General features: G+C 52.7%; 68 protein-coding genes (1 of these 68 cut by a window edge). 40 read left to right on the forward strand and 28 right to left on the reverse strand.

Going from position 1 to position 52,219, the window contains the following annotated elements; translation table 11 throughout:
• Positions 1–339 precede the first annotated feature (339 nt).
• Positions 340–1,401, forward strand: a complete 1,062-nt coding sequence (nadA, locus tag AC2FC2_RS23690; protein WP_490659951.1) for a quinolinate synthase NadA — start codon at positions 340–342, stop codon at positions 1,399–1,401.
• A gap of 32 nt (positions 1,402–1,433) precedes the next feature.
• A complete protein-coding gene (gene pnuC / locus AC2FC2_RS23695) occupies positions 1,434–2,159 on the forward strand; it encodes a nicotinamide riboside transporter PnuC (RefSeq protein ID WP_265554317.1) in 726 nt (241 codons plus the stop codon).
• A 49-nt stretch (positions 2,160–2,208) separates the two neighbouring features.
• On the opposite strand, the gene zitB is transcribed toward pnuC, so the two are convergent.
• The 3 genes from zitB to AC2FC2_RS23710 are packed head-to-tail and all read right to left on the reverse strand — an operon-like array spanning position 2,209 to position 6,985.
• Positions 2,209–3,171, reverse strand: a complete 963-nt coding sequence (gene zitB / locus AC2FC2_RS23700) for a CDF family zinc transporter ZitB (RefSeq protein ID WP_209636232.1) — start codon at positions 3,169–3,171, stop codon at positions 2,209–2,211.
• The gene (locus tag AC2FC2_RS23705; protein ID WP_490659952.1) at positions 3,171–6,383 is read right to left on the reverse strand and encodes an ATP-binding protein; all 3,213 of its coding nucleotides are present in this window, start codon (positions 6,381–6,383) and stop codon (positions 3,171–3,173) included. The genes zitB and AC2FC2_RS23705 overlap by 1 nt, the downstream gene beginning before the upstream one ends.
• Entirely contained in the window at positions 6,380–6,985 is a 606-nt protein-coding gene (locus tag AC2FC2_RS23710) for a response regulator (protein WP_265554313.1), read from the reverse strand. Before AC2FC2_RS23710 ends, AC2FC2_RS23705 begins: the two co-directional genes overlap by 4 nt.
• A 331-nt stretch (positions 6,986–7,316) precedes the next feature.
• Between AC2FC2_RS23710 and aroG the strand changes: the two genes are divergently transcribed.
• The gene (gene aroG, locus AC2FC2_RS23715; RefSeq protein ID WP_209636226.1) at positions 7,317–8,372 is read left to right on the forward strand and encodes a 3-deoxy-7-phosphoheptulonate synthase AroG; all 1,056 of its coding nucleotides are present in this window, start codon (positions 7,317–7,319) and stop codon (positions 8,370–8,372) included.
• Between the two features lie 68 nt (positions 8,373–8,440).
• On the opposite strand, the gene gpmA is transcribed toward aroG, so the two are convergent.
• The 9 genes from gpmA to modE all read right to left on the reverse strand — a co-directional run bounded on the left by gpmA (position 8,441) and on the right by modE (position 17,472).
• The gene (gene gpmA, locus AC2FC2_RS23720; RefSeq protein ID WP_004941818.1) at positions 8,441–9,193 is read right to left on the reverse strand and encodes a 2,3-diphosphoglycerate-dependent phosphoglycerate mutase; all 753 of its coding nucleotides are present in this window, start codon (positions 9,191–9,193) and stop codon (positions 8,441–8,443) included.
• Between the two features lie 214 nt (positions 9,194–9,407).
• Positions 9,408–9,746 carry a PsiF family protein gene (locus AC2FC2_RS23725; protein ID WP_209636224.1) on the reverse strand — a complete coding sequence of 113 codons (339 nt, stop codon included), beginning with the start codon at positions 9,744–9,746 and terminating at the stop codon, positions 9,408–9,410.
• A gap of 196 nt (positions 9,747–9,942) precedes the next feature.
• A complete protein-coding gene (gene galM / locus AC2FC2_RS23730) occupies positions 9,943–10,986 on the reverse strand; it encodes a galactose-1-epimerase (protein ID WP_265554300.1) in 1,044 nt (347 codons plus the stop codon).
• Positions 10,980–12,134, reverse strand: coding sequence for a galactokinase (galK, locus tag AC2FC2_RS23735; protein ID WP_265554871.1), 1,155 nt, complete (start codon positions 12,132–12,134; stop codon positions 10,980–10,982). The genes galM and galK overlap by 7 nt, the downstream gene beginning before the upstream one ends.
• Positions 12,131–13,180, reverse strand: coding sequence for a galactose-1-phosphate uridylyltransferase (galT, locus tag AC2FC2_RS23740; protein ID WP_209636219.1), 1,050 nt, complete (start codon positions 13,178–13,180; stop codon positions 12,131–12,133). Before galT ends, galK begins: the two co-directional genes overlap by 4 nt.
• 287 nt (positions 13,181–13,467) lie before the next feature.
• Positions 13,468–14,289: a CPBP family intramembrane glutamic endopeptidase gene (locus AC2FC2_RS23745; RefSeq protein ID WP_265554297.1), complete on the reverse strand. Its 822-nt coding sequence runs from the start codon at positions 14,287–14,289 to the stop codon at positions 13,468–13,470.
• A 136-nt stretch (positions 14,290–14,425) separates the two neighbouring features.
• Complete coding sequence (locus tag AC2FC2_RS23750) at positions 14,426–14,998, reverse strand: cysteine hydrolase family protein (RefSeq protein WP_265554296.1); 573 nt, start codon at positions 14,996–14,998, stop codon at positions 14,426–14,428.
• 128 nt (positions 14,999–15,126) lie between these two features.
• Positions 15,127–16,590 carry a molybdate ABC transporter ATP-binding protein ModF gene (gene modF / locus AC2FC2_RS23755; RefSeq protein ID WP_490659953.1) on the reverse strand — a complete coding sequence of 488 codons (1,464 nt, stop codon included), beginning with the start codon at positions 16,588–16,590 and terminating at the stop codon, positions 15,127–15,129.
• Positions 16,591–16,680: 90 nt separating this feature from the next.
• Complete coding sequence (gene modE / locus AC2FC2_RS23760; protein WP_209636211.1) at positions 16,681–17,472, reverse strand: molybdenum-dependent transcriptional regulator; 792 nt, start codon at positions 17,470–17,472, stop codon at positions 16,681–16,683.
• 200 nt (positions 17,473–17,672) lie between these two features.
• Here modE and AC2FC2_RS23765 point away from each other — a divergent pair, with 200 nt between their 5' ends.
• From AC2FC2_RS23765 to modC, 9 genes are all read left to right on the forward strand, one after another.
• Positions 17,673–19,841 carry a TonB-dependent siderophore receptor gene (locus tag AC2FC2_RS23765; RefSeq protein ID WP_490659954.1) on the forward strand — a complete coding sequence of 723 codons (2,169 nt, stop codon included), beginning with the start codon at positions 17,673–17,675 and terminating at the stop codon, positions 19,839–19,841.
• Between the two features lie 7 nt (positions 19,842–19,848).
• A complete protein-coding gene (locus AC2FC2_RS23770; protein ID WP_490659955.1) occupies positions 19,849–20,850 on the forward strand; it encodes an ABC transporter substrate-binding protein in 1,002 nt (333 codons plus the stop codon).
• 1 nt (position 20,851) lies between these two features.
• Positions 20,852–21,607, forward strand: coding sequence for a class I SAM-dependent methyltransferase (locus tag AC2FC2_RS23775; protein ID WP_490659956.1), 756 nt, complete (start codon positions 20,852–20,854; stop codon positions 21,605–21,607).
• A 1-nt stretch (position 21,608) separates the two neighbouring features.
• Positions 21,609–22,658, forward strand: a complete 1,050-nt coding sequence (locus tag AC2FC2_RS23780; RefSeq protein WP_265554289.1) for a FecCD family ABC transporter permease — start codon at positions 21,609–21,611, stop codon at positions 22,656–22,658.
• The gene (locus tag AC2FC2_RS23785; RefSeq protein WP_490659957.1) at positions 22,655–23,440 is read left to right on the forward strand and encodes an ABC transporter ATP-binding protein; all 786 of its coding nucleotides are present in this window, start codon (positions 22,655–22,657) and stop codon (positions 23,438–23,440) included. Before AC2FC2_RS23780 ends, AC2FC2_RS23785 begins: the two co-directional genes overlap by 4 nt.
• Positions 23,441–23,609: 169 nt before the next feature.
• A complete protein-coding gene (locus AC2FC2_RS23790) occupies positions 23,610–23,753 on the forward strand; it encodes an AcrZ family multidrug efflux pump-associated protein (protein WP_037421566.1) in 144 nt (47 codons plus the stop codon).
• A gap of 157 nt (positions 23,754–23,910) precedes the next feature.
• Positions 23,911–24,684, forward strand: coding sequence for a molybdate ABC transporter substrate-binding protein (gene modA, locus AC2FC2_RS23795; protein WP_265554280.1), 774 nt, complete (start codon positions 23,911–23,913; stop codon positions 24,682–24,684).
• Positions 24,681–25,370: a molybdate ABC transporter permease subunit gene (gene modB, locus AC2FC2_RS23800; RefSeq protein WP_490659958.1), complete on the forward strand. Its 690-nt coding sequence runs from the start codon at positions 24,681–24,683 to the stop codon at positions 25,368–25,370. The genes modA and modB overlap by 4 nt, the downstream gene beginning before the upstream one ends.
• Entirely contained in the window at positions 25,371–26,438 is a 1,068-nt protein-coding gene (gene modC / locus AC2FC2_RS23805) for a molybdenum ABC transporter ATP-binding protein ModC (RefSeq protein ID WP_490308584.1), read from the forward strand.
• Between the two features lie 39 nt (positions 26,439–26,477).
• Here modC and AC2FC2_RS23810 read toward each other — a convergent pair whose 3' ends face one another.
• The 8 genes from AC2FC2_RS23810 to AC2FC2_RS23845 form a co-directional block, all read right to left on the reverse strand.
• Positions 26,478–27,302, reverse strand: a complete 825-nt coding sequence (locus AC2FC2_RS23810; protein WP_209636192.1) for a pyridoxal phosphatase — start codon at positions 27,300–27,302, stop codon at positions 26,478–26,480.
• A 127-nt stretch (positions 27,303–27,429) separates the two neighbouring features.
• Entirely contained in the window at positions 27,430–27,681 is a 252-nt protein-coding gene (locus AC2FC2_RS23815; RefSeq protein ID WP_490659959.1) for a pyocin activator PrtN family protein, read from the reverse strand.
• Positions 27,682–27,737: 56 nt separating this feature from the next.
• The gene (locus tag AC2FC2_RS23820) at positions 27,738–28,082 is read right to left on the reverse strand and encodes a hypothetical protein (RefSeq protein ID WP_490659960.1); all 345 of its coding nucleotides are present in this window, start codon (positions 28,080–28,082) and stop codon (positions 27,738–27,740) included.
• Positions 28,075–28,701: a hypothetical protein gene (locus tag AC2FC2_RS23825; RefSeq protein ID WP_490659961.1), complete on the reverse strand. Its 627-nt coding sequence runs from the start codon at positions 28,699–28,701 to the stop codon at positions 28,075–28,077. Before AC2FC2_RS23825 ends, AC2FC2_RS23820 begins: the two co-directional genes overlap by 8 nt.
• Positions 28,698–28,877 (reverse strand): hypothetical protein, encoded by a 180-nt coding sequence (locus AC2FC2_RS23830; RefSeq protein WP_490659962.1) that lies wholly within the window; start codon positions 28,875–28,877, stop codon positions 28,698–28,700. Before AC2FC2_RS23830 ends, AC2FC2_RS23825 begins: the two co-directional genes overlap by 4 nt.
• A 2-nt stretch (positions 28,878–28,879) precedes the next feature.
• The gene (locus AC2FC2_RS23835) at positions 28,880–29,128 is read right to left on the reverse strand and encodes an ead/Ea22-like family protein (RefSeq protein WP_490659963.1); all 249 of its coding nucleotides are present in this window, start codon (positions 29,126–29,128) and stop codon (positions 28,880–28,882) included.
• A gap of 163 nt (positions 29,129–29,291) precedes the next feature.
• Positions 29,292–29,582, reverse strand: coding sequence for a hypothetical protein (locus AC2FC2_RS23840; protein WP_490659964.1), 291 nt, complete (start codon positions 29,580–29,582; stop codon positions 29,292–29,294).
• Entirely contained in the window at positions 29,575–29,949 is a 375-nt protein-coding gene (locus tag AC2FC2_RS23845) for a hypothetical protein (protein WP_490659965.1), read from the reverse strand. The genes AC2FC2_RS23840 and AC2FC2_RS23845 overlap by 8 nt, the downstream gene beginning before the upstream one ends.
• Before the next feature lie 44 nt (positions 29,950–29,993).
• Between AC2FC2_RS23845 and AC2FC2_RS23850 the strand changes: the two genes are divergently transcribed.
• Complete coding sequence (locus tag AC2FC2_RS23850; RefSeq protein WP_490659966.1) at positions 29,994–30,203, forward strand: hypothetical protein; 210 nt, start codon at positions 29,994–29,996, stop codon at positions 30,201–30,203.
• 32 nt (positions 30,204–30,235) lie between these two features.
• On the opposite strand, the gene AC2FC2_RS23855 is transcribed toward AC2FC2_RS23850, so the two are convergent.
• From AC2FC2_RS23855 to AC2FC2_RS23890, 8 genes are all read right to left on the reverse strand, one after another.
• Positions 30,236–30,718, reverse strand: a complete 483-nt coding sequence (locus AC2FC2_RS23855; RefSeq protein WP_490659967.1) for a hypothetical protein — start codon at positions 30,716–30,718, stop codon at positions 30,236–30,238.
• Positions 30,711–31,250 carry a phiTE_072 family protein gene (locus tag AC2FC2_RS23860; protein WP_490659968.1) on the reverse strand — a complete coding sequence of 180 codons (540 nt, stop codon included), beginning with the start codon at positions 31,248–31,250 and terminating at the stop codon, positions 30,711–30,713. The genes AC2FC2_RS23855 and AC2FC2_RS23860 overlap by 8 nt, the downstream gene beginning before the upstream one ends.
• Positions 31,247–31,543, reverse strand: coding sequence for a hypothetical protein (locus tag AC2FC2_RS23865; RefSeq protein ID WP_490659969.1), 297 nt, complete (start codon positions 31,541–31,543; stop codon positions 31,247–31,249). The genes AC2FC2_RS23860 and AC2FC2_RS23865 overlap by 4 nt, the downstream gene beginning before the upstream one ends.
• Before the next feature lies 1 nt (position 31,544).
• A complete protein-coding gene (locus AC2FC2_RS23870) occupies positions 31,545–31,919 on the reverse strand; it encodes a hypothetical protein (protein ID WP_490659970.1) in 375 nt (124 codons plus the stop codon).
• On the reverse strand, positions 31,916–32,536 hold the full coding sequence (locus AC2FC2_RS23875) for a 3'-5' exonuclease (protein WP_490659971.1): 621 nt from the start codon (positions 32,534–32,536) through the stop codon (positions 31,916–31,918). Before AC2FC2_RS23875 ends, AC2FC2_RS23870 begins: the two co-directional genes overlap by 4 nt.
• On the reverse strand, positions 32,536–33,066 hold the full coding sequence (locus AC2FC2_RS23880; RefSeq protein ID WP_490659972.1) for an HD family hydrolase: 531 nt from the start codon (positions 33,064–33,066) through the stop codon (positions 32,536–32,538). The genes AC2FC2_RS23875 and AC2FC2_RS23880 overlap by 1 nt, the downstream gene beginning before the upstream one ends.
• A 628-nt stretch (positions 33,067–33,694) precedes the next feature.
• Positions 33,695–34,033, reverse strand: coding sequence for a hypothetical protein (locus AC2FC2_RS23885; protein ID WP_490659973.1), 339 nt, complete (start codon positions 34,031–34,033; stop codon positions 33,695–33,697).
• 230 nt (positions 34,034–34,263) lie between these two features.
• Complete coding sequence (locus AC2FC2_RS23890; RefSeq protein ID WP_490659974.1) at positions 34,264–34,914, reverse strand: LexA family protein; 651 nt, start codon at positions 34,912–34,914, stop codon at positions 34,264–34,266.
• Between the two features lie 80 nt (positions 34,915–34,994).
• Between AC2FC2_RS23890 and AC2FC2_RS23895 the strand changes: the two genes are divergently transcribed.
• The 27 genes from AC2FC2_RS23895 to AC2FC2_RS24025 form a co-directional block, all read left to right on the forward strand.
• A complete protein-coding gene (locus AC2FC2_RS23895) occupies positions 34,995–35,192 on the forward strand; it encodes a Cro/CI family transcriptional regulator (RefSeq protein WP_490659975.1) in 198 nt (65 codons plus the stop codon).
• Positions 35,193–35,219: 27 nt separating this feature from the next.
• Positions 35,220–35,753: a YmfL family putative regulatory protein gene (locus tag AC2FC2_RS23900; RefSeq protein WP_490659976.1), complete on the forward strand. Its 534-nt coding sequence runs from the start codon at positions 35,220–35,222 to the stop codon at positions 35,751–35,753.
• Between the two features lie 198 nt (positions 35,754–35,951).
• Positions 35,952–36,872, forward strand: a complete 921-nt coding sequence (locus AC2FC2_RS23905) for a conserved phage C-terminal domain-containing protein (protein ID WP_490659977.1) — start codon at positions 35,952–35,954, stop codon at positions 36,870–36,872.
• The gene (locus AC2FC2_RS23910) at positions 36,853–37,590 is read left to right on the forward strand and encodes an ATP-binding protein (RefSeq protein WP_490659978.1); all 738 of its coding nucleotides are present in this window, start codon (positions 36,853–36,855) and stop codon (positions 37,588–37,590) included. The genes AC2FC2_RS23905 and AC2FC2_RS23910 overlap by 20 nt, the downstream gene beginning before the upstream one ends.
• On the forward strand, positions 37,587–37,934 hold the full coding sequence (locus tag AC2FC2_RS23915) for a hypothetical protein (protein WP_490659979.1): 348 nt from the start codon (positions 37,587–37,589) through the stop codon (positions 37,932–37,934). Before AC2FC2_RS23910 ends, AC2FC2_RS23915 begins: the two co-directional genes overlap by 4 nt.
• Positions 37,931–38,158 (forward strand): hypothetical protein, encoded by a 228-nt coding sequence (locus tag AC2FC2_RS23920; protein WP_490659980.1) that lies wholly within the window; start codon positions 37,931–37,933, stop codon positions 38,156–38,158. The genes AC2FC2_RS23915 and AC2FC2_RS23920 overlap by 4 nt, the downstream gene beginning before the upstream one ends.
• Complete coding sequence (locus AC2FC2_RS23925) at positions 38,155–38,724, forward strand: MT-A70 family methyltransferase (protein ID WP_490659981.1); 570 nt, start codon at positions 38,155–38,157, stop codon at positions 38,722–38,724. Before AC2FC2_RS23920 ends, AC2FC2_RS23925 begins: the two co-directional genes overlap by 4 nt.
• The gene (locus AC2FC2_RS23930) at positions 38,721–39,101 is read left to right on the forward strand and encodes a RusA family crossover junction endodeoxyribonuclease (protein ID WP_490659982.1); all 381 of its coding nucleotides are present in this window, start codon (positions 38,721–38,723) and stop codon (positions 39,099–39,101) included. The genes AC2FC2_RS23925 and AC2FC2_RS23930 overlap by 4 nt, the downstream gene beginning before the upstream one ends.
• Positions 39,089–40,087, forward strand: coding sequence for a DUF968 domain-containing protein (locus AC2FC2_RS23935; protein ID WP_490659983.1), 999 nt, complete (start codon positions 39,089–39,091; stop codon positions 40,085–40,087). Before AC2FC2_RS23930 ends, AC2FC2_RS23935 begins: the two co-directional genes overlap by 13 nt.
• Positions 40,088–40,139: 52 nt before the next feature.
• Positions 40,140–40,832 carry a bacteriophage antitermination protein Q gene (locus AC2FC2_RS23940; protein WP_490659984.1) on the forward strand — a complete coding sequence of 231 codons (693 nt, stop codon included), beginning with the start codon at positions 40,140–40,142 and terminating at the stop codon, positions 40,830–40,832.
• Positions 40,833–40,936: 104 nt separating this feature from the next.
• The gene (locus tag AC2FC2_RS23945; RefSeq protein ID WP_490659985.1) at positions 40,937–41,212 is read left to right on the forward strand and encodes a hypothetical protein; all 276 of its coding nucleotides are present in this window, start codon (positions 40,937–40,939) and stop codon (positions 41,210–41,212) included.
• Between the two features lie 245 nt (positions 41,213–41,457).
• Positions 41,458–41,835, forward strand: a complete 378-nt coding sequence (locus tag AC2FC2_RS23950; protein ID WP_490659986.1) for a putative holin — start codon at positions 41,458–41,460, stop codon at positions 41,833–41,835.
• Entirely contained in the window at positions 41,825–42,145 is a 321-nt protein-coding gene (locus tag AC2FC2_RS23955) for a phage holin family protein (protein WP_490659987.1), read from the forward strand. Before AC2FC2_RS23950 ends, AC2FC2_RS23955 begins: the two co-directional genes overlap by 11 nt.
• Complete coding sequence (locus AC2FC2_RS23960) at positions 42,142–42,753, forward strand: glycoside hydrolase family 19 protein (protein ID WP_490659988.1); 612 nt, start codon at positions 42,142–42,144, stop codon at positions 42,751–42,753. Before AC2FC2_RS23955 ends, AC2FC2_RS23960 begins: the two co-directional genes overlap by 4 nt.
• On the forward strand, positions 42,750–43,133 hold the full coding sequence (locus tag AC2FC2_RS23965) for a DUF2570 family protein (RefSeq protein ID WP_490659989.1): 384 nt from the start codon (positions 42,750–42,752) through the stop codon (positions 43,131–43,133). The genes AC2FC2_RS23960 and AC2FC2_RS23965 overlap by 4 nt, the downstream gene beginning before the upstream one ends.
• Positions 43,024–43,284, forward strand: coding sequence for an Rz1-like lysis system protein LysC (gene lysC / locus AC2FC2_RS23970; RefSeq protein ID WP_490659990.1), 261 nt, complete (start codon positions 43,024–43,026; stop codon positions 43,282–43,284). Before AC2FC2_RS23965 ends, lysC begins: the two co-directional genes overlap by 110 nt.
• Positions 43,285–43,395: 111 nt before the next feature.
• Positions 43,396–43,770: a hypothetical protein gene (locus AC2FC2_RS23975; RefSeq protein WP_490659991.1), complete on the forward strand. Its 375-nt coding sequence runs from the start codon at positions 43,396–43,398 to the stop codon at positions 43,768–43,770.
• Positions 43,771–43,862: 92 nt separating this feature from the next.
• Positions 43,863–44,117 carry a DNA polymerase III subunit theta gene (locus tag AC2FC2_RS23980; protein ID WP_199639702.1) on the forward strand — a complete coding sequence of 85 codons (255 nt, stop codon included), beginning with the start codon at positions 43,863–43,865 and terminating at the stop codon, positions 44,115–44,117.
• Positions 44,118–44,180: 63 nt separating this feature from the next.
• Entirely contained in the window at positions 44,181–44,423 is a 243-nt protein-coding gene (locus AC2FC2_RS23985) for a DUF2560 family protein (protein ID WP_490659992.1), read from the forward strand.
• A gap of 6 nt (positions 44,424–44,429) precedes the next feature.
• Entirely contained in the window at positions 44,430–44,759 is a 330-nt protein-coding gene (locus AC2FC2_RS23990) for a hypothetical protein (RefSeq protein WP_490659993.1), read from the forward strand.
• A gap of 2 nt (positions 44,760–44,761) precedes the next feature.
• Positions 44,762–46,222 (forward strand): glycosyltransferase family 2 protein, encoded by a 1,461-nt coding sequence (locus tag AC2FC2_RS23995; protein WP_490659994.1) that lies wholly within the window; start codon positions 44,762–44,764, stop codon positions 46,220–46,222.
• Positions 46,204–46,797 carry a hypothetical protein gene (locus AC2FC2_RS24000; RefSeq protein ID WP_490659995.1) on the forward strand — a complete coding sequence of 198 codons (594 nt, stop codon included), beginning with the start codon at positions 46,204–46,206 and terminating at the stop codon, positions 46,795–46,797. Before AC2FC2_RS23995 ends, AC2FC2_RS24000 begins: the two co-directional genes overlap by 19 nt.
• On the forward strand, positions 46,790–47,158 hold the full coding sequence (locus AC2FC2_RS24005; protein ID WP_490659996.1) for an HNH endonuclease: 369 nt from the start codon (positions 46,790–46,792) through the stop codon (positions 47,156–47,158). The genes AC2FC2_RS24000 and AC2FC2_RS24005 overlap by 8 nt, the downstream gene beginning before the upstream one ends.
• 190 nt (positions 47,159–47,348) lie before the next feature.
• Complete coding sequence (locus AC2FC2_RS24010) at positions 47,349–47,831, forward strand: terminase small subunit (RefSeq protein WP_490659997.1); 483 nt, start codon at positions 47,349–47,351, stop codon at positions 47,829–47,831.
• 3 nt (positions 47,832–47,834) lie between these two features.
• Positions 47,835–49,496, forward strand: coding sequence for a terminase large subunit (locus AC2FC2_RS24015; RefSeq protein ID WP_490659998.1), 1,662 nt, complete (start codon positions 47,835–47,837; stop codon positions 49,494–49,496).
• 58 nt (positions 49,497–49,554) lie between these two features.
• The gene (locus AC2FC2_RS24020; protein ID WP_490659999.1) at positions 49,555–51,492 is read left to right on the forward strand and encodes a phage major capsid protein; all 1,938 of its coding nucleotides are present in this window, start codon (positions 49,555–49,557) and stop codon (positions 51,490–51,492) included.
• A 207-nt stretch (positions 51,493–51,699) separates the two neighbouring features.
• Positions 51,700–52,219: the 5' end (the start) of a phage portal protein gene (locus AC2FC2_RS24025; protein ID WP_490660000.1), read on the forward strand. Its footprint extends 848 nt past the window's final position; only the first 520 of its 1,368 coding nucleotides appear in the window; its start codon is at positions 51,700–51,702; its stop codon lies beyond the right edge, outside the window.

A 52,219-nucleotide genomic window follows, 5' to 3' on the forward strand; every position in this document is an offset into this window, starting at 1 on the left:
AGCGCTTGCGCTGGCCCGAAGGGCGAGTCTCTGAAAGAGACGAGTAACCTGCGTTCAGGTTCGAGCATCGCGCAGCGTTGCCCGAAGGGTGAGGCCATAAGGCTGAATCAATCCCGCCCCTTTGAGCTGATTAATCCCTTTTAGACCCCCGCACGGCCCTCTTTTGAACTTCATTATCTCAACATTTTTAATGTATTAAACACAATTAGCGTAAACGCAAAAATATCAGCGGACTTTTCGCGCGATTTTAGGTATTTTGTTTAGTATATAAAACGAATGGGTTGTGGTAGGGGGAGTACCCTTGCAGCAGACACCCAGCCTAGCACAGAGATTGTAGCGATGAGTGAAATGTTTGATGTGAACGCGGCGGTGTATCCGTTCCCGCCTAAACCCGTGCCGCTGGATGTTGCGCAGAAGGCATTTTATCGCGAGAAAATTAAAACGCTGCTCAAGCAACGTAATGCGGTGATGGTAGCCCATTATTATACCGATCCGGAAATCCAGGCGTTGGCTGAAGAAACGGGCGGTTGCGTGGCGGATTCGCTGGAGATGGCACGATTCGGCAGCAATCACCCGGCGTCGACTCTGCTGGTTGCCGGTGTCCGTTTTATGGGGGAAACCGCCAAGATCCTCAGCCCGGAAAAGCAGGTGCTGATGCCGACGTTACATGCGGAATGCTCATTGGATCTTGGCTGCCCGGAAGAAGAGTTCAATGCCTTTTGTGATAGCCATCCGGATCGTACCGTGGTGGTCTATGCTAATACCTCCGCGGCGGTAAAAGCACGTGCCGACTGGGTCGTGACGTCCAGTATTGCTGTTGAATTAATTGAGCACCTCGACAGCTTGGGTGAAAAAATCATCTGGGCACCGGATCGCCATCTGGGTAACTATGTGCAAAAGCAGACGGGTGCCGATGTTCTTTGCTGGCAGGGCGCTTGTATCGTCCATGACGAGTTTAAAACCCAGGCCTTGATGCGTATGAAGGCCTTGTACCCAGACGCAGCGATACTGGTGCATCCAGAGTCGCCTCAGGCAGTGGTTGATCTGGCAGATGCGGTGGGTTCAACCAGCCAATTGATTCAGGCGGCACAAACGCTGCCTAATCCGCAGCTGATTGTCGCCACCGACCGCGGTATTTTCTATAAGATGCAACAAGCCTGTCCGGACAAAGAATTATTCGAAGCGCCTACTGCCGGTGAAGGCGCCACTTGCCGAAGCTGCGCACACTGTCCGTGGATGGCGATGAATGGTCTGAAGGCCATCGCTGATGGGCTGGAGCAAGGTGGCGCACTGCATGAGATACACGTCGACGCTGCGCTACGCCAGAAGGCCCTGATCCCACTGAACCGGATGCTGGATTTCGCTGCGCAATTAAAAATGCAGGTAAAAGGGAACGCCTGAGGGCAGATTAACCGCTTAATAAGGATGATAAAATGAGCTTTTTCAGTACCAGCAATATTTTGGTGCATATTCCGTTGGGGGCCGGAGGCTACGATCTTTCTTGGATTGAGGCCATTGGCACCCTGTTCGGTTTGCTGTGCATTTGGTATGCCAGCAAAGAGAAGATTATCAACTACCTGTTTGGTTTGATTAACGTGACGTTGTTTGCGGTGATCTTCTTCCAAATTCAGCTCTACGCCAGCCTGCTGCTGCAGCTCTTCTTCTTTGTTGCCAATATCTACGGTTGGTACGCCTGGAGCCGTCAGACTCAGGATAACCAGGCTGAATTGAAAATCCGTTGGTTGTCATTGCCGAAAGCGCTGGCGTGGGCTGCCGTGTGTGTTATCGGTATTGCCCTGATGACGTTCAATATTGACCCTGTGTTTGCCGGGCTGACGCAGATTGCGGTTGCGGTGATGCAGAGCCTGGGTCTGAGCGTGCAAATGCCGCAGTTGCAGCCGGATGCCTTCCCGTTCTGGGACTCAACCATGATGGTGTTGTCAATCGTGGCGATGATTTTGATGACCCGCAAATACGTGGAGAACTGGCTGTTGTGGGTTGTGATCGACGTGATTAGCGTAGCGATTTTCGCCTACCAGGGGGTTTATGCCATGGCGCTGGAATACGTGATTCTGACGCTGATTGCGCTGAACGGCTCCTGGCTGTGGATCAAGAGCGCGAGCAGTAACCAATCGCGGCCTTTATCTTCCGCCTCATAATCTTCCACATATAAATTGTTAGGGCACCTTATTAGGTGCCCTACGTGTTTTAGTGATGATGCCCCAGGTGAGAATGTGAGCCAGAATGTGAGTGGTCACTTGGCTCGGGCGCCCGGTTAATTCCGCAGTCGGGCGTATCACAATGCCGGTATTCCATCTGAATGGTGACATGGCCAATCCGGTAGTGCTCCAGTAGGTAAGCCTGGATGCGATACAGCAGGCCATCGTGATCGTTTGGCGGTATCACCTGCGCATGCAGTGTCATGAGCTTCTGCTCACCAATTTGCCAGACGTGCACATGATGGATATTACGTACTTCCGGAATATTCAGGCACAGGTCTTTTTGCAACTTGTTGATATCCACCTCCTGCGGTGTACCTTCCAACAGCTCGTGGAAGCTTTCTTTCAACAGCCGCCAAGCGCTGCGTATGACCAGGCAGGAGACCAACACCGAGAGTATTGGGTCGATTGGCGTCCAGCCGGTGGTCAATATCACAATGGCGGCCGCAATGGCACCCACGGATCCCAGTAAATCCCCCAGCACGTGCAATGCAGCGGCGCGTACATTGATATTCTTCTCTTCACTGCCACGGTGTAGCAGCCAGAAGGCGAACAGGTTAGCCAGCAGCCCCGCTATGGCGATAATCAGCATTGGCGTACCCATCACTGGCTGTGGTTCGAAGAAACGTCGTATGGCCTCCCACAGGATGAATACAACAATCACCAGCAACGCGGCTGCGTTGAGGAAAGCCGCCAGAGTGGTCAGGCGCAGATAACCAAAAGTGTGGCGTGCATTGGGTTTACGTTGCGAGAAGTGCACCGCCATTAGCGCGACCAACAGCGCTGCGGCGTCGGTGAGCATGTGGCCGGCATCTGCCAGCAGTGCCAGTGAACCGGAAATTAACCCACCGGCGACTTCGGCGACCATAAATACCGCAGTGACTAAAAAAGCGGTCAGTAGGCGTTTACTATTACTGTCTTTTGGCTGGTGTACATGTGGGGCGTCCGACATTATTCATCCTTATGCATAGCGAAATACGACTTGTCAGTGCTGACCAGACCCGCCAGTTCTATCAGTATCTGTTCCACTAACACACTTAATTCAGTATAGGCGGCCTGATTTAATGTTCCTTCACGGCCACTTTCTACCAGGTGCTGGCACAGGTTTGCTGCTGCCGGCAGTTGCAGCATCAACAGGCTGCCCTTAATACGATGTGCGCTTTGCCCCAATGCTGATAAATCTTGGCTCTGCAGCGCCTTTTCAAGCCGTTGTCGGTCTTGCTGTAACGTTGCTAGCAGTGTTGTCGCCAGACGTTGGAGCATCGCGTGATCATTACCCGCCATCTCGATCAGAGTCTGTTGTAGGTCAGTGAGGACTAACTGTTGCTCTGTCACCTGCGGCTGCTGCGGTAATACTTGAGCGATAGCCGACAGCGAAATAGGTTTGGTTAAAAACCGATCGATCGCCACCCGTCCTGATGGGATGCGAGTAAATTCCTGCACATCTGCCGAGCACAGAATAATTTGGCAGGCGGGAAGGTGGTGGCGTTGTTCGTCCCGGCGTATCAATCGTGCCAGTGTCAGGCCGTCCGGGCGCGGCATATTGTAATCAATAAACAGCAGGTCAAACGGATGCTGGCGGTGGGCTTTCAGCAGTGTATAGCCCTGTTCGAACAGGGTTGGTCGTAGCCCGAAGTGGCGTAATTGCCGCTCCATCAGCAACAGATTGGTGGGATGATCGTCGATCAGTGCCACGCGTAGGGTTGGCGACGGTAAATTGAACGGTTTGTCAGCCGGGTGGGTTGCCCGATCAGCCGCGATCGGAGTCACTGGCACCCTAACATAAACCTGGGTGCCCACGCTGGGTTGTGAATGTAGCGCAATATGGCCACCCATTTGCTCGACGATTTCCTTGCAGATAGACAGACCCAGCCCGGTACCCTGCACGGATACGCGCTGTGCACTGCGCGCGCGGTAAAAGGGTTGGAACAGCTTGTCTATCTCGTCGGCGGCGATACCACAGCCGCTGTCGGCCACCGTCAGGCACAGGTCCCCCTGAGGCGCGGCGGACGCGTGCCAATCGATATTCACCTGAATAGTGCCGCGGGGGGTGAATTTAATCGCATTATTTATCAGATTGTTAGCTACCTGAAGTAAACGCTCGCCATCAACAAGAACGGCGGTGGGTAGGTTGTCGGCCGCATTCACACTGAATCTCACCGGGCGTTCGCCAATCAGTGGTTGATACAGGGCGCTGATGTGGTCAATCCAGGGGCGCAGCGTCACAGCTTTGGGCACTAATGTCAGCGAGCCGGTTTCCAACCTTGCGTGATCCTGCAAGTCATTGAGTAAGTTGAGTAACGATGACGCTGAGCTGTAAATGACCGGTAATCCCTCAGGGGCTGGCTGGCGCTTTAGCTCCAGCTCCAGCAAGCCGAGAATAGCGTGCATTGGCGTGCGCAGTTCATGGCTGACGGTAGCCAGAAATTTGCTTTTCATGCGATTTTCCGCTTCAGCATGTCGGCGTGCCTGCTCGAGCACTTCACGCTCGCGCTTTTCTCGTCGTTGAAGCACAAAGCGGCGAAGTGTCAGCCCCAGCAACAGCAAGATTGCTGCTGCCAGCAGCGCTAAAAGCCAGGTAGTTTGTGGCTGCATACGGTTTTCGTTCACGGCATCAATCAAGTTGCTGCGATCGACAATCCATTCATCGCGTAATGATTGCAGCGTTTCTGACGGGATCTGCATCAGATTTTTATCGAGGATAGCTAACAGCAACGGCTGATCCTGACGTACACCGAAGGCCACTGGGTAGGCAATGTTATTGGCGGCAAACGCCAGTTTTATCGCACCAGAATAGCGTGACAGGGCGACAAAGTTTGCTGAGATCACATTATCTACCAGCGCATCTATTTGGCCGTTGGCCAACGCGTCATACAGGGTTTTGCTGTCGGTAAAACGGATCAGCTCTTCATCGGGGGGAACAAGCCCTTGAGCCAGGTCCCCCTGCAACACCCCGATACGCTTGCCGGCCAGATCGCTCCAGGTGGAAATGCCGTTGGTGTGTTGGCCAATGTAAACCCCCCACAGCGAGCGGTGGATTGGCATGCTGGCGCTGTAGCGCGCTTTAACGCCACGGGCTAATGGCAGTGCCGTTCGGAAACTGGCCTGACCGGATTGCACCAGTTGGTCCGCCTCCTCGGCATTACGTGCCCAAAGCGGCATAAAGCGCAGCCCGGTGTTCTGCGCAATGATATTCAAAATGTCGATTGCGTAGCCGCGCGGTTGCCCACCGGCACCGCGGTAGGCGAACGGAAAGTTATTCTCAATGGCGGCGTAATAAACGGTAGGGTGGGTTCCCACCCAACTTTTTTCCATTTGGGTCAGATCGGCGTTGCCAGTGTCGAGATAGCTGGGGATTTTTTTGCTCCAGCGGCTTTGAATGGCATTCATAAACTCCATCGGAGTATCGGCGATGGCAATATTGAGAGTGTCTATCAGTTGCGGGTTGGCGGCGGCAAAGACGAACGACAGATTCCCGAGATTAACGGTACTTTCGATCTGATAAAGCTGCCCGAGCTGCAATTGGTCGATAATAAAGCTGGCGCTGGCTTCGTCAGCAATAAAGTAGTCGCTGCTGCCGTTCAGTAAGGCATATACCGCCTGCAAGTTATTGTCATAACGCTGTACGTGAGGGGAGATCGCTTTCAACGCGTTACCGGCCTGCATATCGGTTAAGGTACTGATCGCCACCCGTGCATTGGCGGAATTGAGCATCACCTGACGGTCATTACTGCGATCTCGCAGTACACGTAAGTTACTGACGTAATAAGGCTGAGAGACTTTCAGATTATGCAGCGCTTCGTTTTGCGGAATGCCGTACACCAGATCGATAGTGCCGTTATGTAATGCCTGCTCAAGGCGTGCCAGATCGGTAAAGCCGTAGATTTGAAAGTGGATGCCTGTGACCTGCTGTATGTAACCGAGGTAGTCGGCGTTCAGGCCGTACAAATCGTCATCCACAATGATGTTATAGGGGCTGGTGTTTTCACTGATGATCCCGATGCGCAGGCTGGCGTCGCGCCAGGGGTTTTTCTCACTGGCGATCAGCATATCGGGAGGGATACTCAGGTTGCTGACCAGTTGGTAGCGCACCGGTTGCCCCGCTTGCGCGGTTTTACCTAAACACAACAGCAGGGCTAACAACAATAGAACGCCATGCATCATGGCGTTAGCTCTTTAAATACCGCTACCAGTTCCAGCAGGTTGCTGGCACCGGTTTTGCGCAAAATATTCTTCTTGTGGGTGCTGACGGTTTTGTTACTGATGCTCAGCATGTCGGCAATTTGCAGATTAGACAGTCCCTTGCTGAGTAATCCGAGAACCTGCAGCTCTTTTGGGGTCAGCAGCGCCCCTTCCACTGACTGAGTTTCTTCTGCCATTGCCGTGTCGGGAAAGCTCAGGGCACCATCGAGTACAGTTTCAATCGCTTGCACCAGCTGTTCGAGTCGGCTGCCCTTATGGACAAACCCATTGGCACCTGCTGCATAGGCCATACGGGCATAAATGTCTTCTTCCTGTGCGGTATAGATCAAGACCGGTTGCTGTGGATAGCGACGACGGATTTTTTTCAACAGCTGCAGGCCATCTACCTGCGGCAGGCCAATATCGAGGATCACCAACGAAAAATCGCGAATGGCCAGTTGGCTCAGCGCCTGGACATCGTCTTGTACCGCCTGCAGGTGATACTGGCGGGACGATTTGATTAGCGCCGCTTCCAGTGCGACATGAACCACCGGGTGGTCATCAACTAATAACAGAGAGGGCATGGTTTGGCTCGAGTAACTGTATCCTGGTTGTTAGCATAACGAAAAAGGAGCCACTACGCTCCCCTGATGAAACAGCACAATCTACTGTTAATTTGGCCGTTCATTCTGCGGGCGGCAAAGGTGATTTACAGCGCTACCCTCACAGGCTAAATTGGTGGGATCTATACCCGTCGCCTTTCAAGTTGCAGCGTTGTTACCTGCACTCACTCACCCCAGTGACTTACTTAAGTAAGCGCCTGGGGATGAGTGAACTGGGTGCCTAGCTGCAACTTGAAATTCATAGGGTATGCGTTTTGTGAAATACCGCCTCTCGATACCGAATGGAAAAGTTATGAATTACCAAAACGACGATTTACGCATTAAAGAAATTAAGGAACTCCTGCCACCGGTGGCCCTGTTAGAAAAGTTTCCGGCGACTGAACGCGCAGCAGAGACGGTGTCCAAGGCACGCAATGCTATTCATCAGATCCTTCGTGGTAGTGACGATCGCTTGCTGGTTGTCATCGGTCCTTGCTCTATTCATGATACCAAAGCGGCCAAAGAATATGCGGGCCGCTTGCTGTCACTGCGTCAGGAGCTGAGTGGCGAGCTGGAAGTCGTGATGCGTGTTTATTTTGAAAAACCGCGCACCACCGTGGGCTGGAAAGGCCTGATCAACGATCCACAAATGGATAACAGCTTCCAGATCAACGACGGTCTGCGTCTGGCACGCAAACTGTTGCTGGATATCAACGACAGCGGTCTGCCAGCAGCTGGCGAATTCCTCGACATGATCACCCCGCAGTATCTGGCGGATCTGATGAGCTGGGGCGCGATCGGCGCACGCACTACAGAATCCCAGGTACACCGCGAGCTGTCTTCCGGCCTGTCTTGCCCGGTTGGCTTCAAGAACGGTACTGACGGCACCATCAAGGTCGCGATTGACGCCATCAATGCTGCCAGCGCACCGCACTGTTTCCTGTCAGTCACCAAGTGGGGCCATTCGGCGATTGTGAATACCAGCGGTAACGGCGATTGCCACATCATTTTGCGTGGCGGCAAAGAACCGAACTACAGCGCTTCACATGTGAAAGAAGTCAAAGAAGGCCTGGTCAAAGCGGGTCTGCCTGCACAGGTGATGATCGATTTCAGCCATGCGAATAGCAGCAAGCAGTTCAAGAAGCAGTTGGACGTGAATGCCGACGTTTGTGGGCAGATCGCCGGGGGTGAAAAGGCGATCATGGGTGTGATGATCGAAAGCCATCTGGTGGAAGGTAATCAGAACCTGGAAAGCGGCGAACCGCTGGTTTACGGCAAAAGCGTCACCGATGCTTGCATCGGCTGGGCGGATACCGAGACGGTATTGCGCGAACTCGCGCAAGCCGTGAAAGCACGACGCGCCAAATAAAGCTCGCTTTGCGCCATAAAAAAAGCCCCCGGCCAAAACCGGGGGCTTTTTAGATCAACGGGCGAAAATTACTTCGCTTTACCCTGGTTTGCCACGGCGGCCGCTTTAGCAGCGATCTCGTCGGCATTGCCCAGATAGTAACGTTTGATCGGCTTGAAGTTCTCGTCAAACTCATACACCAACGGCACGCCGGTTGGGATGTTCAGTTCGAGGATCTCGTCTTCGCTCAGGTTATCCAGGTATTTCACCAGTGCACGCAGGGAGTTACCGTGTGCCGCAACGATAACGCGCTCACCGCTTTTGATACGTGGCAGAATTTCTTCGTCCCAGTATGGGATCACGCGATCGATAGTCAGGGCCAGGCTTTCAGTCAGTGGCAGCTCTTTTTCGGTCAGCGCAGAGTAACGTGGGTCGTGGCCCGGGTAACGCTCATCATCTTTGGTCAGCTCTGGTGGGGTGACGGCAAAACCGCGACGCCATTGCTTAACCTGCTCATCACCGTATTTTTCTGCGGTTTCAGCCTTGTTCAGACCCTGCAGCGCACCGTAGTGACGCTCGTTCAGCTTCCAGGATTTCTCCGTCGGCAGCCAAGCCTGATCCAGTTCGTCCAGAATGTTCCACAGGGTGTGGATTGCACGCTTCAGTACGGAGGTGTAAGCAAAGTCAAAGGAGAAACCTTCATCTTTCAACAGCTTGCCTGCTGCTTTTGCTTCGGTGCGGCCTTTGTCTGACAAATCAACATCATACCAACCGGTGAAGCGGTTTTCGTTGTTCCACTGGCTTTCGCCGTGACGCACCAGAACCAGCTTAGTTACAGCCATAGCTTAACTCCTTAATAATCTGACATTTCAATGATAACGAAAATCATTATATTGCCGCGGCCAGTGGCTCGGCAATCGATAGTGTTTAACCATAGCCAATTTCTTGCCGCAAAGTAAGTGCTGTGCTGAGGAAAAGCTGAATCGTTCAGGCGGACGCCGAAAGGGAAAGTCGCACGGCTAAAGGGAATTCAGCCGTGCGGCAAGAGCAGGGGAATCAGGCCGATTTTTTCAGGCAATTACTCATAAAGGTTTTACGTTCGTCGCCTTTCAGACTTTTGGTCTTGGCATCGGCGTTACAGGTTTTCATTTTCTGCTGCTGCGGTGTCAGCGTTTTCGTCGCAGCGGTACCTTCGGATTTCAGACAGGTGCTCATAAAGGTGGAGCGGTCCGCGCCTTTCAGCGTTTTGCTAGAGGCCTGTTGATTACAATCGGTCATGCGTTTCTGCTGCGCGGCCTGGGCGGGTGAAGGTGTTTTTGTTGCCGTTTCAGCCGCCATCAGGTTGGTGCTAAGCAGTAAACCTGCCAGTAATGGAAGTGCAGTAATCAGACGCATAGGTGTTCCTTCAGCTATTGACCGGCCGGGCTGGCCGAAAATTGTGACGTTGCACAAGGTGTTGTGCTTATCACCGTAGCCTGATTCTAGTGCGAGGTTTGGAATAAGGAAAGGTAACGGCCGGCAGGGTGGAGATGTAAAAAGGTAAGTATTTATAACAAACGGCCCCTTGCCGCATGGCAAGGGGCGTAGCGGGTCAGATAGGATAAAACTGATAATGGGTGGCGCTTTGATAACGTTGGCCGAGTTGCAGCCAGCAATTGGACTGCGGCCATTCTGGATGGTGCGGGCTGTCCGGTAAGAACTCGCTTTCAAGAGCTACGCCAGCGTAATTTGCGTAACTGCCACCGTCACGCGCTGGGGTACCGCCCAGATAGTTGCCACTGTAGAGCTGCAATGCCGGTGCAGTGGTGAAGACACTCATTTTCACCTGGCCATCTGCGGACCACAGGTGCGCCGCCGGGCTGTCTAACGCAGCGCATGTGCGGTGCAGCAGGAAGGCGTGATCGTAGCCCTTTACACGTTGTTGGTCTCGGTCGTGCAGAAAATCCTGCAGCAATGTTTTTGGTTGACGGAAATCCATGCCACTGCCTTCTACCGGTGTAAGCGCAGCACAGGGGATCCCATCACTGTCGACCGGCAGATAGCGGTCGGCAAACAGTTGCAACCGCTGGTGGCGCGCATCGGTGCCCTCACCGTCCAGGTTGAAGTAGGCGTGATTGGTCAAGTTAACGGGACAGGCGCTATCGGTTTGCGCCTGGTAACTGATTTCCAGCCGGTTATCGGCAGTGAGCTGATAGCACACCTGGACATCGAGATTACCGGGGAAACCTTGGTCACCGTCTGGCGAATGGAGGGCGTAACTGACCTGACGTTCGCTTTGCTCAATAATTCGCCACCTGCGGGCGTTGAAACCCTCTGGCCCGCCGTGTAACTGGTGTTCCCCTTGATTGGCATCCAGAGGATGCCGCTTGCCATCAATCTGCAGGCTCGCGGTCGCGATACGGTTAGCGTAGCGCCCGACGGTGGCTCCCAAATAGGCCGCTTGCAGCAGATAGTCAGCCGGCGTTTGGCAGCCCAGCAGCAGTTCGCGGGTTTTGCCTGATTTCAGCGGAAGGACGGCAGAAAGCCAGGTAGCGCCCCAGTCCATTAGGGTTACCGTCATCCCAGCTGCGTTTTTCAACTGGGTTAATTGGTAGGGCTGGCCGTCAGGTGCCAGCGCCTGGTTGTCGCTCAACATGTACCAGCCCCCTCGGATGCTTTGCAAACGTAGAAGGTTTCTTTCAGCCCATTGGTCTGTAATGGATATTCACGGGCTACCGCTTCGCGCACGGGGGCAACTAATGCCTGTGGCATCAAGGCAACAATACAACCGCCAAAGCCGCCACCCGTCATACGCACCCCGCCTTGGTCGCCGATAACGGCTTTGACAATGTCTACCAACCGGTCGATTGGCGGCACGGTAATTTCAAAGTCATCGCGCATAGAGGCGTGAGATTCCGCCATGAGTCGGCCCATCAATGTCATATCGCCCGCGGCCAATGCATCAGCCGCGGCCAGCGTACGATCGTTTTCACTGATCACGTGGCGCGCTCGTTTGGCGACGATCGGATCCAGTTCATGTTGGATCGGGAAAAACAGATCTGGGCTGACATCGCGTAGCGCCTTGACGCCAAAGAAGCGTGCTGCGGCTTCACACTGCTGGCGTCGGGTGTTGTATTCGCTGTCCACCAAACCGCGTTTTACATTGGAGTTGATGATGACTACGGCAATATCTTCCGGTACCGATACCGCCCGTGTCTCCAGTGAACGGCAATCGATCAACAGAGCATGATCTTTCTCACCGAGTGCGGAAATCAATTGATCCATAATCCCGCAGTTACAGCCGACAAACTGGTTTTCTGCCTCTTGTCCATTCAGTGCCAGCGCCACGCCATCCAGCGGTAGTTGATACAAAGCCTGTATCGCCTGGCCTACAGCAACTTCCAGCGAGGCAGAGGAACTTAGGCCGGCACCCTGCGGCACGTTGCCGGAGATCACCAGATCGGCACCGCCAAAATCGGCGTTGCGCTGTTGCAGGTGTTTGATCACTCCCCGCACATAGTCGGACCAGCGCTGGCTCGGGTGGCTCACGATCGGCGCGTCGAGCGAGAATTGATCCTGTTGGTTGTCGTAATCGGCGGCAATGACCCGGATCTGACGATCATTGCGTTTGGCACAGGCGATCACTGTCTGGTAATCAATGGCGCACGGCAGCACAAAACCGTCGTTATAGTCAGTGTGTTCGCCGATCAGGTTCACCCGGCCAGGGGCCTGAATAGTCAGCTCTGGCGCGTAACCAAAACGTTCGCTGAACAGGGAGTGGGTAAGATTTTTCAAACTCATTATTGGACTCCGGCTTCACGGTAATGAATATCACTAACGGCGCGCAGACGCTCTGCGGCCTGTTCTGCTGTCAGATCACGTTGGGTTTCCGCCAACATTTCGTAACCCACCATAAATTTACGCACCGTGGCGGAACGCAGCAGCGGTGGATAGAAGTGAGCATGTAATTGCCAGTGGCGGTTATCCGCATCATTGAACGGCGCACCGTGCCAGCCCATGGAATATGGGAAGGAGCACTGGAACAGGTTGTCGTAGCGGCTGGTGAGCTTTTTCAGTGCCACGGCCAGATCGCCACTCTGTGCGGTACTGAGATCGGTAATACGCTGCACGCTCTGCTTCGGCAACAGCAGCGTTTCAAACGGCCAAGCGGCCCAGTAGGGCACCACAGCCAGCCAGTGTTCGGTTTCCACTACGGTGCGGCTGCCGTCGGCCAGTTCGCGTTGAACGTAATCCAGCAGCATGGGGGATTGGTGTTGTTGGAAATAGGCGCGCTGAAGGCGATCTTCATGCTCGACTTCGTTTGGCAGGAAACTGTTGGCCCAAACTTGCCCATGCGGATGGGGATTGGAGCACCCCATCGCTGCACCTTTATTCTCAAATACCTGGACCCACGGATAGCTGCGCCCCAGATCGGCGGTCTGTTCTTGCCAGGTTGCGATCACGCATTCCAGCGCCGGAAGCGTCAACTCCGGCAGCGTTTTGCTGTGGTCGGGGGAGAAGCAAATCACCCGGCTGGTACCACGTGCGCTCTGGCAGCGCATCAAAGGGTCTGCACTTTCCGGTGCCAGCGGGGTGTCAGTCATCAATGCGGCAAAGTCATTGGTGAACACAAAGGTATTTTTATAATCCGGGTTTTTATCGCCGGTCACGCGGGTATTTCCTGGGCACAGGAAGCAGTTCGGATCGTGCTGCGGCAGTGTTTCTTGCTGCGCGGATTCCTGCTGGCCCTGCCAAGGCCGTTTGGCGCGGTGCGGTGAAACTAATACCCATTGCCCAGTCAGCGGGTTATAGCGGCGATGGGGGTGATCGATTGGGTTAAATTCCGTCATGACGGTTCCTTTTTCTTGGTCGATGCGGCTGGGTGTAATCGCTTTCATCTGCCGCTAACGGCCCAGTAATGCATATAAATGGATAGCTATGGGCAAAAAGATAGCACGTCTTTCGGAGGGAAAAGGTGATCTAGCGCGAAAAATGGAATCGCTTACACAAGGTGTGCCGGCAAGGAGTGCCGGTGATGCAGTCCGAGGAATATCAGGAAGGAAACAAGAATTCGTGCATGGGTGATAACGTTTTCACCAGGACGGCCGGCAGGCAGGTACCTACCGGCTAAAAGGTGTCAGGAATGTTGATAGAGAGGGTAAGTGAACAGCAACAAATGTGTCAGATTAAGCCCAAAGTGGAACAAAATAGGTACCCACAAGCGACCACTCCACATCCATGCCAGACCGTATATCAATCCGGCCAGCGTGGCGAAAGCCACCATCAACATGCCGCCAGCCAGATGTGCGGCACCAAAAATCACGGCTGCGATAATCAATGCCGGCCAGGCACCCAACCATTGGCTAAGACGTTGCTGCAAATAACCGCGGAATAATGCCTCTTCAGCCATGCAGACAAAGAACAGGTTAGCCATGACGAACGGCAGGATCCAGGATGGGGTATGCAGCTCGATCTTCAGGCCGCCAAGTGCCACGGCTATCAGCAGTAGAACCGGAACGCTGATAATCAACGCTATCCAGGACAATGACCCTCTGCTTTTTTCCGGTTCGTCGCGTTTAAATAACGTTGGTAAACAAGCAAATAGAAGGAATGGCACCAGCGCTTTGTCGAAGTTGTAGTACATCGTAAAAGGCGCGCTTAACGGGCCCGCTTTTTCACCGTCGATCATCAATGGGTTATTGATGCCCGGCACCAGATGCAGGAACAGCGCCACACAACTTGCAACGACCAGCACTTCGAACAGGACACTGAGATTACGCTGCGCGCGGAAATGGTGCCTTAGCCCCGCGAGAGCAACGATGCCCAATAAGCATGCCAGGCTGAGCGGAGTAAGCACCCCATGGTACATCCCCATCCCTGCTGAAGCGGCCAAAATTGACCAGGCAATCAGCCGGTTAAATGGCAAAAAGAATAACGAAGCAGCCAGTACGCCCCACATAACTATGTCCCTTTAAAATATGTACACGGCGCTCAGTGCCTTTGCGGCGTGTGATTATGGCGGAATTGAGCGCTAAGTCGGATAGTAACACAGTGAAGTTACAGTAAAGGTCGGGGCAGTAGCGCAAATGTTGCTATTAACCTTTCATCCAGGTTGACGACCGGGAAATTTCCGCCAAATTCTGCAAAATGTCCAGACTCTGCTGGTGGATTTCCAGGGTGGGGGCTGCACACAAATCCTGTAAGACCGTGATCTGAAAACCGGCATCGTGCGCCTGTCTGGCGGTACTTTCTATTGCCAGTGGCGTGCTGACGCCGCCCAGCAATAGATGGTGGCAATGATGTTCCTGCAACCAGGCTAACAAATTGTTACCGGCAAAGGCGGAGACGCCATGCTTTTCAAACTCAATATCTGCCGGCAACACCTGTAAATCCTTATCCCATTGGCAACCGGGGCTACTCAAACGCAGCGCGCCTATCTGTTTTAGGTGGTTGAACAAAGGAGAGTGGGCGGGAATATCGTGATAGTCGTCGGCAAAACCGACGCGCACCCAAATCACCGGGATTTTACGCACACGGGCGTAAGCCGCTGCGGCATTGGTGTTGGCAATCAGATTTTGCGCCACTGCCTGTTCACGACAATGATTCGCACGGCCTTTGGGGCCAATCAGATCGTCAATAAGATCGATAATAATCAGTGCGGCGGACATAGTGTCTCCAGAAACGAATCCTTTACCCCTTATGATAAAAGGCCAAATGTGATGTGTTACGGAGGAAGTGTTGCCGGATATGTCATCGGATGAGTGGCCTTGCCACCCATCCGCATCATTCTCGGGGATTAGGCTAATGCATCGTGCTGATAGCGATATCCTGCAGCGTCAGGGACAAAGCTCAGGCGGTGAGTAATGCTCTGCGGCGCGTCCTCTGCATGGTGAGAGACAAACAGTAACTGGGTGCTACCTTGGGCGATCAATACGTCGATAAACCGGCGTACCAGCTGACGATTGAGCGGATCCAACCCTTGAAGTGGTTCATCGAGGATCAGCAGCGTCGGGTGCTTGACCAGTGCGCGGGCGATCAGGGCTAATCGCTGTTGTCCCCAGGACAGGCTATGAAACGGCGCTTCTCCCTGTAATCCCAGCAGCGCCAACCATTGATCGGCCAACTGCCGTTGGCGATCGGATACCGCCTGGTAAATACCAATCGAATCGAAGAAACCGGACAGGATCACGTTGCGGACGTTGGTGCTGACACGGTAGTCCAGGTGCAGGCTACTGCTGACGTAACCGATGTGGCGTTTGATATCCCAGATGGTTTCTCCGCTACCGCGACGGCGACCAAACAACGTGAGGTCGTTGCTGTAGCCTTGAGGATGATCGCCAGTGATCAGGCTGAGCAGGGTGGATTTTCCCGCACCGTTCGGACCAACGATCTGCCAGTGCTCCTTGGGGTTAACCTGCCAATCGAGGTGGTTAAGGATCGGTCTGTCGTCGTAACTGACAATGCCGTCGCGCAGGACAATTAACGGTTGATCCGCCGGTAACGTGGTTGTTTGGGTTGGATCTTCCGTTTCTGGCAGTGCCAGGCCATCAAGATTTTCACTGTGCGCCAATTGTGCGACCAACGCGTCGGCCATGACCTGTTCGCGTGTCCCCTGGCTTGCCAGCGTGCAATCTGCCAATACGCCAACCTGGCGGATAAAGTCCGGCACTTCGTCAAAGCGATTGAGCACCAGGACCAGGGTATAGCCATGCCCAGAAAGGTCGCTCAGCAGTGCAGCCAACTGGGCGCGCGAATTCACGTCCAGCCCGTCGAACGGCTCGTCCAGGATCAGTAAATCGGGTTGCGGCATCAGCGCGCGGCACAGCAGCGTTTTGCGTGTTTCGCCGGTTGAAAGGTATTTGAAACGGCGTGACAGCAGCGGAGTAATGCCAAACAGTTCGGCGAGTTGCGCACAGCGCGCGGGGTCTTTGACGTCTTCCTGAATGATTTCAGCCACGGTGCGCCCGGTGTCTTCTTCACCGGGGCTGAGCAGGTCGGTATTGTTGCGTTGCCATTCGTCGCTGACCAGCTTTTGCAACTGTTCGAAAGAGATGCGCACTGCATGCTTGAAATCGCTGCTGCGTTCGCCGTTGAGCAGCACCAGTTCATCGGCAAGTGCACGTGCCAGCGCGGATTTTCCGCTGCCGTTGGCACCAACAAAGGCCCAACTGTCGCCGGCCTGAATATCCAGCGTCTCTAGCGTCAGGGTACGGGTATCGCTTAAGCGAAACGAACCTTGCGAAATGTGCAACGACGACATCACCTATTCCTTTTTATGCAATTATTTTGTTTAGAAATAGGCGCATTGCAAGGCGATGTCAATCGGCAAAAATGCAACGTAACGTTGCGTTTAACACAACGTCGCGACGATCACGCGATCGGCATTAAACAAGGCCTGTACTGTGCTGCCGGGGCGTAATTTAAGTTGTTGCAACTCTGGATTGGCTACTGTGGCGCACAGGGTTTCACCGCCCGTCAGCGTGACCAGCACTTCGCTATGATCGGTGCCTGGCTGGATACTGGCTACCACGCCCTCCAGCGCGTTGTCCGCGGCCCCCGCCAACGCGGGATCGGTATTCAGCTTTACCCAAGGGGCTTTAATCAACGCCAGCACGTCTTTACCGGGGGAGAGTTGCAGTCTATCGGCACTCTGCTGGGTTATCGCCGCACTAAGACGCGTTTTGCCGTCGTTAAGCAAGATATCGAGATGTTGTTGTACTTTCTGGTGATCGCGTCCTATCACGGTGCCAAAGAACTGGTTACGCGCACTGGTTTGCAACGAGAAACGCGAGATGGCCGCCAATAGGCTGTCGAGCGGCAGGTTGTCTTGTTGCAACACATCGAAGGCTTTTTGCTGGATCTGCCCCAACAGGTCGTAAAGCTGGATCAGACGTTCACCGTAATGGGTCACCTGCGCACCGCCACCGCCTTTTCCCCCGGTCGCACGCTCAACCACAGTCTGCTCCGCCAACTGGTTCATGTCGTTAATCGCATCCCAGGCGCTTTTATAGCTGATACCCGCCAGTTTTGCGCCCTGGCTAATGGAGCCTGTGTGCCGGACCTGTTTAAGCAGCGCGATGCGGCGTGGATCGGCGAACAGTTTTTGCTGGAGTTTTAACGTGAGAAGAATTTCGGCCTGCATAACGCGTCCTGTCGGCTGCAAAAGTCTTATTGTCGCTGATTTAGCGGCAAAGCGCCAAAGGATGGCGCGTTAGTTGTCGTGGGGAGTGCACAAGGACAATAAAACTGGCGCCCAAGTTTCGATATGTTATAACATAACAAAAAATATAATGATGGCCTTAGGCCTCGCCACGTTTTTATTTCACCACAGGGATGCTGTAAATGAGTGCTGCACGCCGGCGTTTCGTCACGCCAATAAAATCACTTTATCGTCTGATTGCCTCGGGTTTTTTTCTCTTCTCGGGTGTCGCTCTGGGCGCCGTCAACGGTTGCGACAAAGCAGACGCGTCACCAGGCTGTGAAGACAGCGTTACCGTAGAAGCTTCAACTGCGTCCCCAGGAACCTACAGCGGCTTGGCGTCGGTCACACACGCGGCCTCACGTTTGGGACTGACCAACAAGGAAACGCCGCGCAGTGTGGATGTGATCGGCCACCAGGCTATTGCGCAACGTGGGGACAAAACGCTGGCTGACGTGGTCGAACACGCAACCGGTATGTCTGGCGTGGCATCACCTACGCTGAGTAATAACTTTTCACTACGTGGTTTTAGGCCGGTGTCTTGGCTGTATAACGGTGTCGAAACGCCCGGCAGCACGATCCAACTGGCGGATCCGTCGCACTACGACAGTGTTGAGGTGCTGCGCGGCCCCGGCTCGGTGCTCAATGGCCTGAGCGCAGCCGGCGGTAGCGTCAATCTGGTGTCACGCCAGCCAACGTTTAGCCGCCAGCCTGTTGAGTTCGACTACGGCTTAGCCAGTTACAACAGCCAGCGTTTACATTTTGGTTCTGGCGGCACGCTTTTGGATGATGTGGCAGCTTATCGTCTGGATGTCAGCGGTAACGACAACGGTACCAACGTGCAATATGAACGCGATAAGCAGAAACGCGTATCCGGCTCATTGCTGTTTAAACTGACAGAAAATGCCCTGCTGACGCTGAGTTTGGATCGCATGCTTAACCGCACGACCAATCCTTACTACGGCACACCGCTGGTGGACGGGCGCATTGCACGCGAGCTGCGCGATATCAACTACAACAACCTGACTGACAGCCGGATTCAGAGCAATGCGACGTCTTTCCAGGCCAGTTTGGACTGGTTCACCACCCCGGAAATCGAGCTGCATAATCAGTTCTATTACTACAGCGGTTTTCGTGAGTGGCGCAATGTAGAACGTTATCGTACATCTGCCGCGACCCAACCCGGCTATGTAAACCGTGATTCTTTCGGGGCGTTGGCCCACGATGATGATCTGATAGGCAACCGCAGTTCACTGGTATTCGATCGGCCGCTGGGCGATTTTGACAACCGGTTGGTGATCGGTGTTGATGTAAGCAAAAGGCGCTTCCAGTACTACTCCAACGGGTTTCCCGGTTCTGAGGACGTTTCGCTGCTAACGCCGGTCAGAGAGGACTTCTCGCAGGGAACGGATCTTCAGCGTTCTCCTGTTCGTCACGTCACGCAAAACCAGTACGCGGGATTCCTGGAAGATCATTTCAGCCTGACTGAGCGCTTAACCTTGCTGGGGCAGCTGCGTTACAACCACATGCTGATGGATTGGCATTTCCAAAACCCACAAGAAGAAAGCCATGAGCACACCTACGCGTTTAGCGTCTGGAGTCTGGGGCCCAGCTATGCGCTAACCGACAACCTTAATGTCTACGCTAACTACACCACGGGTCAGGAACCTGGCAACGATCTGTTCTTTTTAAGCCCGGCACAAACCGGTTTGCCGTTAACTCGAGCGCGCCAGTGGGAAATGGGTGCCAAGGGCCAGTTTTGGGCGAACAAGGGGGAAGCCACGCTGGCGTTATACGAGCTGCGCAAGGACAACTTGTTTGTGCCTAACGCACAACAACCGGATACGTTGAATGCTGTCGGGCGTCAGACCTCGCGCGGCGTTGAGTTAAGCGTGATGCTGCGGCCAAGTTGGCAATGGGAACTGGCTGCCAATGCGGCCTATACCCACGCTCGTTACGATGAATACCGTGGCGGTAGCCCGTTGCGCAGCTATAACGGCAATCGTCCGGCTTACATTCCTGACTGGACCGCCAACCTCACTGCGCGTTACAAACCGACGGAGTCATTAGGGCTTACGTCATCGCTGCGCTACGTAGGCAGCAGCTATAACGACGATGCCAACCAGCGCAAAATGCCGGCCTACACCACGCTCGATCTGGCAGCAGACTATCAATTAACCCCAATCGTTAACCTGGGTGTTCGTATCAGAAATGCGACCAACCAACTGTACGCCTACCAGCGCACCTACCCGGAGCAGGTGCTGATTGCGCCGTCGCGTACGTATGAAAGCTTTATTTCGGTGAGGTTCTGATAGCGCCATGCCATTGATAATCCGCCTGCTGTGTGCACTTGGGCTGGTGATGAGCACGCTGGCACAGGCTACGCCTGTGACGCTAAGCAACTGTGGCCAACAATACCGTTACCCTTCGGTGCCTGAACGCGTGTTGGTGTACGCGAACCCTGCGCTGGAAAATATGCTGGCTCTGGGAGTCGTGGCGCACGTTGTTGGCATTATTGGCTATGACTACGCGCAGGATACTGTGCCCTCTCCGGCGCCCGCAGGATGGAATAAGGCACTGAGTAAGCTGTCGGCCACCGCGCCACCTGCGGCGGAGTCCTTGTTGTTATTGAACCCGGATTTTGTCTACTCGGCCAGCTACTACTGGCTTAACAGCCCGGAAACCCCGAATCGCGAACGGCTGACAGAGTGGGGGATAGCGACGTATCTCTCGCCCAATGTCTGCGGGGGGCAACAAAGCGCGACAACTTCAACAGCGAGCTTTGACGGTATTTTCGCCGAATTGAGAGAGATTGCCCGCATTTTTAACGTCACTCGCGACGCCGAAACCTTAATCCAGCATCAGCAAGATCGGTTGCGGGAACTCAGGCAACAGGCGGCGTCACTTCCTCGTCAGCGGCTGCTTTGGTGGTATGCCGGTACTCAAACACCATATGTGGCAGGGTGCTGCGGAGCTCCGGCGCTGCTTACCCGGGAAGTCGGCAGCGAAAATCTGTTTGCCGATCTGGCTGCACTTTGGCCTACCGTCTCATGGGAGACCATCGCTGCCCGCGATCCTGATGTGATTGTACTTGGCGATTTGCCCCGCGGTGGCCTTGGCGACAGCGCCAAAGACAAAATCTATTTTTTAGAACATCACCCGTTAACGGCAACTTTGCGTGCCGTGCGACAAAAACGCTACGTCATTTTGCCCGGTTATGACCTGGATCCTTCGGTCCGTACGGTTCCGGCTTTGCACCGTTTAATCAAGGGCCTGCAGCAACAGGTCTCACCATTGCCCATTCCCAACAAGGAACCCTGATATGTCCTCCCTTTCATTCTCTTCACTGCTGGCCTCATGGGATCAACAACAAGGTGCCTACATCGCCGAGCGGGAAGCGCGTTTCAGTGCACAGTTGGATGTACTGGAACTCTCGGTAGGCCAGGATTTTCATGTGCTGGATCTGGCCTGTGGGCCAGGTTCACTCAGCTTGCGCATCCTTCAACGCTTCCCGAGAGCCAAGGTGACGGCAATGGATTTGGATCCATTATTGCTGGCAATTGCCCGTGGCGCCTTAGCGGAATACGGCGATCGGGTCCGTATCCTTCAGGCCGATCTCGCCGATCCTGACTGTTTTGCATCTCTAGGTGGCTCCGCACCGCAAGCGGCGGTTTCCAGTACCGCACTGTACTGGCTAATGCCGGAACAATTGGGGGTTTTGTATCGTAACATTGTCGAACTATTGCCCGACGGTGGCGTGTTTTTGAATGCGGATCACCAGCGTTTTGATCACCGGCACCCACGCATTAAAACGCTCGCCGAACAGCACGATGACCAGACACAACAGCGGGCGTGGCAAGAGGGGGTTGAGGACTGGGACCAGTGGTTTGCCAAGGTGCAGCAACTGCCTGAATTGGCACAATACCAGCAACAGAGGGAGAGCCTGTTCGCCGGGCGTCCAGTGCCCCCTGCGGTAGCATTGGACTTTCACGTCGCCAGTTTGATACAGGCGGGTTTTAAAGAGGCAGGGTCGGTCTGGCAATGGCTGGATGACTACGTGATTGCAGGCTGGAAATAACATGGATGGGTCCGTACGTCGTCGTTTCACTCGCTTGCCGGGGGGCTCTGGGGGCTGCTGGCTGTTAATGCTCACCCTGACGTTACCGCTGTTTTTACTGGGTGCGTCTTTGTATGGACCGGCCCCGATATCGCTGCAGGATGCGTGGCATATTTTATTTGCCCCCGGAGCTGCTGATGCCTGCGGAAACACGGATGTCTATCAACGGATAATCTGGTCGCTGAGAATGCCAAGAGCCTTGCTGGCTGCGGTAGCGGGGGCCGGATTGGCGCTGGCCGGTACGCTCCTGCAGTCGCTGACGCGCAACCCACTGGCCGATCCCTGGGTATTGGGGATCTCTTCCGGTGCAGGTGTGGGCGCAGTTCTGGTGCTGGTTTTTGGCGTGGGTGGTGGTTTGCTGTCGGTATCTGGCGGGGCATTTATCGGTGCTGCCGGCGCGTTTGCGCTGGTTTTACTGCTCGGTGGGCGCGCTCTGCATGCGGAGTCATCATTATTTATTCTGGCCGGCGTTGCGGTTACGCAGCTGCTTTCTGCCCTGACCTCGCTGATTACCCTGTGGCAAGCGGACGCCAATACCACTCGCGGCGTGATGTTTTGGCTGCTGGGATCTTTTAGTGACGCTCGTTGGCCGCAGGTGGCTCTGATTGCGTTGCTGCTGGTCGTGGCATTATTGATTTGCTGGATGAAGGCAGGGGAGCTGGACGCACTGGCTTTCGGAGGCCTGACCGCGGCCTCTTTGGGGGTGGCGGTGGTGCCACTGAAGCTGCTGCTGTATGTCATTACCATGGCACTGACCGCCGTGATTGTCGCGTTCAGCGGTGCGGTGGGGTTCATCGGCCTGACGGTGCCCCATGTCGCCAGGCTCCTGGTTGGACCGCGCCACCGGCTGTTGCTACCCGCCAGCGCATTGTGCGGTGCGCTGTTTGCCGTTGCAGCAGATACGCTGGCCAGAACCCTGTTCGCACCCCGTGAATTACCGGTTGGAGTACTGACTGCGTTGTTGGGCGTCCCGGTGTTTCTGGCATTGCTCTATCGGAAAATAAACGCATGAGGGCTGAAAACGCTGTATCCGGGTTGCGTGTTGAACATGTGGGGTGGTCAACGCCGGAAAATGTGGTGCTGGACGACCTCAGTTTTCAGGCGCGTCCCGGCGAGGTTACCGGCGTGTTGGGCGTTAACGGTAGCGGAAAATCCACGCTACTCAAACTGTTGGCAGGGTTGATCCCGCCCAGTCGTGGGCGGATTTATCTGCACGAGACGGATATTGCCACGTTGAAGGGGCACGAGCGGGCTAAACGGATGACGTTCCTCGAGCAGTCTGGACCCAGCGCCTTTGCCATACCGGTAAAGGACGTGGTGTTGCTTGGACGCTTGGTGTACGCCAGCCGTTGGGCGGGATTTAGCGCAGAAGATTACCGCATTGCCGGACAGGCAATGGAGCAGGTGGGAATATCATCGCTTGCTGAGCGAGAATGGCATCAGTTGTCGGGCGGCGAGCAGCAGCGCGTCCATCTGGCGCGCGCATTGGCACAGCAAACGCCATGGCTGCTGCTGGATGAACCCGCTAATCACCTTGATATTGCCCACCAGCAACAGTTTATGGCTTTACTGCGACGTTTGGGCATCAGCGTGGTGGTATCGCTGCACGATCTGAATTTGGCGGCCAATTACTGCGACCGACTGATGCTGTTGAAAGAGAGGCGTTTGCATGCCTTTGGCCCACCGCAGCAGGTGCTAACGCCTGAGACGATTCGCGACGTGTATGCTGTTAATGCCCGCGTGGCATCGGTTAGCGATTATGCCGCACCGTTGATCTATTATCCTGCTCAATAACGTCTATCGGCAGTCGGTATGACGCATCGCTGCACAAATGGCACGTTTGGCCGGTTACAAATGTCGTGCAGCCTTTAAAATAAGCACGTTTTAGTCTGTATTTTGGTTTAAAGTAGAGATTACGTGGCGGTGTTCATTACCGCTCAATGGGCAGTTAAGTGAGGCTACCATGTTGGAATTATTGGAAAGTTTGCTGTTCGCCGTCGTGATGGTACCTATTGTGATGGCTATCATTCTCGGGTTGATCTACGGTTTGGGTGAGGTGTTCAACATTTTCTCCAAAGTGGGCCATTCTAAAGAGAATCGTACCTAGTACCACCCCTTCCTTATACCCGTCGGCGCCGTTCGGCGGGTGTTTCTCAAGTTATGTCCCACTCTGCCGATAAACCGCATGACAAGCTTCTGCGCGACGTTATATTATTTTTTATATAACGAAGAGTGATAATGCACGTTAACTTGCGGAGAAAACAATGAAACAGCAATGGACTAAGTGGGTCGGCGGTATCGTATTGGCATCCGGTATGGTCATGCAGGCGTCTGCGGCAGATAAAATTACCGTTTTTGCAGCAGCATCGCTGACTAACGCGCTGCAGGACATCGCAACCCAGTATCAGAAAGGCAAGGATGTCCAGGTGGTGTCTTCATTCGCCTCGTCCTCCACGCTGGCACGTCAGATTGAGCAGGGCGCTCCCGCTGATTTATTTATCTCTGCCGACCAGCAGTGGATGGACTATGCCATCGACAAACAGCAGATGGTTAAAGACACGCGTTATACCCTGTTGGGTAACGAACTGGTGCTGATCGCCGCTAAAGATGCCAAACAGGCTAAAATTACGCTTGATAAACAAACCGATTGGACAAAACTGCTCAATGGGGGCCGTCTGTCGGTGGGCGATCCGGACCACGTACCGGCCGGTATCTATGCCAAGGAAGCACTGCAAAACCTCGGTGCCTGGACCGCACTGGAACCTAAGCTGGCACGGGCCAACAATGTACGTAGCGCTATGGCGTTAGTGGAGCGCGGCGAAGCGCCGTTGGGCATTGTTTATGGTTCAGACGCGGTAGCCAGTGATAAAGTCAGCGTTGTGGCCATCTTCCCAGAAGACAGCCATAAACCGGTTGAATACCCGATGGCGATCGTTAAAGGTCATCAAACACCGGCCGTTAGTGCGTTCTACAGCTACCTGAAGGGCCCAGAAGCGGCTGCTATTTTCAAACATTATGGATTCTCCCCGCGTAAATGATGTTGAGTGAGTACGAATGGCAGGCGGTAGAGCTGAGCCTGAAAGTGTCCGCCCTGGCGGTGGTGTGCAGCTTGCCCTTTGGCATTTTGATGGCCTGGGTGTTGGTTCGCTGCCGCTTCCCCGGCAAGTCACTGTTGGACAGTATTATTCACCTGCCGTTGGTGCTGCCGCCCGTGGTGGTCGGCTATTTATTGCTGATCGCCATGGGGCGGCGCGGCGTTATTGGCGAATGGCTGTATGACTGGTTCGGTTTCAGTTTCAGCTTCAGTTGGCGCGGCGCTGCCTTGGCTTCTGCGGTGGTGGCATTCCCGCTGATGGTGCGTGCCATTCGGTTGGCGCTGGAAGCGGTGGATACCCGTTTAGAGCATGCTGCCCGTACGCTTGGCGCTAACCCATGGCGGGTGTTTTTCACCATCACGTTGCCATTATCGTTACCCGGCGTCATTGTTGGCGTGGTGCTGGCTTTTGCCCGCTCATTGGGCGAGTTCGGCGCCACCATTACCTTTGTTTCCAATATTCCCGGTGAAACGCGCACCATCCCGCTGGCGATGTATACCCTGATAGAAACGCCGGGGGCAGAAGCCGCCGCTGCGCGCTTGTGTGTGATTGCCATTGTGTTGTCACTGGTTTCACTGATGGTTTCCGAGTGGCTGGCCCGCTGGGGTCGCAAACGGATGGGCGTGTAAATGCTGGAACTGGATTTTTCCCAACGGCTTGGCGATCTGAATCTTAACGTCCGCGCCGATCTGCCCGCCCAGGGCATCACCGCCATCTTTGGTCTGTCTGGCGCAGGTAAAACCTCATTAATCAACGCCGTCGGCGGTCTGACACCTCTGCAACAGGGGCGCATTGTGCTCAATGGCCGTACGCTGGTGGATACCGATCAGGGGCTTTGTCTGCCGCCGGAAAAACGCCGTATTGGCTATGTGTTTCAGGATGCGCGGCTGTTCCCGCATTACCGGGTGCGCGGCAACCTGCAATACGGCATGGCAGCTGGCATGCGCAAGCAGTTCGACAGCATTGTTGAGCTTTTGGGGATCGGCTCGCTGCTCAATCGTCTTCCGTTGACGTTGTCAGGGGGAGAGAAACAGCGAGTGGCGATTGGTCGCGCTTTGCTGACTGCCCCCGAGCTGCTGTTGATGGATGAACCCTTGGCATCACTGGATCTGCCGCGTAAACGTGAGTTGCTACCCTACCTGGAGCGACTGGCACAGGACGTCAATATCCCAATCCTCTACGTTAGCCACAGCATGGATGAAATTCTGCAGTTAGCGGAGCAGGTGATGGTGCTGGATAACGGCCAGGTACGGGCATTCGGTGGGCTGGAAGAGGTGTGGGCCAGCAGTGCATTGCGTCCGTGGTTACAGCGTGAAGATCAGAGCAGCGTGTTGCGTGTCAGTGTGATCGAACACCATGCGCGCTATGCGATGACTGCGCTGGCACTGGGTGACCAACGCCTGTGGGTCAGCGGTGTTGACGCCGCATTGGGGGCTCAACTGCGTATACGAATCAATGCCGCCGATGTCTCTTTGGTGTTACAACCGCCGGTCAACAGCAGTATTCGCAACGTTCTGCCCGCCAAGGTGACCGAGTGCCTGGAGGTCGATGGGCAGGTAGAGGTGAAACTGGCGGTAGGGGAAAGCGTACTGTGGGCGCGGATTACGCCATGGGCGCGAGACGAATTGGCGATCCGGCCGGGACAGTGGCTGTATGCACAGGTTAAAAGCGTGTCTATCAGCCGGGAAGCTCGTTGAAAATGCCCTCTCATCTATTTTGGAGAGGGCATGGCATCATTACTGGCCCAGCACACGCGTGCGGATCACCTCGGCGATGCCGGGTTGCAAGTGATCGGCGATCACCAAATCGGCACGTTGTTTGATGGCATCATCGGCATTGCCCATTGCCACACCCAATCCGACCGCTTCCAGCATACTGAGATCGTTGTAGTTATCCCCAAAGGCCACCACCTGATCCATGCTCAGGCCCTGTGACTCGACCCACTGCTGCAGGCGTTTCCCCTTGCTGTTACCGCCTTTAGCGATATCGACCTGATCGTGCCACGACCATTCGCACGCCAACCCCAGTTCTTTTTCCACTGTTTCAGCGAAGTTGCGCAGCGCAGGAATATCGGCATGCGAGGTGGCGAACTTCCAGATGGACTGCGCTTCATCGGCTGCTTGAGCCAGGCTGTTGACCTGCAGCAGTGTTGGGCGTTGCGCCGGTGGCAGGGTTTCCGCCCAGGCTAATGAACGGGTGACGTGGCCACTCGTATCCTGATATAGCATGGCATCGTCAACGTACATCAGACCATGGATATCGCTTTGTTTTAGCATCTGCAGTACCAACCGAGCCTGATCTTTTTCCAGTGGATCGGCAGCCAGCACTTTTTTCTGCTGGAAGTCATACAAATAGGTGCCGTTGCAACAGATTGCTGGGGTGTCTATCTCCAGTGCCTGATAGAACGGATGGATCGCCACATGATGACGACCGGTGACCACCACCACTTTGACGCCGGCGGCACGTGCTTCAGCCAGGGCCGCCAGTGACTGCGGTAAGATGCGTTTTTGGGTGTCCAGCAAGGTGCCATCCAGATCGAGGGCAATGACGCGGTAGCTCATAGGGATCTCATTATCGTTAGCAACAAAATTAAACCGATGGTACATCTTATTTGTGGTGCTTATAAATCAATGTATTACGTGTTTGCGGGGTGCTATAGGGGTGCTGGTGGGGCGAACCCCACACAGCTTATCTGCAGCGTTCCAGCTCTTCTTTTGCTTCTTTCCGGCGTAGATCAATTAGCGCGGCCAGGTCTTCGATATGCACTAAACGCGGTGCTTTCTGAGTATTACCAACACGAAACGTCGCAATGGGTAGCCTTCCCTCTGCAGCTTTCTGTTCAGCGGTTGCAGGTTTTAGGCCGAGGTAACGTTCTGCAATTTCTGATAGGGGAATATTGGACTTTTCATATTCAGCCATCAACAAAAACATTGTATTCATGATTATCTCCACACGTTAAGCCCGCCGCATACGGGCATTAATTCAATCGTGACATGTCACACTGTTAATTTAGTTTCGTGCCATCCGTAGGTTTGCCAGCACTCAGAATCACCGAGGAAGTAACAGCCATCTGGATCTCCTGGTAGCTTGTCCTTGCACTTACCGCAGCACCGGTTATCACGTGCCGCCAACTGCTTTTTTAATTCGGCGTTATCCTTCCTGATCAGCATTGTGATGTACTCGTCTATATCATACGGATCACGTTGTGGCCGACGGGCAGCACAGTTTTCCCGCAACATTTTTATTTCCTGCTGATCAAGCTTAAGCTCAAAAGGAACAACTCCCGCTTTGCGCTGGCGCTCACGTTGTGCAGCTTTACGTTCAGCATCCGTCTTAGCCATTGCTGCCCTCCGGTGCTGCTGCCAGCATTGCTTTGTACACAGTGGGTGCTACGTCGCTTTGGTATTCCACGGACCTGATGGCTTCACTACCTGCGCTGCACATACTGCACGTAGGCTCAACCGGCACCAACTTGAAACCGCTACCTACAGGTTGAGCCAGCATTGCGGCGCGGCAGGCGTTCCAGCCTTCCCATCTTTCCTTGAAATCATGAGCCCCCCAAGCAGAATAAGCCGTAACGGCATATCCGGTGCCGCAACGAACTACATATTTTGGCATCGGGAACGCAGATTCAAACGCATCGCGAGGGTCTGATTCATCCGGCACTGCTGGCGCTGGCGGGGACGCGTAGAGAATTCTTCGGCAATCTTTAGGTACGCCATTGAAGTATTCTTTATTGCAATCTACCCATTCCGTATAACCCTCTTCATAGGGATTGTTGTAGATGAACTGATACAACGACTGCACCTCCCGGTTAGCTAGGAGTTCGCGGGCCTTCTGCATTGCTTCCCATGCCACGTGCTTTACGAATGCGGCTTCACTAGAACCTTCTAAGTGGCAATACTCTTCATGCCACCATTGATCAAACTGCTGGCGATTAGTCGTTAGTGTATGTGTCATGGCTTCACCTTCATTTCTTTTTCCATCGCTTCAATGACCTCAGCAAGGGATTTCTTGAACCAGTTCATCGGACCTGTATAGGCATCAAACTTGTGACCTTTAGCGTTAATCTTCGCTACCGTGATATCGCTTGCGGCCTTGATGGCAGCAATTGCAACTTGTTCAGAAAATTCCATGGCTACTCATCCCCCTCTGCGGTGAAGAGGAAGCCAGCAGCGCGTACGCAATCCATCATCTCGTTTAGCGCCTCATAGTAACCAGTCACTTTGATTTTTTGCGCCAGGCCTTCAGGCAACCGCACCGGAGTAGCCAGCTTGGCTTCCAGCTCGGCGATGCGCTTATCCTTCGCTCCCAGCTCTGCCAGCAAATCGAGAACGACAGCAGGGTTAGCCGCGGCGATGAATGCAGCATCATGCGCTGTGTTCAACTCTCCCCGCCATTCAGAGCGGAAAAGCTTGCATAGGACGACGCTAGAATTGCCACCCCTCGGCAATGTAACCGAGGCTTGTACTATTGAGTTGAACCCAGAACGCGATTAGCGCCAGTCACCCTGCGTTGCGGCCATTGCGGCCGCTTTCAGGTCGCTGAATTTATCCATGCGGTGCCTCACTCAAATCAATAAACAGATTGGCGAACGCAGCAGCAGTCCGCATCCCGGCACGCACATCATCAGGTAGCGAGTTTTGGCTATCGTCAGCACGTGCGAGCATTTCCGCTGCAAACTCCTTAACTCCGTCAACGCAGCTGAATGCTGGTTGCTGCTCAATCACGTGCGCCAGTGCGGCGCGGCACTCTCGAATTGTGACGACAGAATCATCGTTGAGACCTGCGTTTTTGATGTGATTTTCGAATGCGTTATTAATTTCGTTGAATTTATCCATTGCTCTGCTCCATGACCTTGTCGCGCTGAAACTCGTAGAAGTAGCCAACGGCGTCCATGTGGTACATCAGTTGCTGGTACTCATTGGCAATTGCCTGTGAAGATTTCAGCTCTGCCAGCAGGGCGGATACGTACTCTTGCGAGTAGAGAGGTGATAGGTCGCGCGGATTTTTCCAGCTCTCAGGCTCGGCGCGGGTAAGTTGCTTTCGGTTAGGGAAGCCTACCCAGCTGTATGCAACTGGCTCTTTCATGTCAGCAGTAGTGGCATTTTCAACAGTGCAAGGCCCGTTTCCTGAAAAACAGTTTATGCAAGGGCGCTCATCGGTACACATCGGCTTGCTAATGTTTTGTAATTGCTTATTGTTCACTGTAAATTCTCCAAATCGTTAGTCAAAAACCCCAGAGGTGCCAAGTGATTTCCACATATGAAATAATTGGCAAAGCTGTTGACCAATTAATTCACGAGGGCAATGGTGAAATCGACCGTGACATGCTTGCTCGTCATCTAATGGAAGAATTCATCCGCGCATCCAAGGCTGGCGCAAACCAAGAGGAAAGGGCCAGATATGAAGCAGCCATGCGCATGGTGATGAGAACCGATAAAATCCCTCGCGGCTGGTAACTGGCTGCTCAGTTCGCTCAGCTTATTGTCCATCAGTATTCACCCCAGCTAAAAGTTGATGCGACAGGGCCGGGATGATTAGATGCGAGGAATTCACCATTTGGAACGCTGATAACCGCGCCGGATTTGTTTACTTGCAGGCCATCATCCAGACGATTAATTTTCACGTGCCCAGCTTCTTGCAGCCCGTTGAGGCAAAGCTCTACCGTCTCAGCGGTTAGGCGGATACGGTTAAGTTGGAATGCTTTACGATAAATAAACGCCTGCATGGCTTGCTCTTTAGTCATGTGGTAACCAGAGCGTGCTGCATTTTTCAGGCAGCGCTTAATCTGCTTATTGCTTGGTCTGGAGTGATACTTGCGCATGTTCTCAAGTGACATGAGCGGCATATCGTGAACGTGCCAGAAGGTCTTTTCGGTTTCGCGCAGAATAACTCGCTCCCACAGCATGACGATCGGGCGGCCCTGGCTGTCGTTGCCGTCTACATAGCGATAGCAATATTTTTTCTCAGTCACGGTTCACCTCCACTTGCTTCAGTGCTTCACGTACCGCATCCAGAATGCGTTCCAGGTATTGGTATTCGTGGTTAGGGACGGTAGGCCAGCGTGCATACCAAGGGTCATCACCAAACAATCCTTTGGGGGCCGTCGATATACCCATAGAACAGACATATTCCTTTACGTCGTCGGCGTATTCGCATTCCCCCCATAGCTTGCGAGCGTCAGCACGCGATAGCTCGTCATCACGACGCAGCTTGCAGATTTCCGCCTTCACAAACTCAAGGTTCGCTTCGTTGTCGTCATCAACTTCGCTGTTTAGCTGTGGGGCGAAATTGTCGATCAAATAGTCATTCGACACGCGAATGAAAAACGCCTGTACGGTGTCGCCATCCATCGCAAACCAAGCCGAAGTCCACGCTTTGCCATAGCAGGTTATAGTGATGCGGCCTTGTCCTGGCTCGTAGTTCTCAGCCATAACGCGGATAGGGTCGAGGCGTTCGACTTCTGTGATTTCGAGGCTCTGAACTTTGGTTTCGGTGATTTTCATTTGGCCTCCAGCAGCTTTTCGTCGCCTTCGAATTTCGTCCCACAGAGAGGGCAGTAACTCATCATGCAAAGGTGATCTGCTTTGGTCTGGTTGGTAGCGAGTCCGCCGCCCTTGCGCTTGCGGTAGTAGCGGAATTTAAAATTCATCGCCACCGGGGAATGATCGCCGCCGCTGAAGTTGTAGAGTGAGTTCTCGAACCCAGCATCTTCAATTTCGCCAAGCGCATCACCGACCTTCTCTGAAATACGCTGCTTGAACAGCGCGGCTGTTTTTTCAAAGCAATTACAGGCCATGTTATTTACCCTCCCGCAGCTTGATGGCGAATGCTTGCAGCTCATTAATCTGGGCACGCAGAGACATGGCTGTAGCGCCAAATGCGTGAGTGTCGGGGTGCATGTTGGCAAGTTGCTTCAGCTTACGCTCGATGAGTGTCTCAACTCCCCGCGCTTCGACAGCGGTAAGGGCGGCGGAGGTTCCTGAACCCTTCAACGCTTGCATGGCGTCGTACATCAGAGCGCTGCATGGGTCGATAGAATTCTGCACGGCGTGATAGCCGGATGCTCCGAAGATACCGATCAGGCGTTCGATGATTTCACCTCGCGCTACATTCTCCATCAGCAGCGCATCGCACTTTGTCTTCATGGCTTCGTAGGTCAATACTTCAGTCATGCTGCACCTACCTGCTGGCTATTCAGTTGATAGGCAATGGCCATCTGCTCTGCATCGTTCATGGCGTCATGCAGGGAGTTATGTTTAACCAACGCGAAGCATGGCTGGTGGGTTTTAGGCAGGTAACCTTTGGTGCCTTTGGTCATAGCATCGATATAAGTTCGAACATCGCGCTTCCCGCCCCAGTGCCACGGGCATTCGATCTCATACATGCGGTAGGCATTTTCGAGGATCGATCCGTCAAAGTCGGTACCACGGAAGAAGATCCGCGCGTCAGGGTGATCCTTAATCCAGTAGGACAGCAGCTCGAGACATTGGCGCAGAGGTTCACGGTCACCGATTAAAGCCTCATGAGCCTCTTCGCCTTGCTTACGCCAGAAGCCCTGGGTTTCTGTGCTGACGGTGCGACCTTTCATCAACTGATCGAAGGTATCAGCCAGGCAGTAGAAGGCATTTTCAGAGAAGTCCGCCAGTTCTCCATCGCGCGCCACTTTGATGATGCTTTGCTGGGTCTGACGAACGTCGTCAATGTCGAAAGCAAACGCGCCGATTGATAGGAGCACCGCCGACGGCACCACGTCCATGGTTTCAGTATCGATCGTGATAGTGTTAATCATCACAGCACTCCCTGAGTGGCTAACTCATTAAAGCGAGCGATAAACATTGCCCGCGCCTGCACTGGCATTGCTGGGTTGATCACGATGTCAGCCGGGAATATTCCTTCCAGCATTGGCCATGCTTCACCATCATCGATATCCAGATCACGGCGCTCGGTAGCCAGCATCACCAGGTCGGCATACTTAACTGCGATATCCATCTGCAGTGGCAGGCCAAAGCGTTGGCGGATCGCCGCGTCTAACTGGTCCTCGATCCGCTGATAATCTGGCAGCAGGCGCTTAAGTGGGGCAGGGATATCTTTGCAATAGGCTTCAGTGGCATCGTGCATCAGCGCTTCCAGAGCGAACTCAGGCGCTACGATTTGACTGCACAGCACTGAATGCTGGGCCACGCTGTAAAAATTAGGCAGGTGACCGGCAAAGCGGCATTCATGGGACAGCGCCTGGGCGATATCTTCAATGCAGATACTCTCTGCGGTTGGCGCGGCATAGTTGAAATGACGCCCGGTAAAAGTGGTTATCCAACTCATACGTTAATTCCCCAACACTGATTTTCGGCAAAGCGAAGCCCTGCCAGAATTGGCAACTTTTCGCAGATAGAAAATCGGGTTTTAAGAATGGAGGCCAGACACCCGCATAGCGCTGGCTCCCGGTTAATTACTCACACATCAGGTGGCGCACCGCGCCGGGGCTTTATACTGTGTAAAGGGATAAGGGGAACCCGAAACAGTACGCCACCTGATATGTAAAAAAAATGCGGCTGACACCAACCCATGGAACAGCCGCAAAGGCTTCACTACACACAGCAAATCGCATTACCGTCGGATATCTGCGCTTGCTTTCGCTGCAGTGCCGCCGACGCGGCGCATTTGGTGTGGTGAAGGAGTCGAACCCACAGACGGAGAGGGAGCCCGTCTATCACCGGATACCACATCGGGCTGCTCACTCATGAGCTTCAGGATTCTCCACCACTCCCAGAACTGAAGGAAAGGGCGAGTGAGCATGCCGATGTGCGCCGGTTACCCGGCGACTACTACAACTACACAAAAACCAACAACCAACCAGAACGGGATACAAGCCACAACGCTATAGACCAAAGCCTTCCAACCTTTTGCGCTCATGATTGCCTCAGTGCGCCCCGTAGGGCGCGGTTGTTAGTTATGCGTTCACCATGAAATTAAGTGCTCCAGTTTTCCCTGTGGTGGCCACATATGCAGCGTATTTGGGATTTACCGTCCCTTTAAATGCACCAACCAATGGTTCAAGCAGGGTGTACATTAGCGAAGCAAAGTTGGCGTGTTGGTCTTCGTTGAAAGTCACGTATTCAACCGCCATCTGTTGTTGCTTCATGAAGAAGCTCAGGATTTCTTCGTGAATGGCGTGCATGATTTCATCGGATTCCATTTCGCTGGTTACACGTGCTTTTACGTTTTCCACGATAGCCGGCGCTATCTTTTTGAATTGTTCGATCTGCTTTGCTGTGTTTACGTGTGCCATCGTGTAACCCTCTGCTGTGAACCTGGTAAGCGAATCATCCCGATCTTCGTGTGCCTCGGGCGGCTACTTCGTGGGCGTCCTGCCTGTTCGCTGTTGATGGGATAAATTTAAGACATCTTAAGATTATCTGCAAGGTATTTTTTGAAGTAAACTTAAATTTAAAGATGATGGGAGACTGGATGATTTGCGAAAACAAAAAAAACCGCTCACAGCGGTTTAATTTTATGACTTTATGATGTGGTTCTGTATCTGCGGTGCTCGACCATTACACCAATGATACGAATTCTTGAGGTGTCAGACCTGTACTTGGCGTAATCATCGTTAAGTGGGGATAGTTCGAAAACCTCTCCATTAACATCTTTGCCTCTTGGGCGATATTTTAAGAAAAGAACTTCGTTATCTTCTATTTCGGCTAGAACGAAATTACCAGGAAGTGGCGTAACCAAGGGATCTATGAACACAATGTCCCCTTCATTAAACTCTGGCTCCATACCACGACCTTTAATCTTCAAGGCAAAAGCCGATCTAGATAAGTCTATGTTTGTTTGAATGAAGTTAAAACCACCGTCTAATTCTCTATAGCTACTATCTTTTCCCCATGCCTTTGCTTGGATGTACGTGATTATTGGGGCGCTAGAGGAGTCAAGTTCGGAAGGGGCTAAGTTATTACTAGCATTCTTACCAGTTAAGATAAAATCTGGAGATAGACGCAACTCAGCAGCTAGTCGCATTAAGTTCTCCCCAATAGGCCTGGTCTTGTCCCCTTCCCATTGAGAAATTGCCCCGCCAGCAACGCCGATGCGAGACCCCAACTTTTCCTGCGAAAGACGCAGAGCTTTTCTTTGAGCGCGTATGCGCTGACCGATCGTTGTAGTTTCCATATTTAAGCAATCTTAAATTCAATTGACTTAAGAGTCCTTCTGATTAACAATTTAAGAACACTTAAAAGGAGGGCTGTTTGATGCTTAAGAAAGACGTAGTTAGACATTTCACTACCCAGAAGGAGGTGGCCCGTTTTTTGGGGTTGAGTGATTCTGCAATTTCTCAATGGAAAGACGTAATACCCGAAAAGGATGCTCACAGACTCCATCAAGGAACAAACGGGGTCCTCAGCTTTGACCCTTCGTTTTACAAAAAGTCTACCGCTCCGGCGGCATAACCAAAACCACAGAAGCGGAGAAACCTTGTGGACAACAAAGACTTTCCTACCCAGGACGACATCAGCGAAGCGATACACAAGCTGATCACTCAGTTCCCAGGTAAGTACAGCGCAATGGCGCAGCAGTTGGATCCTGTTGGCGGCACAGAGAACGCACTACGTAACCGCGTGCGCCAGGTGTCAGGGCAGGTTGTGCCTTTGGGTATGGCTGTAGAAATGGAATCAATATCAGGCCGTAGCGATATCACTGAGGCGATGTGCAAGCACGCTGGTGGAGTTTTCGTGAAGCTGCCGGAAATCGAGCAGATGGGCAATGAGGAGCTGCTTTACAAATTTAACGATCTGCTGGCGTCTCTGGGCCAGTTCGCACGCTTCCATAACGAGTCAACCTCTGACGGCGTATTGGACCGCGAAGAAAGCAAGCGCATGAAAGCAAAAGGTTATCGTGTTCAGTGTTTGGTGGCGGAAATCATGGTCGTTACAGAAATGTTGTTTGGAGAAGGTGACGCCACAGATATGCGGTCTGTGGCGTCGGGCGCATTAACTAAACGTGTGGAGTAATTAACGCATGAACAGATTAACAGAATCTCGTTTGCGTGGGCAATTTCGTTGTGTAGCTGCAAGCTGCGCTAAACCGCCGGTGCCGTTGCGTTATGTGATGAGAATACCGGGCGGCTGGTTGCCTGTCACCCACAGCGCGTTACAGGAAGTTGTGGATCGCTTTAAGTATTTGGCTCTGCCAGCACCGAGGGTTATTGCATGAGCGTAAAAGTCTCCAGCTATGTATGGGACGGTTGCGCTGCGCACGGTGTGAAGGGTACCAAGCTGCTTGTAATGCTTCGTCTGGCTGACTTCTCAAACGATGAGGGGATCTGCTATCCGGGGATTGAGAAAATCGCCCGTGAGATAGGTGCTGGCCGTAGTACGGTCACGACTGCGATCGGCGAATTAGAAAGTGATGGATGGCTGACACGCAAGGAACGCCGTAGAGGGCAGCGCAACGACAGCAATATTTACACCCTGAATGTGCCAAAGCTGAAGGCAGCGGCATTAAGCGTCGAGTCTCACCGTCCAGTTTCTGACACGTCAGAATCTGACCATTCAAAATCTGACATGTCAGAATCTGAACGTTCAGAATCCGACCGTTCAGAAAACACGAAAAAAAGCAGTTCTCACCCGCCAGAATCTGGGGGGGATCCGTCAGTAAATTCAAAACAAGATCCATCAGGTAAAAAAACTACTTGTCAGCCTGCTGCGCAGACCGACCCCGAAGTGTTGATCACTGACCAGGCCAAGGACGTTTTAAAACACCTAAACCTCGTAACAGGCTCACGCTACCAGACTTCGAAAAGTTCTCTGGAGAATATCCGGGCACGACTGCATGACGGTTTTACCCCTGAACAGCTCGTTTTGACGGTCGATTACTTAACTGCGAAGTGGGGGAATGATCTGGCTATGTCGGATTACCTCCGGCCTTCGACTCTGTTCGGTCCTTCCAAATTCCCTGGCTACCAGCAGTCCAGCAATGCCTGGGCAAAAAAAGGGCGTCCGGCCTACGTCAACGGGAAATGGCAGACCAGCACTAACCACCGAGTAACCCCAGCCACTGGCGCAATACCGCCGGGCTTCAGCAATGGCTTACCAAACACTGGAGGTGATCATGATGGCATCGTCAACTGATGTGATGGCCCGCTTGCTGGCGCTCAAACCGGCACATGTGCAGCCACGTTTTACCACCGTCGAAGGGTGGAAGCAGTTTCAGGCGGAGGAGGCGCAAAAGTCCAATCAGCAGATCACGGATAGGAACCGCCAAGCCCGAATGGAAAAGATTATTGGTCGTTCAGGCATCCAGCCTTTGCACGAGAAGTGTTCTTTCAGCAATTACGTTGTGGAATGCCAGGAACAGCAGGCGGCACTGGATGCAGCCAAGGGGTATGTGGCGTCATTTGGCAACACACATGGCGGTTTCATCTTCTCAGGAAATACCGGTACAGGGAAAAATCATCTGGCCAGTGCAATGGCAAAGAACCTGATTGCTCGCGGTCACTCCGCGATGGTCATGACGGTAGCTGAGCTGTATGAAAACCACCGCGCCACGTTCAGCAAAGATAGCCCAGTGAAAGAATCCGATCTGCTACGCGACCTGTGTCGGTTGGATCTGTTGGTGTTGGACGAAGTTGGGCTGCAGAAGGGCAGCGATTACGAGATCAACTTACTGACCAACATCGTTGACCGCCGCCAGTTGCAGTTGAAGCCAACCGGCATGCTGACCAACAAAACCTACGACGAAATGGTGAAGATGGTCGGTGAGCGGATCATGGATCGCCAGACCGATGGCGGGATTTGGGTGCCATTCACATGGGCCAGCATGCGTAGCCGCAAAGGGGGCAAGGTATGAAAAAGTTATCGATCCCGGTGGATGTATTCGAAAGCGAACGCGTTAACAGCGGCATTCGGCGGTTAGTGCTCGCAGGAATGCTGAAAGACAACCCAGAAAACCAGATGGGCCGAGTAATTCAGGCCGCTGCTGGTGCTCAGTGGATGACGTTACGCGATTTGGAAAGAACCGTTTTCATGATGTTTTTCGTGGCAGATACCCAGGCGGCAATCAGCGCCAGGCTTCGTGAGGTTGATGCGAAATTGCATGGGCTGGTGAAGGAAAAACGCATAGTGAAGGATCCGGACACAGGCAAGCAGGTTTATTTCTACCGTCTAGTAGCTGTAGAGGAGCAGTCAGCATGAAGTGTGTATCAGGCATTGAGGTTTTGCCTTTACTGGCCGTGGCGCACCGGGTGTATCGCTGGTGGATGTTGCGTGAGGCTCGTCGTACTTGGCAAGCACGCAGTGACTCCCGTAAGTTCGCAATCTCGCAGGGATGGCTTACCGACTGGCAACGTCAGCATTTTGGCTGGGATTATTACGGGATCCGCTATCTGGTGAGAAAGGCGACGGAGGGATTCAAATGAAATACCCACTGATATACGCCGATCCGGCGTGGACGTACAACGACAAGTGCAAAGATGGTAGCCGCGGTGCCGGTTTCAAGTACCCGACCATGACGATTGCCGATATCTGCCGCTTACCTGTTTGGGATCTGGCTGCTGATTCCTGCTTGCTGGCGATGTGGTGGGTACCGACGATGCCAACTGAAGCACTGAAGGTTATTGATGCGTGGGGGTTCCGTTTGATGACTATGAAGGGCTTCACTTGGCACAAGACCAATCGTGTGAAAGGGAATAGCGCTATAGGTATGGGCCACATGACCCGAGCCAACAGCGAAGACTGTCTGTTTGCAGTCAGGGGAAAACTGCCACCGCGCTTAGACGCATCAATTTGCCAGCACATCAGCGCCCCAAGGATGGAGCACAGCGCTAAACCTGAGGTGTTCCGCGACAAGTTAGTTGATCTGCTTGGCGATGTACCACGCATTGAGTTGTTCGCCCGAAATCACACCAACGGTTGGCATACCTGGGGTAATCAGTGCGATCAGTCCGTGGTTCTGGTACCGGGAAAAGCAGAGGTGGCCGCATGAATTTAACGTTGCCATTCCCACCAAGCGTTAACGGCTACTGGCGTTCGCCGAACAAGGGATCATCCCGTGGTCGCACTTTGGTCAGTGAACGTGGTAGGGCATTCCAGACAGAAGCTATCGCTCAGGTTATGGAACAATTGCGCCGCCGACCAAAGCCAATTAGCGCGGATATATCTGTAGCGGTGGTGTTTTACCCGCCAACAAAAGCCCGTCGGGATCTGGATAACTTCTTCAAGGCTCTGTTTGATGCGATGACGCAGGCGGGCGTGTGGCTCGATGACAGCCAGATTAAGCACATCGATGCTAAGTGGGGGGCTGTAATCAAGGGCGGCAAGGTTGAGCTACGGATTAGCGAGGTAGTGCCATGCGTGGACTGATGAAAGGCTTCATTGTCCGTGAGTTGGGGCAAGTTATCCTGAAACCTGATGCTGAGCTATTGCCGATGTTCGGTGATCGGGTGCTGGTGGCCACGGTACCGGCAGAGTTTCGGGAATTACCATCCGGCGCACTACCAGCAGCTGAGCAGCAACTTGCCAGTGATCCGCGCTTCCTGTCGTTCTTTCAACATGAGCGTGTTTTGTCTGCTGCTGGTGGCATTAACAGCCTGGAGAGCTGGCTGGATCGTCGGCCAGACTGCCAGCGCCAATGTGCCGAGGACGATTATCACGATAAGAACATGGAAACAATGCGCTATGGCACCGGTGCTATTCGTTTGTGCTGGCACCATGCACATATGTACCGCGATAAGACGATGGATGAGCTATCAGCCAAAGCAGAGCAAAATATTGCTGATTTCGTGGTGTACCGAGCCTGTAGTCACTTCATGTTTGATGATAGCCATCAACTGACGTTGCCTGAGCTGTGCTGGTGGGCGTGGGTGAATGAGGTCATTGATCTGATTCCTGATGATGTTGCTGCCGCCTCGTTACGCATTAAGCCGCGCACCATTCCCACCGGGCACCGAAGAGAGGCTGACATTACCCCCAGTTTGTCACCTACCCAACAAATAGTGGAGATAGCCAAGAAGGCTGCGAAGGTGCTGGTAATAGATCCGGAACCACCAAAGGCATTATTCAAGATCCCAAAGCGCGAGCGATGGACGAGCGAAAAGTTTACTCGTTGGGTTAAGTCTCAGCCGTGCGCTTGCTGTGGTAACCCATCGGATGACCCCCATCACATCATCGGACACGGCCAAGGCGGAATGGCCACCAAGGCACACGATTTCTTTACCATTCCGCTTTGCCGGAAACATCACGACGATTTGCATCGTGACATGTCACGTTGGGAAGAAGAGCACGGCACTCAGATTGAGGTGTGGTTCAGGTTCATTGACCACTCATTATCGATCGGTGCCATTTCATAAGTGTGGAGTATAGGCGAGCTGGCATGCGGGCCAGACGCCTGGAGATTAAAGCATGATCGTGACACAGCAATATCTGCAGTACATTCGCGAGAGCTTCATGATGGCTACTGCTGATTTAAGCGGCAAGACTAAAGGGCAGTTACAGGCATTCACTGAATCAACACAGGTCAGCACAACGCGCTTGAAGCGAAAGCGTCGCACGATTACAGAGCCAGACGGCACAAGAATAGTTGTTCATAGCAATCCGGTACCAGGTACAGAAACGCGGCCAAGTTCGGGATCGATAGCCCTGATAGAGCCGGAAACATTTTCAGCAACCTCATGGCGCCGCGCTGCATACCCTCTGATTGGGCATCAACGTAGTTGGTTGTCCTGGTGCTATGCGCATGATCTGGACTTCAAACACCAGGTGACAATCACTCAGTGGGGCTGGTCAGAATTCAAAGAGAGCTTGGATGGTCAGAAGGTGGCCACAAAAACTATGGATAGGCTGAGGGCTTTAATCTGGTTGGCAGCGCAGGATGTACGGTCAGAAATGAAAGGGCTTGTCCCATACCAGAATCAAGACCTGGCTGAGCTGGTAGGTGTATCAGCACCGAATTGGTCAAAGAACTACAACGGCTATTGGTCAAGCATGCGCAGTGTCTTTCTGAGGTTGGACCGAGAGGGTTTAGTTTCTCTATCGAGATCACGATCACAACAAAAAACGACATTTTCGCAGCAAGGTATTGCAAAAGTTAATTAAATAGGCCATATTTAGCCTTAATTTGATATCGTGCCACAAATGTAATGATCGGCACCAAAATAAAAACCTCGCTCATGCGGGGTTTTCTCGTATCTGGAGGATGGATGTCACAGCATATCAATGAAGGGCTGCTATTCCGTCCTGCCAGCGAGTTGCCAACAGAAGATTTAGATGGCCGTGATGTGATAGTGATCAATCCTTGTGACGGATGGCACATTGGAGAGATACGAGTTGATCGCGATGGCGATGATTTCTACATCGGGATTTATGACTGGCCATGTGAACAAATGTATCCACACAGTTTTTATATTGCATGGGCTCTCCTCCCTGACTCATTAGAATTGAGTGATAAATTCGAAACAGAGAAGCGCCGACGGTAGAGGAAAAACACAACCAAACATGGCCCTGTCCCTGGCGTAAGCTATACAGCGGTCTTCTACATTAAGCCTCGCCATTGAGCGGGGCTTTTTCATTTCAGCCCCAGCCAACATCCGACACACACCTGGCACACCCCGTATCGCCGACTCGTTTACGGCTGGTGGCTGAACCCTATTAGCCGTGGCATAGACCGCGGCTTTTTATGCCCTCGGTATGGAGAGGACAATTACAGCAATGAGGAGTAACGATGTCCGATCCATTAACCACCGCCGCCGGTGTGTCGTTTGGTGTTGCCACCGCCGCTGCTCCTGCGGCTGGCGTTGATTACGGGGTTATCTTCGGTGCCTTCATTGGCGCGATGTTCTACGTAACTCAGGCCAAAGACATTCCGCGCATCCGGCAAGCTTTCTCTTTCGTGGTCTCTTTCGGTACCGGCGTTCTGGGTGCCAGCGTCACTGGGGCGAAGCTTGCGGGATGGCTGAATTACAATGACACCCCATTAGAGCCGCTCGGCGCACTGATCATCTCGGCGGTGGCCGTCAAATTGCTGACCTTCATCAGTGAGAAGATGGAGGATCCGACGTCACTGTTTAGCAAGTGGCGAGGAGGTTCGAATGGTAACTAACGAATTAGCGCTGATGTGGTTTCGACTGACACAAAGCGATCCGATGGTGATTCTAAATGTTCTGCTGTGCTCGGCCATTGTCTGCCGGTTGGCATTCTTCAGAAAGACGGGATACCGGCACCGGGCATGGGTAGCCTGGCTGGCATGGTTTCTCATCGCAGTTTATTCGTGGATCCCGTTCCGCTTCATAGCCCAGCAGTATCAGGACACCCACTGGGGTGTTATCGCAATCAACCTAATTATTTGCATCGCGCTGTACCGGGTTAAGGGGAATATCGCGAAGCTGTTGTATTCCTTGAGGCCACAATGACACAAAACAACTTTCAAAAGGCGGCTGGTATAAGTGCCGGATTAGCTGCGCGTTGGTATCCGCACCTGATCGCTACATTCGCTGAGTTCGGCATTACAAAACCAGCGGCGCAGGCAATGTTTATTGCGCAGGTAGGCCATGAGTCTGGCGGGTTTACTAGGACGGTGGAAAACCTGAATTACACGCCGCAAGGGCTGCTGGCTACGTTTGGCAAGCGCATCACGGTTTACCAGTCGGATATGCTGGGCCGCACGGCTGCGCACCCGGCCAATCAAGAAGCTATCGCCAATCTGGTATACGCCGATCGCCTTGGTAACAAATCACGTGGTGATGGGTGGAAATATCGCGGACGTGGCCTGATTCAGATTACCGGTCAGGATAATTACCGGGCATGCGGTACCGCATTGAAACTTAATCTCGTAGGTAATCCCCAACAGTTAGAAAGCGACGCTAACGCGATGCGTTCAGCTGGCTGGTTCTGGAAGTCCCGCGACTGTGGACGCAATGCCAACGATATCGAATGGGTTACCCAACGCATTAACGGTGGTTTAAACGGATTGTCTGATCGCCTGGCCCGTTACGATATCGCCCGCAAGGTTTTGCTATGAGTGGCTGGTTGACTAAATTAGCGGGCAGCGGCCTGTTGATTATGCTGGTGGTTTCGATCTGCCTTGGTGGTTATAGCTCTTTGTTGTCTCACCGGCTGGAACTGGTGCGGCAACAGTCTGCCGAGCAGAAAAAGACACTGACGCAGCAGTCAGGACTGATCTCAACGCTGCAAGAACAAGACCGGAAAAACAGAGCGTTAACGGCAGAACAGCAGAGAAGAGAGCAGCAACTACGCCAGCAGGGGGAAACGTATCAGAGGAAATTACGCGATGCACTTAAAAGCGATAAATGTGGCAATAGTCCTATGCCTGCCGCTGTTGTTGAGCTCCTGCAGCAAAACTTTGCCGGCGCCACAGCAAATCGTCCTGATACCCCCTGAATCAGTTTTCACTACCCGTGAGCAGCCGAAATTGCAGGGTAACACTTGGGGCGATGCGGTGAGCTACACGTTGGCACTGCAAGCGGCTTTATCAATCTGCGCCAGTCAGGTGGCAACACTTAACCAATGGAAGTTAACCATGCTGAAATAAAACGGAAAGGGCTCAACTACCGAAAGGCAGATATACCAGGGTTATAACCTGCCCCCTTCTAACTTCATATGTTAACATGCCGCAATGAATTGATAATCGTGGTTATGAATAATGGGTGAATATCTTCAGGGGCTTATCGCAGGGGTGGTGCAAGGTTTTTTAGCACTACGTAAAGATGAGCGGGAAAATGCTTTGGCTAAAATAAATGCATTGTCTGAACTGCTTATTGAAAATAAAGTTTATCTGCGTGACTACTCAATTAGTCAACAAAGAAATCAAGAGACGGAAACCCGTTTAGCAAGAGAATGGCAAAGGGTAGGAACATTGTTCTACACTGACAGCCGTGAACTAGCTTCATTTTGTGACGCAAAATCGGGATACTGGATTCACCCGGATCTCTATTCCAAAAGAAAAGTAGAGGATCTTGGTATAACTATTAGAAGTCTGGAAGAGCAGCATCGACGTATAAAAGAGCAACTTTTATAACCGCCTCCGAGAGGTTTTATATTGCCTATTCCAGAGCAGCTTTCCGAGGCTGCTGTGTGATGATGTATAATCCTCCCGAATAGGAGGGCTTCATGTCATATAATCTAGGCAATCTGCCAAAAGAAGAAATGGACAAGGTTAACGTAGACCTTGCCGCGTCAGGCGTAGCGTACAAAGAGCGCATGAACCAGCCAGTGATAGCTGACCAGGTGGAGCGAGAGCAGCCTGAGCATTTGCGTGAATACTTCCGTGAGCGTGTGGCGCATTACCGAGAGGTTAGCAAAAGATTACCCACCGGCTCTGCTCCGGTTTATCTGCAAATGGCCGAGGCCAACGGCAAGAAGTAACAGAACATCGATAACGACCCGCTACGGCGGGTTTTTTTATGCCCCTTGAACAGGAAAATCTATATGTCAGGCACTGTAGAGATCACCCCAGCTCAAACAATCCGGCTTCGTTTGCTTGAATTGGTCAATTACGACACCGCCGCAGCAGCTAAGGCCATTGAGTTCGTTGGAGATGATGCACTCAAGAACGCCATCTTCCAGCAACAGTTTTCACGCGTTTATACAGAGAGCGAGATTGTCGCCAAGACGGTCAAGGCTATTCAGGAAAGCAAAGAGGCCCTGGCTTTGTTCGATACCCAGGCATAGTAAGCATTGCAACAGCCATTCAGTGAGTGGCTGATTCAATGCTACAACCAAGCCATCAACCAGTATCAACGGGCTGGTGGCTTTTTTATACCAGTAAGACAGGAGAAGAAGACTATGTTGACAGTAAAACATCAATACGCCGACGGCGGAGAGCGCAGTTGTGAAGCGCGTGAGGTTCGCCATGCAGTAAATACGGTCCTCATTGACCATCCTCAATCAAATGGTGGTATTTCTGAACGGTTTGAATTGGCGGAAGGGGACGCTTTATATGTGATGAATGAGCGAGGAAGTACCATTGCTCGTTACTTTGGTCCCAAAAAATCATCGGCGGATTAAGCATGCAGGTGATCATTGACGGTGTCCCATATGAGCCTGCTAACCAGCAGGCTTTTTCACGTATAGGCATAGCCATATCAACCCATCAGCGGCCAGAGGTATTGTTTCGTGCTGTTTCACAGCACATGAAATATCTTCCAGCCGGTGCGCTGGTGGTGGTTGTCGATGATGGTTCGGTGCCGGCAGCTATTGCGCCTGAAGGAATCAGGCTAATCAGGCATGAAAAATCGCAGGGGATTGTTGCATCAAAGAACGCCAGCCTTGAAGCCCTGATGGATGCTGGCTGCGAGCATCTGTTCTTGTGGGATGATGACGCATGGCCTATTGCTGACGGCTGGCATCTGCCATACATCGAATCACCGGAGCCGCATCTGGCTTATCAGTTTCTCGATCTGGCTGGACCGAGAAAGCTTCAAGATCTGGCAGTGCTTTATTCGGATGATGACCACGTTGCTTATACCGGCCAACGTGGTGTGATGCTGTATTACCACCGTAGCGCTATAGAAAAGGTTGGCGGGTTTGATCCTGTATATGGTCGTGGCATGTACGAGCATAGCGATCTAGCCCTTCGAATTCATAACGCTGGGTTAACTACGTGGGCCTATGCTGACGTGGCTGGTTCAGCGTCACTTATCCATTCTCTTGATGAGCATGAATCCGTAGAACGGTCGGTGTCAAAACCTGACCGATTAGCACTAGTGGAACGTAACGTGAAGATCCACAACGACCGTCGCGATAAGGGATATACCGGTTACGTTGAATACCGGCCGCAGCGTAACGCAGTAATCACAACACTTCTCACCAGCCAGCTAGACCCCCAGCGCGGTACGAAAATGCATGCGTCACCTGACCACCTGGCTAAATGGGCGGTATCGGTTAAAGGTGGTAGGGCTGTCGTTCTGGCTGATGAACTGACTGTGGCGCCGGACAATTCCTCTTTAGTGCTATTTCCTGAAGTGAATATGAATGTTTACTTCCGACGCTGGCTGCATATCTGGTGGTACTTGCGAGATCACCCTGAATACCGGTTTGTGTGGTGTACCGATGGCACTGATGTCGAGATGCTTAGAGAGCCGTGGGGTGAAATGGAATTAGGCAAGGTTTACGTTGGTTCCGAACCGAAAACCTACGCAGACACCTGGGCTAAGCAGAAGCATCCAGAACGCATCTATCAAGATTTCCTCGATAGGCATCGCAATGATTTGATGTTGAATGCCGGATTGTTGGGTGGCCAGCGTGAAGACGTCATGGCTTTTGCGCATGCCATTGTCCGCTTGTTCTATCGGATAGAGAGCTATCGGTTCTGGAAGATGGAGAAGGCGGCCGCAGCGATAGGCGACATGATAGCGTTTGGTATCGTGGCTAAGTCATTAGGTGATCGCATCGTTACTGGCCCGTTGGTACACACCGTTTTCCGCACCGAGGGAACTGGTAAGGAGTATGCATGGTGGCAGCACAAATAAAGTTTGTTGTGGTAGGGCATCACTCCCGGCAGGTCCAGGCGTTAGCGCTGGCAACATCGCTTCAGGCACACTTGCTCATCGATAATGGTGACAATGGTGCCAACTGGAACCACCGTCGTGCGCTTGATTGGGCTGTTGCTCAGTCATGCCGCGTCGTCGTTATTGAGGATGACGCACAGCCAGTGGCCAACTTCATACTCAAGGTTGAAGGCTGGTTATCGCGCCACCCTGATGCGCTGGTTAGCTTTTATCTGGGTACTGGTCGCCCTCCGCAGTATCAGATGCAGATTGCCGAACGGTTAATCTTGGCCGACAAGGCACGGGCCGACAGCATCACGCTTCCTCGCCTGATACATGGGGTTTGCTATAGCGTACCGCAACAGCACATTGAACGCATACTGACTCGCTGGGATAGTCGCAAGCCAGCCGATTATGCAGTGGGTGATGCATATGGTGGCGCTGTTGTCTATCCGTGCTGGTCACTGGTTGATCATGCAGATGGTGATTCAGTTGAGAGTCACCCTGATGGTTCACCACGAACTGAGCGGCGCCGGGCATGGAGGTTGAATGGGTAAGCTTAAAACACTTCAGCCGCGGCTGAAGGCGATCGACACAAGGCGCATTAAGCCAGTTTATGGTGAGCATCGACGCGTAAGCGGAAGCGCAAGGGTTAGCCTTAAGCGTCGAGTGTATGTTCGTGATAGCGGTAAGTGCTGCATGTGTAGTCGTGTGGTTGATTTGCATGATAGTGAATTAGATCACCGCATAGCCCTGCAGTTTGGTGGAGATAACGACGAGTCAAACCTCTGGACGCTGTGCATCAAGTGTCACACTGGCAAATCTGCAAGGGAGGCAGCGACGAGCCAGCCAGATGTGGAGGCGCTGAAGCATTCAGTCCCATCTTCGGCGCGAATCGATAGTGTCATCGTGATTTGATGTGAATGATAACGAATATCATTTCTTCAATGATTGATTGCATTTGAAACTATATCGAATTAAGTGATATTTATTATCATTTGATCCATTGGTCATATGGGGGGGGGAGGGGCGAAAAGTAAACGTCGATCGCCTTGGACACCGCGCCCCCTCTCACGCGCAGAAAAAATCCCCTTTGGAGGGTGTAAACATGTTAACAGCGCAGAAGCGAAAGTTTGCTCTGGCGCTGATGTCCGGTTCGAATCAGACAGCCTCAGCAATTAAGGCTGGGTATTCTGAAAAATCCGCGCGCTCCAAGGGGTCGCAGCTTGCCAACGACCCGGAGGTCATCGCATTTATAGAACGGAAAAAGAATGAAAAAGTTGAAGTAGATGAATACCCAGCGAGTCGCCGGGATGTTAACACCTCAACAGTAAACACCAATCCAGAAGATACCTCCCGCGTCGGGCATTATGATGATCCGATCGAATACCTAAAAGCAGTCATGAACGGTCTTGAACCAGACGATATTGGAAGGCGTGATGCGGCTAAGGCAATGCTTCCTTACATGCACCCTAAAAAAGGGGAATCCGGTAAGAAAGATGCCAGAAACGCAGCTGCGAAAGTGGCCGCTACCGTCAGCAAGTTTGGTGCTTTGGCGGCGCCGAAATTGGTGGTCAATAACAAGGGGTAATTTATGGTGCAGTGGACAACAGCCTGCCCAGATTGGGAAAAGCGGCTGATTGACAGGGCATCAATAATCCCGCCGCCGATTTTTGTGGACCAGGCAGAACATGCTCTGGCCATTTTCAAAGAGCTTCGTGTTTCAGACTTACCCGGAAAGCCAACCTTTGGCGAATGCTCTGAGCCCTGGGTGTTCGATTTTGTGAAGGCTATATTTGGCGGTTATGAAGCCGAGACGGGTAAGCAACTAATTCGTGAATATGGCCTGCTTATCAGCAAAAAAAATACAAAATCGACCATTGCCGCCGGCATTATGCTGACGGCTTTAATCCTCTGTTGGCGAGAAGATGAAGAGCATCTTATTCTTGCGCCAACGAAAGAGGTTGCTGATAACAGCTTTAAACCTGCTGCCGGCATGATCCGGGCAGATGAAGAATTGTCAGATATGTTTCATATACAGGACCATATCAGGACAATCACCCACCGAGTTACACGTAATACCCTGAAAGTTGTCGCCGCTGATACTGATACCGTTTCAGGCAAGAAGGCTGGTCGCATCCTCGTTGACGAACTCTGGCTGTTCGGCAAACGCCAGAACGCAGAGGCCATGTTCATGGAAGCGCTTGGCGGGCAGGTATCAAGGGATGAAGGTTGGGTTATCTTTCTCACCACGCAAAGCGATGATCCGCCGGCCGGTGTTTTCAAAGAAAGGTTAGAGTACTGGCGTTCCGTGCGTGACGGGGAAATTAAGGATCCGAAAACACTCGGCGTTCTCTACGAATTCCCAGAAGCGCTGGTGGAAAGCAAAGAGTATTTGCTACCTGAAAATTTCTACATCACCAATCCCAACATTGGCCGTTCGGTAAACGCTGAATGGATTGAAGATCAACTGCGAAAAAATCAGGCTAAAACTGACGGAACACTTCAGCAATTCCTGGCAAAGCATCTGAATATTGAGATTGGCCTTAACCTGCGAAGCGATCGCTGGGCCGGTGTTGACTTCTGGGAGCTCCAAGGGAAAAAGCAGGTAACGTTTGATGAAATTATGCAGCGTTGCGAGGTAGTTACTGTCGGCATTGATGGCGGTGGCCTGGATGACTTGCTTGGCATGTCTGCAGTTGGCCGTGATAAGAATACTCGAGAATGGCTTTGCTGGTGCCACGCATGGGCCCATGAAATTGTTTTAAAGCGCCGTAAAAGCGAGGCTTCAAGGTTGCATGATTTTGTGGCCGCCGGCGATCTCACGTTGGTTAAACAAATTGGGCAGGACACCTTAGAGGTTGCGTTATATGTGAAGCGGCTCTATGAGGCAGAATTGCTCGACAAGATTGGGATAGATCCGTCTGGTGTTGGGCAAATTCTTGACGCAATGATCGAAGAGGACATTCCTGCCGACCTGGTGGTTGGTATCAGTCAGGGCTGGCGCCTTGGTGGTGCAATTAAGACCACCGAGCGGAAACTTGCAGAAGGTGTGCTTATCCACGGTAACCAGCCAATGATGGCCTGGTGTGTGGGTAACGCACGCGTAGAGCCAAAAGGTAACGCAATTCTGATCACCAAGCAGGCCAGCGGGAAGGGGAAAATAGATCCCTTGATGGCGCTATTCAATGCCGTGTCTCTCATGTCGCTTAACCCTGAAGCGAAAAAGAGGGATTACCAGGTATTTTTCATATGACAAAAACGTCAGTTACTGACCCGCTTCGGCGGGTTTTTTCGTTTCAGGAGGCAAGCAAATGACGCTTAATCGCGCCTGTACCCTCATGACGGTTAAATCGGTTGATGAAGATAAGCGGATTATTGTCGGCATAGCTTCTACACCATCGCCGGATCGTGACGGAGACATTATGGAGCCAGGAGGTGCGCGGTTCGGAAATGAGAACCCCTTCCTCTGGCAGCATGACAGATCACAACCCATCGGTAACTGTTCCGCAAAAAAGGTCAATGACGGCCTGCAGATTACAGCGCAGTTGGTAAAGCCGACGCCTGATATGCCATCACAACTTATTGCCCGGCTTAATGAGGCATGGGCGTCGATTAAGTCAGGATTGGTCAAAGGTCTGTCGATTGGTTTCAAACCAATCAAATATGTATTTCTTGATGCTGGTGGCATTCATTTTTTGGAGTGGGAGCTACTGGAAGTTTCTGCCGTAACCATTCCAGCGAATGCGGAATGCAGCATCACAACCGTTAAGTCGCATGACCGCCAGTTTCTCGCCGCGTCAGGCAATGAGACACCCGCGGTTAAAACAAACCCTATCGCTGGCGCTACAGCAAAAAAATCTACTGAAATTAAAGGAAAAAACATGAATATCGCTGAGCAAATCAAAAGCTTTGAAAACAAGCGTGCGGCGCTGGCAGCATCACTGAATGATGTTATGGGCAAAGCCGCTGATGAAGGCCGAACTCTGGACGCCGAAGAAACGGAGCGGTACGACAATGTATCTGCTGAGATCAAGTCTGTTGACTCCCATCTGGGCCGCCTGCGCGATATGGAAGCGAACATGGCCGCTACCGCTAAGCCAGTCGCGAAAGCAGCAAGTGGCGATATTAACGTGGTAGACAGTCGTGCTCCTGGCATCATCCGGGTTGAGCAAAAGCTGGATAAAGGGATCGCGTTCGCTCGTTTTACCAAGGCACTGGCGGCTGCCAAGGGGGTGCGCTCTGAAGCATTGAGTATTGCTAAGAGCAAATATCCAGATGACACCAAGCTGCATCATGTTCTGAAAGCCGCGGTAAGTGCGGGTACTACCACGGATCCACAATGGGCGGGTGCGCTGGTGGAGTATCAAGATTTCGCAAATGACTTTGTTGAATTCCTGCGTCCACAGACCATTATTGGGCGATTTGGACAGGGCGGCATTCCCGCATTACGCCAGGTACCATTCAATATTCGTGTTCCGGCACAAACCAGCGGTGGTGCTGCTCAATGGGTTGGACAGGGTAAGGCCAAGCCATTAACTAAGTTCGACTTTGAATCGATCACTTTCGGTTTTGCAAAAGTAGCTGCGATTTCAGTTCTGACTGAAGAGCTGATCCGTTTCTCCACTCCATCTGCTGATGTTTTGGTTCGTAATGGTTTGGCTGAATCGGTCATTGCGAGACTGGATGCTGACTTTATCAATCCAGCAAAAGCTGAAGTCGCAGGTGTTTCTCCTGCGTCGATCACCAATGGTATTGCGGGTATTCCTTCAACTGGTAACCCTGACGAAGATGCGGCGGCGGCATTTGGTCAATTCATTGCTGCGGAACTGCAACCTACTGGTGGCGTGTGGCTCATGTCCAGCACTACGGCGCTGGCTCTATCTATGCGTAAAAACCCGCTGGGTCAGAAGGAATATCCGGAAATGACCATGTTGGGTGGCACATTCCAGGGGCTCCCGGCGATCGTTTCGCAGTATGTCGGCAACCAGCTTGTTCTCGTTAATGCACCGGATATTTACCTGGCCGATGATGGTGGCGTGGCTGTTGATATGTCGAGCGAGGCATCGTTGGAAATGGAGAGTGCGCCTACTGGCGATAGCATCACCCCAACCGGAACTGAGCTGGTATCAATGTGGCAGACCAATAGCGTGGCCATCCGTGCCGAACGCTGGATTAACTGGAAACGTCGTCGTAGCGCAGCTGTGGCACGTGTCACCAACGTAAACTACGGCACCAGCCAGGGCAGCTGATAATACAAGGAGGGCGGGGGAAACCCCGCCATTTTGCATGGCAAAAATCAGATATCTACAGCGCACACACGATTCTATCCCTGGCGATGAGAAAAGCGTGAATGATCAGTGCGCCAGAGTGCTGGTGGTGCTGGGCAAGGCTGAGTACATCAGTAACAAGCGTGCTGGTGGTCGTTCAAATAATAAAAAATCTGCGGGGACTGGCTGATGTGGACTCCTTTCCGAAAAAAAGAAAAATCTCTACAGCAGCCATCCGGGCAGGGAGTATGGCAGCGTATATTTTCGTTTATTAGCGAGCCTTTTTCTGGTGCGTGGCAGAAGAACCTTGAAATAAATAACAAAACTGTATTCTCTTTCTACGCAGTTTTCTCATGCATTTCACTAATAGCCAGCGATATTTCAAAGATGCCAGCAAGGCATCAGCGCCGCGACTCTAACGGGGTATGGAAAGAGCAACAGTCAGGTAGTGTTGCTGAACTTCTTGAGAAACCCAACTCATTCCAGAACCGGATCCAGTTTTTCGAAAACTGGGTCAATTCTAAGCTTTGTCATGGCAATACCTATGTCATGTTGATTCGTGATCAGAATGGACAAATAAAAGAACTGCGGATCTTGGATCCTAATAAAGTGGTTCCTTTGGTTGCGGATGATGGATCTGTTTTTTATCAAATTAGCCCTGACAATATTGCCGGGTTACCGACACAGGTCATAGTTCCAGCACGGGAAA

The organism is Serratia sp. CoH_122_TC_1, from assembly GCF_058191755.1.

Excerpts from the sequence above, each read along its gene's own strand:
- nadA (WP_490659951.1), top strand. The coding sequence starts at position 340 with ATGAGTGAAATGTTTGATGTGAACGCGGCGGTGTATCCGTTCCCGCCT.
- pnuC (WP_265554317.1), top strand. The coding sequence starts at position 1,434 with ATGAGCTTTTTCAGTACCAGCAATATTTTGGTGCATATTCCGTTGGGG.
- zitB (WP_209636232.1), bottom strand. The coding sequence starts at position 3,171 with ATGTCGGACGCCCCACATGTACACCAGCCAAAAGACAGTAATAGTAAA.
- AC2FC2_RS23705 (WP_490659952.1), bottom strand. The coding sequence starts at position 6,383 with ATGATGCATGGCGTTCTATTGTTGTTAGCCCTGCTGTTGTGTTTAGGT.
- AC2FC2_RS23710 (WP_265554313.1), bottom strand. The coding sequence starts at position 6,985 with ATGCCCTCTCTGTTATTAGTTGATGACCACCCGGTGGTTCATGTCGCA.
- aroG (WP_209636226.1), top strand. The coding sequence starts at position 7,317 with ATGAATTACCAAAACGACGATTTACGCATTAAAGAAATTAAGGAACTC.
- gpmA (WP_004941818.1), bottom strand. The coding sequence starts at position 9,193 with ATGGCTGTAACTAAGCTGGTTCTGGTGCGTCACGGCGAAAGCCAGTGG.
- AC2FC2_RS23725 (WP_209636224.1), bottom strand. The coding sequence starts at position 9,746 with ATGCGTCTGATTACTGCACTTCCATTACTGGCAGGTTTACTGCTTAGC.
- galM (WP_265554300.1), bottom strand. The coding sequence starts at position 10,986 with ATGTTGAGCGACAACCAGGCGCTGGCACCTGACGGCCAGCCCTACCAA.
- galT (WP_209636219.1), bottom strand. The coding sequence starts at position 13,180 with ATGACGGAATTTAACCCAATCGATCACCCCCATCGCCGCTATAACCCG.
- AC2FC2_RS23745 (WP_265554297.1), bottom strand. The coding sequence starts at position 14,289 with ATGTGGGGCGTACTGGCTGCTTCGTTATTCTTTTTGCCATTTAACCGG.
- AC2FC2_RS23750 (WP_265554296.1), bottom strand. The coding sequence starts at position 14,998 with ATGTCCGCCGCACTGATTATTATCGATCTTATTGACGATCTGATTGGC.
- modF (WP_490659953.1), bottom strand. The coding sequence starts at position 16,590 with ATGTCGTCGTTGCACATTTCGCAAGGTTCGTTTCGCTTAAGCGATACC.
- modE (WP_209636211.1), bottom strand. The coding sequence starts at position 17,472 with ATGCAGGCCGAAATTCTTCTCACGTTAAAACTCCAGCAAAAACTGTTC.
- AC2FC2_RS23765 (WP_490659954.1), top strand. The coding sequence starts at position 17,673 with ATGAGTGCTGCACGCCGGCGTTTCGTCACGCCAATAAAATCACTTTAT.
- AC2FC2_RS23770 (WP_490659955.1), top strand. The coding sequence starts at position 19,849 with ATGCCATTGATAATCCGCCTGCTGTGTGCACTTGGGCTGGTGATGAGC.
- AC2FC2_RS23775 (WP_490659956.1), top strand. The coding sequence starts at position 20,852 with ATGTCCTCCCTTTCATTCTCTTCACTGCTGGCCTCATGGGATCAACAA.
- AC2FC2_RS23780 (WP_265554289.1), top strand. The coding sequence starts at position 21,609 with ATGGATGGGTCCGTACGTCGTCGTTTCACTCGCTTGCCGGGGGGCTCT.
- AC2FC2_RS23785 (WP_490659957.1), top strand. The coding sequence starts at position 22,655 with ATGAGGGCTGAAAACGCTGTATCCGGGTTGCGTGTTGAACATGTGGGG.
- AC2FC2_RS23790 (WP_037421566.1), top strand. The coding sequence starts at position 23,610 with ATGTTGGAATTATTGGAAAGTTTGCTGTTCGCCGTCGTGATGGTACCT.
- modA (WP_265554280.1), top strand. The coding sequence starts at position 23,911 with ATGAAACAGCAATGGACTAAGTGGGTCGGCGGTATCGTATTGGCATCC.
- modB (WP_490659958.1), top strand. The coding sequence starts at position 24,681 with ATGATGTTGAGTGAGTACGAATGGCAGGCGGTAGAGCTGAGCCTGAAA.
- modC (WP_490308584.1), top strand. The coding sequence starts at position 25,371 with ATGCTGGAACTGGATTTTTCCCAACGGCTTGGCGATCTGAATCTTAAC.
- AC2FC2_RS23810 (WP_209636192.1), bottom strand. The coding sequence starts at position 27,302 with ATGAGCTACCGCGTCATTGCCCTCGATCTGGATGGCACCTTGCTGGAC.
- AC2FC2_RS23815 (WP_490659959.1), bottom strand. The coding sequence starts at position 27,681 with ATGAATACAATGTTTTTGTTGATGGCTGAATATGAAAAGTCCAATATT.
- AC2FC2_RS23820 (WP_490659960.1), bottom strand. The coding sequence starts at position 28,082 with ATGGCTAAGACGGATGCTGAACGTAAAGCTGCACAACGTGAGCGCCAG.
- AC2FC2_RS23825 (WP_490659961.1), bottom strand. The coding sequence starts at position 28,701 with ATGACACATACACTAACGACTAATCGCCAGCAGTTTGATCAATGGTGG.
- AC2FC2_RS23830 (WP_490659962.1), bottom strand. The coding sequence starts at position 28,877 with ATGGAATTTTCTGAACAAGTTGCAATTGCTGCCATCAAGGCCGCAAGC.
- AC2FC2_RS23840 (WP_490659964.1), bottom strand. The coding sequence starts at position 29,582 with ATGGATAAATTCAACGAAATTAATAACGCATTCGAAAATCACATCAAA.
- AC2FC2_RS23860 (WP_490659968.1), bottom strand. The coding sequence starts at position 31,250 with ATGAAAATCACCGAAACCAAAGTTCAGAGCCTCGAAATCACAGAAGTC.
- AC2FC2_RS23865 (WP_490659969.1), bottom strand. The coding sequence starts at position 31,543 with ATGGCCTGTAATTGCTTTGAAAAAACAGCCGCGCTGTTCAAGCAGCGT.
- AC2FC2_RS23870 (WP_490659970.1), bottom strand. The coding sequence starts at position 31,919 with ATGACTGAAGTATTGACCTACGAAGCCATGAAGACAAAGTGCGATGCG.
- AC2FC2_RS23875 (WP_490659971.1), bottom strand. The coding sequence starts at position 32,536 with ATGATTAACACTATCACGATCGATACTGAAACCATGGACGTGGTGCCG.
- AC2FC2_RS23880 (WP_490659972.1), bottom strand. The coding sequence starts at position 33,066 with ATGAGTTGGATAACCACTTTTACCGGGCGTCATTTCAACTATGCCGCG.
- AC2FC2_RS23885 (WP_490659973.1), bottom strand. The coding sequence starts at position 34,033 with ATGGCACACGTAAACACAGCAAAGCAGATCGAACAATTCAAAAAGATA.
- AC2FC2_RS23890 (WP_490659974.1), bottom strand. The coding sequence starts at position 34,914 with ATGGAAACTACAACGATCGGTCAGCGCATACGCGCTCAAAGAAAAGCT.
- AC2FC2_RS23895 (WP_490659975.1), top strand. The coding sequence starts at position 34,995 with ATGCTTAAGAAAGACGTAGTTAGACATTTCACTACCCAGAAGGAGGTG.
- AC2FC2_RS23905 (WP_490659977.1), top strand. The coding sequence starts at position 35,952 with ATGAGCGTAAAAGTCTCCAGCTATGTATGGGACGGTTGCGCTGCGCAC.
- AC2FC2_RS23910 (WP_490659978.1), top strand. The coding sequence starts at position 36,853 with ATGATGGCATCGTCAACTGATGTGATGGCCCGCTTGCTGGCGCTCAAA.
- AC2FC2_RS23915 (WP_490659979.1), top strand. The coding sequence starts at position 37,587 with ATGAAAAAGTTATCGATCCCGGTGGATGTATTCGAAAGCGAACGCGTT.
- AC2FC2_RS23920 (WP_490659980.1), top strand. The coding sequence starts at position 37,931 with ATGAAGTGTGTATCAGGCATTGAGGTTTTGCCTTTACTGGCCGTGGCG.
- AC2FC2_RS23925 (WP_490659981.1), top strand. The coding sequence starts at position 38,155 with ATGAAATACCCACTGATATACGCCGATCCGGCGTGGACGTACAACGAC.
- AC2FC2_RS23930 (WP_490659982.1), top strand. The coding sequence starts at position 38,721 with ATGAATTTAACGTTGCCATTCCCACCAAGCGTTAACGGCTACTGGCGT.
- AC2FC2_RS23935 (WP_490659983.1), top strand. The coding sequence starts at position 39,089 with ATGCGTGGACTGATGAAAGGCTTCATTGTCCGTGAGTTGGGGCAAGTT.
- AC2FC2_RS23940 (WP_490659984.1), top strand. The coding sequence starts at position 40,140 with ATGATCGTGACACAGCAATATCTGCAGTACATTCGCGAGAGCTTCATG.
- AC2FC2_RS23945 (WP_490659985.1), top strand. The coding sequence starts at position 40,937 with ATGTCACAGCATATCAATGAAGGGCTGCTATTCCGTCCTGCCAGCGAG.
- AC2FC2_RS23950 (WP_490659986.1), top strand. The coding sequence starts at position 41,458 with ATGTCCGATCCATTAACCACCGCCGCCGGTGTGTCGTTTGGTGTTGCC.
- AC2FC2_RS23955 (WP_490659987.1), top strand. The coding sequence starts at position 41,825 with ATGGTAACTAACGAATTAGCGCTGATGTGGTTTCGACTGACACAAAGC.
- AC2FC2_RS23960 (WP_490659988.1), top strand. The coding sequence starts at position 42,142 with ATGACACAAAACAACTTTCAAAAGGCGGCTGGTATAAGTGCCGGATTA.
- AC2FC2_RS23965 (WP_490659989.1), top strand. The coding sequence starts at position 42,750 with ATGAGTGGCTGGTTGACTAAATTAGCGGGCAGCGGCCTGTTGATTATG.
- lysC (WP_490659990.1), top strand. The coding sequence starts at position 43,024 with ATGCACTTAAAAGCGATAAATGTGGCAATAGTCCTATGCCTGCCGCTG.
- AC2FC2_RS23975 (WP_490659991.1), top strand. The coding sequence starts at position 43,396 with ATGGGTGAATATCTTCAGGGGCTTATCGCAGGGGTGGTGCAAGGTTTT.
- AC2FC2_RS23980 (WP_199639702.1), top strand. The coding sequence starts at position 43,863 with ATGTCATATAATCTAGGCAATCTGCCAAAAGAAGAAATGGACAAGGTT.
- AC2FC2_RS23985 (WP_490659992.1), top strand. The coding sequence starts at position 44,181 with ATGTCAGGCACTGTAGAGATCACCCCAGCTCAAACAATCCGGCTTCGT.
- AC2FC2_RS23995 (WP_490659994.1), top strand. The coding sequence starts at position 44,762 with ATGCAGGTGATCATTGACGGTGTCCCATATGAGCCTGCTAACCAGCAG.
- AC2FC2_RS24000 (WP_490659995.1), top strand. The coding sequence starts at position 46,204 with ATGGTGGCAGCACAAATAAAGTTTGTTGTGGTAGGGCATCACTCCCGG.
- AC2FC2_RS24005 (WP_490659996.1), top strand. The coding sequence starts at position 46,790 with ATGGGTAAGCTTAAAACACTTCAGCCGCGGCTGAAGGCGATCGACACA.
- AC2FC2_RS24010 (WP_490659997.1), top strand. The coding sequence starts at position 47,349 with ATGTTAACAGCGCAGAAGCGAAAGTTTGCTCTGGCGCTGATGTCCGGT.
- AC2FC2_RS24015 (WP_490659998.1), top strand. The coding sequence starts at position 47,835 with ATGGTGCAGTGGACAACAGCCTGCCCAGATTGGGAAAAGCGGCTGATT.
- AC2FC2_RS24020 (WP_490659999.1), top strand. The coding sequence starts at position 49,555 with ATGACGCTTAATCGCGCCTGTACCCTCATGACGGTTAAATCGGTTGAT.